We start from the raw sequence: 56,377 nt of genomic DNA, 5'->3' as shown, positions 1-56,377 counted from the left end.
TCGCTGCACACCGACGTGCCGATCCAGCGCATCGAACGCGACATCAAGGCGCTCAACCTGCACGCCATCATGCACCCCGACACCAACTTCGAGCTCTACGGGCGGCTGGCCTGTGGCTTGCCGCCGAACACCCAGTACATCTGACCTCGCCTGGAGAGACCCGTCCACGGTCTTGTCCGGCCCATCGCGGAGGGCACTTCCCCGTGGTGGTCGGCGCGGCGACGGTCGGTGCCCGGGCGGTCGGTCGGCGTAGGTCCGGCAGCCCGGCGCCGGGTGTCTGGGTCGAGCCGCCGATGTGGCCGGGTAGCGGTCGGCGTGCCGCGACGCCCGGCCGCAGGCTGCCCGACCCGGATACGTCCAGCACACTGGCGTCCCGGGCCGGGTGACGTCCCACCGGGTGGCGTCCGGCCGGGTGGCGTCTGCCGCCTGGACCACGGCCGAGACGGCGCCGTCCGAGGTGAACGGCGCCGTCCCGGAACCGGTGACGTGTGGGTCTCGACCTGGCCGCCGTGGCCGTCATCCGCCACGGGGCCGTGCCGGCGGGGCCACGCCGGGTCGGCGCGCCCGGCTGCGTACCGGTGACTGCCCCGGCCCGACGTCGCTACGGGCGACCGCGGGATCAGGGACAGATCTCGCAGCCCAGCCCGAACTGCTTGTCGACCGGGCGCTGGATCTGGTCCTTGCCGTAGAGGGCCTGCCAGTAGTGGCCCCAAGGCCGGGCCCACGCGTTGGCCACGCAGGTCCACCGCGGTCCGGGGCGGTACGCCTCGACGAAGGCCCCGACGTGCGCCTCGACGGCGCGGTTGTCATGGATGTCGATCACGTCGCGTAGCTTGCCGGTGCTCAGTGCCAGCTTGACGACCTCGTACCCGTCAGAATTGCCGTTGAGGCTGCTGTCGAGATACTTTCCGACCGCGTCCCGGATGTAGAAGTAGCGGCTTCGCGCATCGATCATCGCCAGATAGTCGTCGACGGTTTCCACGGTCATCTCGGAGAACGAACTGATGTTGATCGTGAGATCGAAGTCGGTGCCGGTGTACTGCTCGTCCACGTCACCGATCGAGGTGAACCGGACCTTGGCGAACTGCTCGTCGTCGAGCACGGAGCGCAGGTATCGGGTGGACAGGGTCAGGGAGTTCGGCAGGTCGATGATGTGGTACTCGCGTACGTCGTGGTTGGACAGGATGGTGTGGCAGGTGCGCCCGTACCCGGCGCCGATCTCCAGGACCCGAGCGTCTTCGAGCTCGACATTGCCGGCGATGAAGTCCAGTTCGAGCACCGACTGCAGGTAGTCCATGCACACCGGCTCACCGTCGAAGGTGATGGTGATCGGCTCCCCCACGGTGCGGTTGCGGATGCTCCGCAGCCGCTTCCAGTTCTCGTCGCTCAGCCCGTCGGCGAGAATGTACATCAATGATTTCAGATACCGAACTCCGTTCACTCTCGGATCCCAATAGCCGATCTTGAAGTTGATCGGCTTGGATTTGAACGATGAGATTTCCGTCGCCGCCTCCTCGGTGACGTGGAACTTGTCGTGACGAGCCCGCAGCAGGCTTGGACCGTACTTTTCGCGCATCTGCTTTCCTATCGATTCAGGGGGCGAGGACCTCGCCCGGCTGAACACATATTGCGCGCAGTTTGTGGCCGAAATCATCTCTGTGCATGCGCCCGAACGGCGGGCCGCCGCCGAGGCAATCGAGCGGTCGGCCGGCGGGCTGCGGCGGCGTGAACGGGTGCTCCAGCCGGGGTGACCGCGAGCTGCGCCGGCCGGGCGGGTACCCGTCCCGGATACGGCGGGCGCGCCGGCCGGCGGTGTGGGGCGACGTCGGGCCGGGCCGGGAGCTGGGGGCCTGGCCGGGGCGCGGGGCTCGGGTCAGTGCGCCAGGGCCGCCTCGCGGCGGCGGAGCGACTCCTTGCGGCTGTCGAGCAGCGCGAGCAGGACCGGCGGGTCGAGCTTGGACACCGGCAGCAGTTGCGCGTCGAGATGGAAATCGCGGTTGCCGGACACCGTGATCGGGCCGGCGGTGGCCACCGTCACGTCGTCGGGCGTCAGGTCGAGCGGGGAGCCGGACACGGACTGGCACAGGACGTACCAGGTGCCGTCGGGGATGCCGCTGAAGTGGAAGGTGCCGGGCTCGTCGAGGACGGCGCAGTTCATCGGGGCGCCTTCGGGGATCCGGTTCGGGAAGACACCCATGTAGATCAGTCCGCGGTGTACCCCGCTGAGCGTGCCGGTGATGGTGTTGGCCCGCGCCGGGCGGGGGCGGGTGCAGACCGCCGGGGCGAAGCCGCCGAGCCGACGGTAGGTCGTCGGGGAGAGCCCGACACTCTTGGTGAATCGGGTGCTGAAGGTGCCCACGCTGTTGTAGCCGACGCGGATGCTGATGTCGGCGACCGTGAGATCCGTGGTGGTCAGCAGCCGTTTCGCCTCCTGGAGCCGGATGGCCGAGAGGAATCGCCCGGGCGATATTCCGGTGACCCGCTGGAACACCCGGGTGAAGTGAAATTTGCTGAACCGCGCAATACGTGCCATTTCTCCGACGGTCAATTCCTCGGACGGATTCATGAGCATTCGGTCGATGACTCTTTCCACGGCTCTCTGCACGCCCGAGTGCAACGATTCTCCCCCCGGAGTTGGTCGAGCGCCGGGGCGGCCGGCGTCGGCGTTGGGCGGTCCCGGCGCCATAGGCATGATAGAGGGTAACCACGGGGTGGCCGATGGTCAATGCGCCGTGCGTCGGTCGGGGCGCGGCGTGCGGTCAGCCGAAATTGCCTACAGGAAATGTGGGAACAGGCCGCTGCCTGGATGGCCAAGATTAGCCGTCGAGCGACTATCTGACCGCGTAAGCCGGGCCTGGTGGCGCCACCTGGCCGGATCCGTGGCCGGCAGCCGAGGTTCTCCCTGGCGGGCCGGCCCCGACCGCCATGTTTACCAGGGCGTCCAGCGAGGTAAGATATAGACGACCATGATGTCCTGGGGGAGCAATGCGCATATCGGATCTGAGCCGGCGCAGCGGTGCGCCGGTCCCGACCATCAAGTTTTATCTCCGAGAACGGTTGCTCATGCCGGGCACTCCCACCGCACGAAATCAGGCCGTCTACGGTGAAAAGCATCTTCGCCGCGTACGGCTGATTCGCGCGCTTGCCGGGATCGGCGGGCTGGAGCTTGCGTCGGTGCGCGAGCTGCTCGCCGCGGTGGACGACACGCGCGTTCCGCTGACCGAGGTCGTCGGCGCCGTCAACCGGGCGCTCTGCCCGGGGGCGAGCCGGGGGACGCCCCCGCCCCCCGGCGAGCACGCCGACGAGGCAGCGCGCTATGTGGACGGGCTCTCCTGGGACCACCAGCGAGGGCGTTCCGGCTCCCCGGTGCTCGCCGAGGTGATCGTCGCGCTCCGCGAGCTCGGCTGCGACGCCGAGCTGACCGCCTTCGACGGCCTGGCGGCCCTCGCGGAGCAACTGGCCGTCGCCGAGCTGGACCTGCTGGCTCGCAAGGACGCCGTCATCGACCGGGGCGCGGCGGTGGCGCAGACCGTGCTCCTCAATGTCGCGTTCACGGTCCTTCACCGCATGGCCCACCAGCACCACGCTCTGCTGCGGCACGGCGCGGACACCGAACAAGCGGCGGGGCGGGACGACTGAGACACCGGGCCCGTCGCGTGGTCCTCGGGAGACCGGCGACGGGCCCGCGTCGGTGGGCCGGCTGATCAGCCCGGGCGGGTGAGCGCGGGTTGCCGCGCCTGGCTGCCGGTGGAGCGCTTGAGCGCGCCGACGAGCACCCGCAGCAGGGTCGCCGGCCGCATCAGTGCCTGCGGGGGGTCGACCATCCCGGCCGCGCGCATGTACGCGGTGGTCACCTTCGGGTCCCGGGTCGCCGCCGCCTGCACCAGCGAGAGGAAGCGCTGCAGGAAGCGGACCTTCATCGAGCGGTCGCCCGGCACGCCGGGGAAGCCGAGGTCGACGGTGGTCGTCATCTCCCAGGCCGCGTCGATGACGCTGCTGGCGAGGTCCTGGAAGTACGCCGCCGGATCCGGCGCGCTGTCCCGCCGGAGGTGCCTGCGCAACGTCAGGGCCGACAGCGCGGCGACGGTCATGCCCTGGGCGTACACCGGGTTGAAGCTGGTGATCGCGTCGCCGGTGATCACGAGACCCGCCGGGAAGCGGGACATCCGCTCGTACCGGCGGCGCAGGGTGACCGGGTAGTGGAACGGGACGGGCTCGTCGATCGGCCGGGCGCTGCGCAGTGCCTCGTGGATGTCCGGCACGCACAACGACTTGACGAACGCGTAGAAGCCCTCCTGATCGGTCGGCGGGTGGTCGCCGAGCAGCCCGTAGACGGTCAGCTCCACCTTGCCGTGGTCGGTCTGCGTGAAGATCGCGCCGCGCGGGGAATCCGGGTAGGCCACCGGGATGATGGCGAGGTCGCCCGCCCAGGGATCGTCGTCCAGCTCGTAGTGCTGGGTGACGTAGCCGAGGTCGATCTTGATGCGGTCCTCGGGCACCCGGGGATAGCCGAACTTGGTCAGCATCGCGGGGGTCCGGGAACCCCGGCCGGTGGCGTCGACCACCAGGTCGGCCTCGATGACCTCCTCGCCACCGTCGCCTTCCAGGTGGCGTACCCGGGCGCCGGTGATCCGGCTGCGATCGGCGCTCGCCACGAGGTCGACGATGTCGCACCGCTCGACGAACCGGACGGCCGGCAACTGCTCGACCCGCTCCCGGACGTGCCGTTCCATCAGCGGAGCGGTCGCCGGCACCGCGGTGTAGCCGATGTCCTCACGCCGTAGCGGCTTGCCGTTGAAGAACCAGCGGACCGAGCCAGCGTAGTCGCCGGTGGGGCAGCCGTCCGCGACGAGCTCCTGGATGAATCCGGGGAAGAGCTCCTCGGCCACCTGCAACCCGCGTACGTGCATGGCGTTGATGTGCCGGCCCTGGGGCCGGCCGCGCCGCGGTCCGGTCGTGCCCACCAGCCGGTCCCGGTCCACGATCAGGACCTCGTCGTACTGCTCGGACAACACCCGAGCGGCGAACAGTCCGCCGTAGCTGCCGCCGAGGACCAGCGCCCGGCGTGCCTTCTCACCCATCGTAGGTCGACCTTCCTCGCGCGGTGCTGAACTGGGCATGGGGGCGAGCGGGACGGAACCGAGCAGCATGCCGTCCACCACGGGCTCCTGCCCGGCCACGTACGACGACCGGCGGGACAGCAGGAACAGCACCGCCTCGGACACCTCGGCGGGATCGCCGATCCGGCCCAGTGCCACCTGGCTCCGGAACATCGCGGCCACCTGCTCCGAGCCGCCGGTCAGACCGGCGAACACGTCGGTGTCGATGTGCCCCGGGGTGATCGAGTTGGCCCGGATGCCCCCGCGCCGCATCGTGACCCGCGATGACGACGTGGGCACCGGCCTCGGCCAGGCGCTGCGCGGTAGCCAGTCCGATGCCGCCGCCGGTGACAGGTACCTTCCTGCCCTCGAATTCGGTCATGAGGATGAGCGTGGCAGTCACCCGGGTGGGTGGACATCTCCCGGCTTGCCGTTCTGAGGCGGCCGCACGGCACCCGGTCGGGCAGCGACGAAAGTCGATGCCGCCGACCTGTCGCCGCTGTCCACAAGGTGCCGGCGACCGTCCACTGCGAACGGCGAGGCGCGCGGCCCCACCGGGACCGGTGCCGATTCTGCGGCGCAGCGCAATGCGGAAGATGTGGTCGGGCGGCGCCGCCCGGACGATGGTGTCGACCGGTGAGCGTCGTGGGAAGGGACTGTGCCGTGCCGTCATTGTTGCCACCCGTCCGCCGGGCCGCCCGGTGCCCCCGGGCGCGGCCCCCGGGGTCGTGGCCACCGTCTGTCGCCAGCGGCGACTGGCTGGCCCGCCATCTGGGTGAGCACTGACCGGCCGGTCGCCAGGCCGGCGCGGCGGACCGCCGGGGCCGCTCGGGCCGACCCCGTTGAGTTCCGGGCCGCCGGTATCGACGACCGACGTTGACGGACGTCCCTGAGCCGCCCTGGCCGCCACCGGCGGACCGGCGTTCGGCGCTCGGTCGCCTCCGGTCCGCAGGCCCGTGTCCTTCGGGTTGTTTCTTGTTTCCGCTGGTGGAGTGCAGCCGTTTCAATGGAGTGCGGGAAGCTCTCGCCCTGCGCGTGATATCGAATATTGCCGGTATCCATTTTTACTTCGCGATTGCGGTTGGCGGCGCCGATCACAGACGAGGGTTGCCCGGGACGAGGGCGGCCAGTTAGCCTGGCGAAGGAAATCGCGGAATTGATGATGCTGGCCTGTATTGATTCGGTCGAGCCTTTCAATTCATGGGACCGCTCTTCGAATAATTGGTGTCCGCGGTATTCCTTTCGAGAGGTCCTGCTAGGGGGAGACGTGATGGAGCACACTTCCGAAACGGCGGTTCTACGAGCCATCAATGCGATGCAGGAACGCCTGGGTGAGCAACTCACGGTGGATGACATGGCCCGTGCCGCGATGTTCAGCAAATTTCATTTCACCCGCATGTTCCAGCGGGTCACGGGCGTGTCGCCCGGTCGGTTCCTCTCTGCCCTGCGCCTGCAGCGGGCCAAGGAGCTGCTGGTCTCGACGCGGATGAAGGTGGCCGACATCAGCGTCAGCGTCGGATACAACAGCGTCGGCACGTTCAGTTCCCGATTCAGCCGCAGCGTCGGGATGTCGCCCACCATCTACCGGCGCCGCGCCGGATACGCCACGGAGATCCGGGCCGGCGCCGACGGCTCCGGCTTCGGTAACGCGGCCCTCTCCTGCGACGTGCGGTTGGCCTGCCCGGACGAGAACGCGCTGATCTTCGTCGGCCTGTTCGCCGACCGCCTTCCCGAAGGTAGTCCGGTCCGCTGCGGCGTGCTGCGGCACGCCAACCGGATCTTGTTCGACAACCCCCCGCCGGGCAGTTGGTACTTGCTCGCCCAGTCGGTCTCGGTCGATCGAGGTCCGGCCCGCCTGGGCCGCGACCGCGCCGACCGACCGGTGGCCGTCGCGACCGCCGGGCCGATCACCATCCGGCCCGACACGCTCGTCTCCACCGAGCTGGTCCTGCGGCCGGCCCGGGCCCTCGACCCGCCGGTCCTGCTCGCGTTGCTCGACGCCCGCACGCACGCCCTCAGCCGGCTGGTCGATGCGCGGACCATGCCCGAGGCGGAGCTCGCGGACGCCGCCTGAGCGGCCACCCCGCGCGGTCGCCTCGGCGCAATACCCGACTCGCGCGGCGCCCCGGCACCGACAAACAACCTCGCCCAGCTCGCCGTCGAAATCGCGGGCGCAGAATTACCGCTGTTCTGGCAATTCCAGATAAAGAGTGAACGGGAGCGCGGCGTACGCTCCGAATCATCGCATCGGCTCCTCTTCTCGGAGGTTTTCGTGGAGCTTCGCAGCCCGGTCGCCATCGACCTACTCGGCACGGAGGGCCACGCCGCCCACGGTGCTCGGCTGAAGGGACCGGCGTGATGAGGCTTCTGGTGACCGGTGGTGCCGGCTTCATCGGCTCGAATTTCGTGCGCCGGATCCTCGGCGGCGCCTATCCGGCGCTGGACGGCGTCCGCGTCACGGTGCTCGACAAACTCACCTATTCCGGCGTGATGGCCAATCTCGATCCCGTCGGCGACGACCCGCGGCTGCGCTTCATCCTCGGCGACATCTGCGACGAGGATCTGGTCGACGAGTTGATGAGCGGGCACGACGCCGTGGTGCACTTCGCCGCCGAAACGCACGTGGACCGGTCCATCAATCAGGCCGTGGCGTTCGTGCGCACCAACGTGCAGGGCACCCAGGTGCTGCTGGACGCGGCCGTACGGCACCGGCCGCGCCGGTTCGTGCACGTGTCGACCGACGAGGTCTACGGGTCGATAGCCCACGGCTCCTGGGACGAGACCTGCCCGCTGGAGCCCAATTCGCCGTACGCCGCCACCAAGGCCGCGGCGGAGCTCCTGGTCCGCTCCTACCACCGCACGCACAACGTGCCGACGCTGGTCACCCGATGCTCCAACAACTACGGGCCCTACCAGTTCCCCGAGAAGATCATCCCGCTGTTCATCACCCGGCTGATGGAGGGCGGCAGCGTGCCGCTCTACGGCGACGGCCAGCACGTCCGGGACTGGCTGCACGTCGACGACCACTGCCGCGCGGTCGCCGCGGTCCTGAGCGGAGGGCGGCCGGGCGAGGTCTACAACATCGGCGGCGGTATGGAACTGACGAACCGGCAACTGGCCGAACGGCTGCTGACCGCATGTGGCGCCGGCCCGGAACGGATCTGCTACGTCGATGACCGCAAGGGCCATGACCGCAGGTACTCCGTGGACACCAGGAAGATCCGGGCCCAGCTCGGCTTCACCCCCCGCATCCCGTTCGACCAGGGCCTGGCTGCCACCGTGCAGTGGTACCGGTCGCGCCGGGACTGGTGGGAGCCGCTGCGGGACCGTGCCGAGGTGCTGCGTTAGCAGTTGCCATTCGGCACGAGGTTCCGACTCGCCCCACCCGGTACGTCACGTGGGTGGCCCCCGGGGTGTCGACGGTGTCCAGGTGGTCCAGTTCCGGACCGGCGCCGTCGAACAGCGCGGTGCCGGACCCCAGCAGGAGCGGTACGACGTGCAGCCGCAGGTGATCGACGAGTCCGGTCCGCAGCGCCTGCTGGATGACCGACGCGCCGCCCATGATGTGGACCCGTTGGTCGCCGGCGGCGGCCCTGGCCGCTTCGATCGCGGCGGCGACACCGCCGGTCACGAACGTGAACGTGGTGTCGCCCTTGCGTACGACGCCGTGTGGCCGGTGGGTCACCACGAAGACCGGCATGCGGAAGAAGCCGCCTTCGGCCGCCCAGCCATCGGTGTCGTCGTACACCCGCCGGCTCGTCACGACGGCGCCGGACGCGGCGAACGTCGCCCTGCTCAGCCGCCGCCCCTCGTCGTGGTCGAGCCACGCGTGCAAGCGTTCGCCACCCTTGCCGAACCCGGGCCACCGCACCAGATCGGGCCCGGTGACGAACCCGTCCAGCGACATCGAGATGTCCGCTTCAACAACTGCCATGCCCGGGTAGACGTAGTGGGGCCGTGAAGTGTCCGATGAGCCGGCCACCTTTTTCTCGTCGGTACGGGTATGAACGGTGCTGTGGACGCCACGAGTTTCGCGGAGCTGACCCGCCGGTACCACCGCGAACTGCAGGTCCACTGCTACCGGATGCTCGGCTCGTTCGATGCGGCGGAGGACCACGTCCAGGAGGTCTTCCTGCGGGCGTGGCGGTCCAGGGACGCGTTCGAGGAGCGTTCCAGCGTCCGAACCTGGCTGTACCGCATCGCCACCAACGCCTGCCTGGACACGCTACGGCGCACCCGCCCGCCGCTGCAGCCGTACCCGGATCAACTGCTCGACGAGCACCCGGGCCCCGACGCGGTGGCCATCGGCCGCGAGACGTTCGGTCTGGCGTTCCGCGCCGCGATCCAGCTGTTGCCGCCCCGCCAGCGGGCCGTGCTCGTGCTGCGGGACGTGCTGTCCTGGTCGGCGAGTGAGGCAGCCGCGCTGCTCGACACGACCGTGCCGGCGGTCAACAGCGCCCTGCAGCGCGCTCGGGCGACGCTGCGCGACAAGTGGCCGGGCGGTCGACTGGAGTGGTCGCCCACCGGTGCACCGGATCCGGCGCAGCGTGAGCTGCTGCGGCGGTACATCGCCGCGCACGAACGGGGCGACCCCCAGGCCCTGGTGGACCTGCTCTGCGAGGACGTCCGGTTGACCATCGAGCCGGACGTCGGCGAGTGGACCGGCAAGGCCGCCGTCGCCGACGCGCTGCGCCGGGACATGAACACCCCCGGCCAGTGGCGGATGCTGGCCGTGGCCGCCGACCGTCAGCCCGCCGTGGCCGCGTACGTCCGCGGCGCCGGCGACGCCACGTTCCGCCCGTTCGCGCTGATCGTGCTACGCGTGGAGGCGGGCCTCCTCCGCGCGATAGACGTGGTCAAGGCACCCGGCCTGTTCGCCGCGTTCGGCCTCCCGGCGAGCCTGGACCGGTAGTGCCCCGAGGCTGAGTTCGGCGCGCCGTACGCGGCGATGTCGATCTTGGTCCAGCCGTACGGTCGTACCGGGAGATCTTGGCGGCTCCGCCGTCCGGCGCTGGGCTGCCCCGTCCTGACGCTGCGATCATCGCATCTTTTGCCGCATCTGTCCTGAGCTGCCACTTTCGCCGCTTTTGCGGGCGTTCGACGCCCTCTGCTGAGGTTTGCTCAATAAGCTCCGAAGCGAGTTGCGGCACCGGCCCAGGCCCCTCCGGCGCGGGTCGTGCTGCGCCATCCGCGCACCACGCGGACACCCTGCCTGGCGTCCCTCGGGGCGGCCTGGGCCACGACCGCCGGAATCCCACGGAGATGCGTGAGACACGATGAAGGACTCGGACACCATGATCCTGCCCCGGCTCGGGTCGGCCGAGGCCAGCGTCGAGGACCCCTGGGGAGAAGGGCACGGCGTCCCCGCCCCCGGTCGCCCGGCGACCGACGCCCCGCGGTGGCGCACCGCCGCCTGGCTGGTCCCGGCGCTGCTGATGGGCGCGCTGAGCGTCGTCGGGGCCGGCGCACCCGGACTCCGCACGGAGGAACTCGCGACCTGGGCCAGGGCCAACTCGTCCTGGCGGGACAACTGGTCCCTCCTCCACTCGAGCGACGCCACCGAAGCGCCCTACCACCTGCTGATGCGCGCGTGGGCGGAGGTCTTCGGCAGCTCCGACCTCGCCCTGCGCGCGCCCTCCATGCTGGCTATGACCGCGGCGGCAGCGCTGGTCGGCGTACTGGCGGCCCGGATGTTCGCGCCGGCCACCGGGGTCCTGGCCGGGGTGCTCTTCGCGTTGCTGCCGACCTCGACGCGGTACGCGCAGGAGGCCCAGCCGTACGCGTTGACCCTGCTCGCCGCGGTGTTCGCCACGTTGCTCCTGGTGCCGGCGATCGACCGGCCGTGGTTCTGGCGCTTCGCCCGCTACGCCGGTGCTGTGGCGCTGCTGGGCCTGGGCAACGTCGTCGCGCTCCTGCTGCTGGTGGGGCACGGCTGGGCGGTGTTCGCCTTCCGGCGCGACAAGGCGCTCCGGTGGTTGGCCGCCGCGCTGGCGGGCGCGCTGCCCGCGGCCGCGTTGCTCTGGCTCGCCGCGCCGCACGGCGTGTCGCTCGCGCGGAACGCGCACCCGAGCCTGTCGGCGCTGGCCGCGGCCCCCCGGGAGCTGTTCGGCGTCGCCGCACTGGGTGCCGTGCTGCTCGCACTGGCGTTGTTCAGCCTCCCGCTGCGGTATTCCGCGGCCGTCTGCACCGCCTGGGCGGTGGTGCCGCCGCTCGGGCTGTTGCTGGTCGCCCAGGTGACGCCCGTCTGGCTGCCGCAGTACCTGCTCTTCACCCTTCCGGCGTGGGCGATGCTCGGCGCGGCGGCGCTGTCCCGCGCCCGGCTCGGCTGGGCCGCGGGGGTGCTGGCGGCGATCGCGGTGATCGGCGTCCCGGCCCAGGCCGACCTGCGGGAACCGGACGGACACCAGCAGGCCAGCCGCCGGCTCGCGGCGGTCGTCGAACGCCGCCTGCAACCCAACGACGGCGCCGTCTACGGCTCGTCGGACGCGGGCGACGGACGGGTCGGCCGGGATCTGGTGGCGCACTACCTGCCCGCCGACCGCCGGCCGCGAGACGTCCTCGCCACCGGCCCGCAGCGCGCCGACGGCCTGGGGCCGGTCGCCGAGTGCGCCGACGTGGCCGGGTGCCTGCGGGGCACCCGCCGACTGTGGGTGATCCGGCTCGGGGAGCGCGCCGACCCGGTGCAGGGCATCGGCGGGGCGAAGGAGCGGCTGCTCCGCACGAGGTATCAGGTGGCGCAGGTCTGGAGACTCACGGGGCTGACGCTGGCCCTGCTGGTGAACGAGCGGAGCGATCTCTGACCGGTGGCGCCCCGGCGGCGAGCGCCGGGCCCGTCGATCGTCATCGCGCAATCCGCAGTGTCCATCCGTATCAGCCGCTCACGATCGGCCCGCGCCGAGTTCGTGGCGAGCAAGTCGAACCCTTGGGGGAAACGTGGGCGTCGCTGTCGATACGCGCCGGTCTGAATCCGCGGGGGAGGGGACCCCCGGCCGGCGTCAGACGGTCACCTCGGCGCAGCCGCCAGCCGGCCGGCGCCCCGACCGTCGGCAACTGAACATCAAGGCCCGCCTCGCGTACGCGAAGTGCGGTGCGGTCGCCGGACCGCTGGTCGCGCCGCGTGACCCGCAGGCGCCGGTCGAGTTCCGCCGGGTCGCCTCGCCCGCGGCCCGGCTGATGCTGACCCTGCTCGTCCTCGTCAACAGCGCGGCCGGGTTGTTGCTCGTCGGGTGGCTGCTGCTGCCCGCGCACGTACCCGGCTCGGGCGTGCTCGGGCTCGGCGGCTGGCAGACGGCGGCGGCCCGGCTCGGCTTCTGCGTGGTCGTCGGGGTCGAGCTGATCCGCCTCGCGCAGAACGTGGTCGTCTGGGTGTTCGCGTACAACGCCAAAGACCCGGTGCCGGTCGATCCTCCGGTCGGTCTGCGGGTGGCGCTGCTCACCACGATCGTGCCCAGCAAGGAGCCGATCGACGTCGCCGAGCGGACCCTGCGGCGGCTGCGGCAGATCGTCTACTGCGGTCAGGTGGACGTCTGGATCCTCGACGAGGGGGACGATCCGGCGGTGCGGGAGATGGCCGCCCGGATCGGCGTGCACCACTTCAGCCGTAAGGGCCGCCCCGAGTACAACCAGCCGAGCGGTGAGTTCCGCGCCCGGACGAAGTCGGGCAACCACAACGCCTGGCGGGCCGAACACGAGGACCGGTACGACGTGGTCGCCAACGTCGATCCGGACCACGTGCCGCTGCCGAACTTCCTGGAACGGACCCTCGGCTACTTCCGCGACCCGGACGTCGCCTTCGTGGTCACGCCGCAGGTCTACGGGAACATGCACCAGAACTTCGTGGCCCACGGCGCCTCGGTCCAGCAGTACCTCTACAACGGGCTGATCGCCCGCGGCGGGAACGGCCTGGACGCGCCGCTGCTCACCGGCACCGGCCATCTCTACCGGCCGTCGGCGTGGCGGACCATCGGCGGCTACCAGGACTCGATCATCGAGGACCACCTGACCAGCATCCGGATCCACGCCGCCGTCAACCCGGAGACGGGCAACCAGTGGAAGGGCGTCTACACCCCGGACGTGGTCGCCCTCGGGGAGGGCCCGACGTCGTGGGCGGACTACTTCAACCAGCAGAAGCGCTGGGCGGCCGGCATCTGCGAGATCCTGGTACGCCCCGAGCTGCGCGCGCCGCGCGAGCTGCCCGCGCGACGGCGCTGGCAGTACCGCCTGCTCCAGTTCTACTACCCGAGCGTGGCGGTCAGCCTGTTGCTGGGGAACTTCGCCACGGCTCTGTACCTGCTCACCGGGGTGAGTTCGGCGCAGCTCGACCTCACCGTGTGGTCGGTGCTGTGGGGCTCGAGCATGGGCACCTGGTTCCTGCTGTGGCTCTGGCTGCGCCGCTTCAACATCGCGCCGCACGAACGGGAAGAGATCGGGCTGGTCGGCATGGCACTCGCGTTGTTCGCCGGGCCGGTCTACGTGGCCGCCGCGGTCGGTGCGCTGCTGCGGCGGAAGCTCGGGTTCGTGGTGACGGCCAAGGGGAAGTTGCGCACCATCGAGTCGCTCGGCACCTTCCGGCTGCACTTCTGCTGGGCCGCCTTCGCCGCTGGCCTGCTCGGGGCGAGTTTCGTGCTGGACCACGGCTTCACCATGCTGCGGGTGTGGCCGGTCCTGACCCTCCTGACCGGGCTCGTTCCGCCGCTGATCGCGCTCGTCTCGAACATCCGGGCCCGCCGCGAGCAACCCGACGACGCGGCCGAGCCCGCCGCCGGCGCCGACAGCGCGGAACGGCACCCGCCGAAGTCACGGGTGCCGGCTGAAGGGGTCCCGCGATGACGAGGCTCACGGTGCCGCGGGTCGTGATGCTGCTGATCGGCGCGCTGCTGGTGGTCTACGCCTTCGCCCTGCCGGCCGTCACCGCCTCCCGGGGCCCGGGGGATTCCCGGTCCGGCCGGGTGGCGAAGGCCGACGCGGAGGCGCTCGCCCAGCCCGGCGCATCGCTCCGACCGGCTCAGCAACTCTTCCCGCCGGCGGGAAAGACGTTCATCGGGGTGATGACCGAGAAGGGCCCGCACGACTTCACCGCGATGAACATGTTCACCGCGGCGGCGGAACACCAGCCGCAGGTCATGCTCTTCAGCTCCGGGTGGGCGGCCGACGCCTTCGACCGGACGCTGTTCGACCGGATCAAGGACCGGGGCATGCTGCCGATGCTGGGCTGGGAGCCGTGGGACTACCGGTTGGGTGAAACAGCCGTCCGGAAGGGGCTCCCGACCCCGGAGATCGACAGGGCACGGAACGAGCAACCCCAGTACCGGTTGTCCCACATCGCGCGTGGGGACTTCGACAGCTACCTGCGGTCCTGGGCCGACGGCATCAAGTCGCTCGGCTATCCGGTGGCCATCCGGTTCGGGCACGAGATGAACGGCTACTGGTACCCGTGGTGCGAGTCGGTCAACGGCAACCAACCGGGTGACTACGTCAAGGCGTGGCGGCACATCCATGACCTGTTCCGGGCCGCCGGAGCCACCAACGTCACCTGGGTGTGGAGCCCGAACAACAGGTGGGACGACTCGACGCAAGAACTTGCCACGTTCTATCCCGGGGACGACTACGTCGACTGGGTGGGCATCTCGGGCTACTACAGCACGGTGTTCACCTCGGACTACCGGTCCTTCGACACGATCTTCAGCCAATCCGTCCAGGAGATCCGGGCCTTCACCAGCAAACCGCTGGTCATCACCGAGACCGGTGCCTCCGACGCCAACGGGCGCAAGGCCGAGTGGATCACCGAGGCGTTCCAGATGCTGGCGCGCTACCGGGACATCATCGGCGTCATCTGGTTCGAGGTGGACAAGCAGAAGGAACTGGACTGGCGCATCGTCAGCTCACCGGCCGTGGCAAAGGCCTTCGCCAAGGCGGTCGCCGATCCTCGCTACCAGTTCACCTGGTCGCCCGACATGCTCCCGCGCACGAAGCTGGCCGATTAGATGCCCGAGCCCCAGTACCTGCCCGCGGATGACGACACGGCCGAGCTGGTCGCTCGAGCCGACAGCGAGGAACGCCCGCCGAAGTCGCGGGTGGCGGCCGAAGGGATTCTGCAATGTTGAGGTTGAGCGTTCCGCGGGTCCTGGTCGTGCTGATCGGCGCGCTGCTGCTGACCTACGCGTTCGCCATCGCACCGATCACCATGTCCGGGGGCCGGGAGGCCGGCCCGTCCGGCCGGGTTGCGCGGGCCGAGCCGGGCGCGGTGCGGACGGGCGAGGCGCTGGCGACGGTCGCACCGACCGCGCCGCCCCGACCGGCTGCGGAACTCTTCCCGCCGGCCGGTAAGGCGTTCATCGGCCTGATGACCGAGAAGGGCCCGCACGACTTCACCGCGACGAACATGTTCGCGGCGGCCGCCAAGCACGAGCCGCAGGTGATGCTGTTCAGTTCGGGGTGGGCGGCCGACCGGTTCGACCGGACGCTCTTCGACCGGATCAAGGACCGGGGCATGCTGCCGATGCTGGGCTGGGAACCCTGGGACTACCTGGTGGACCAGGCGGCCCGCGAGAAGAATCTGCCCGCCCGCGAGATCGACAAGCTCCGCTCCAACCAGCCCGCCTACCAGTTGTCCCGCATCACGGGTGGGGACTTCGACCCCTACCTGCGCTCCTGGGCCGACGGGATCAGGTCGCTCGGCTACCCGGTGGCCATCCGGTTCGCGCACGAGATGAACGGTGACTGGTATCCGTGGTCCGAGGCGACCAACGGCAACCGGCCGGGCGAGTACGTCAAGGCGTGGCGCTACGTACATGATCTGTTCCGGGCGGCCGGGGCCACGAACGTCATCTGGGTGTGGAGCCCGAATGCCCGCTGGGACAAGTCCACCGGGAACATGTCCGAGTTCTACCCCGGCGACGACTACGTCGACTGGGTGGGCGCCACGGGCTACTACGGCACGGGGGTCTTCACCGACTACCGCTCCTTCGAGGCGATCTTCGGCCCGACCATCACCGAGATCCGCACGTTCAGCAGGAAGCCGATGGTCATCACCGAGACCGGTGCCTCGGACGCCACCGGGCGCAAGGCGGAGTGGATCAAAGACGCGTTCCAGGTGCTGCCCCGATACCAGGACATCATCGGCCTCATCTGGTTCGAGGTGAACAAGGAGCTGGACTGGCGGGTCGCCAGCTCCCCTTCAGTGGCGAAGGCGTTCGCCGAGGGGGTCGCCGACCCCCGCTACCAGTTCACCTGGTCGCCGGGCTCGCTTCCGCGCACCGCGCCCGACAACCAGGCGTCCCGTGGCCCGGCGTGAGCAGCACGAGGAGACGAGCCGGCCGGTCCGGGCCGGCAGGAAGGAACGCCGCCCGCAGCTGTCGCGGGCGGCAGCGAAACGGGGGAGTGTCTTGGTAAGGCTTACTGTTCCACGGGTCGCGATGGTGTCGGTCGGCGTGCTGCTGCTGGCGTACGCCTTCGCTGTCGCGCCGGTCACCACGTCCCGGGACGAACCCGCGTCTCACCGGCCTGCGCCGGCCGAACAACAGGACTCGGTGGTGACGACCGAAGCCAACGGGCTCGCGCCAGCCGACCCGATCCTGTCACCACCACCGGGGCAGCAACTCTTCCCGCCCGCGGGGAAGACGTTCATCGGGGCCTTCACCCAGCAGGGCCCGTACGACTTCACTGCGCTGGACACGTTCACGGCGGCCGCCAAGCACCAGCCGCAGGTGATGCTGTTCAGCGCCGGGTGGGCGGCCGACCAGTTCGACCGGATGCCCTTCGACCGGATCAAGGACCGGGGCATGCTGCCGATGCTGGGCTGGGAACCCTGGGACTACCGGTTGGACGAAGCGGCCCGCAAGAAGCGGTTGCCCGCCCGTGAGATCGACAAGCTCCGCTCCAACCAGCCTGCCTACCGGTTGTCCCGGATCGCGCGGGGGGACTTCGACAGCTACCTGCGGTCCTGGGCCGAAGGGATCAAGTCGCTCGGCTACCCGGTGGCGATCCGGTTCGCACACGAGATGAACGGCTTCTGGTACCCGTGGTGCGAGTCGGTCAACGGTAACCGCAAGGGCGACTACGTCAAGGCGTGGCGCCACGTACATGATCTGTTCCAAACGGTTGGGGCCACCAACGTCAGTTGGGTCTGGAGCCCGAACGCCCGATGGAGCAGGTCGACGCCGAAGCTCTCCGCCCTCTATCCGGGCGACGACTACGTCGACTGGGTGGGCGCCACCGGCTACTACGGCACGGGGGCGTTCTCCAGGTACCGGTCCTTCGACTCGATCTTCAACCCCACCATCAAGGAGATCCGCACGTTCACCAGCAAACCCATGGTCATCACCGAGACCGGTGCCTCCGACGGCCACAAGCGCAAAGCCGAATGGATCAAGGAGGCGTTCCGGGCGCTGCCCGGACACCAGGACATCATCGGCCTCATCTGGTTCGAGGTGAACAAGGAGCTGGACTGGCGCATCGTGAGCTCCTCGGCCGCGGCGAAGGCGTTCGCCCAGTCGGTCGCCGGCCCGCGCTACCAGTTCAGCTGGTCGCCCGACATGGTCACGCGTACCGCACTGGACGACTAGTCCGGGCCCGTCCCCACGGCGTCACCGGTCGCGGACAGCCCGCCGCCCGCCGGTGACGGCGGGTTGACGCGACCTCCGGCAGGGTGCGCAGGACGACGTCGTGGTGGTCCGGGCCCGCCGGCCTCGACAGGTCCACCGTCTGCCCGCGTAGGCCGTCGAAGGAGACCTCATGATCAGGACGATGGTCCGGATGCGCGCGCGTCCGGGGTGCGAGCCCGCCGTGGCGGCGGCGTGGCGGACGGCCGCCGGGCAGATCGCCGGCCTGGCCGGCAACCTCCGGCAGGACCTGCTGCTCGACGCCAGCGACCCGCGCGTGTTCGTCGTCGTCACCGAGTGGGCCGACGAGTCGGCCCTGCGCGACTACGAGAACGGGGCGGTCGCCGGGCGCTTCGCCGGCGCCGTCCGGCCGCTGGTCGAGCCGCCCGGCCCGGGCAGCTACCGGGTGATGCGCGATCCCGGCGGTGCCGGCTCGACGATCTTCGTGGACGTCGAGGTCACCGTGCCGGCCGCCCGGCTCGCCGAGTTCGAGCGCGGCTACGCCGAGGTCCTCACCCGGATGGCCGGGATACCCGGGTACGTGCGCGAGGAGCTGCTGCGCGAGCCCGGTGCGGACATCTTCCACATCTTCGCTGAATGGAACAGCGAAGCCGAGTTCTACCGCTGGATCGGCGACCCGGCGCACGCCGAGCAGGAGGCTGGGCCGATCGCACCGTTCCTTCTCGACTTCCGGCGCCGCCTGTTCCACGTCGCGGCCGATTCCGGAAGCACCTGGGCACTGAGTACCGGCAGGGAGGCCGACGTGGACAGGACAACGGACGTACTGGTCGTCGGGGCGGGGCCCACCGGGCTGACCGCCGCCGTCGAGCTGGCCCGGCGCGGCATCGAGTGCCGGGTGATCGACAAGCTGGCCACGCCGCCCGGGCAGGCGGACAAGGCGATCGGCGTGCACTGCCGCACGATGGAGCTCTGGGAGGACCAGGGCATCGTGCGGGAGGCCATGGACGCCGGGATCTGGCTGACCGGGAACATGGTGTTCGTCAACGGTGTGGAGACCCACCGGATGAGCTGGGAGCTGCCCGAGCTGCCGTACGCCCACCTCGGCCTGCCCCAGTACGAGACCGAGCGGATCCTCACCGAACGGCTGGCCACCCTCGGCGTACGCCCGCAGCGCGGCGCCGAGCTGGTCGAGTTCACCCAGGACGACGACGGCGTGCTGGCCACGGTCGCGACCGCCGACGGTGGCCGGGAGACGATACGGGCGAAGTACCTGGTCGGCTGCGACGGCGCGCACAGCCGGGTCCGCGAGCTGCTCGGCTTGACCTTCACCGGCGGGCTCGGCCGGTTCCCGCAGCTTTTCATGCTCGGCGACGTCGACGTGGACTGGGACATGCCGGACGGCCACCTGCTCCGGTTCCTGCACGAGACCGACGGCCGGATGGACGGGATGCTCGTCTGCGTCCCGCTGCGCGGCGAGGCCCGGTACCGTATCGCGACGTTGGCGCCGCCCCGGTTCTTCGCCCAGACCGGCGGGCAGGACGCACCGCCGGGGTTCAGCGAGGAGCTGGCCGCGCCGACGCTCGCCGACGTACAGGCCGCGCTCGACCAGCTGGCCCCGCCCGGCACCCGGGCGTCGAACCTGCGCTGGTCGTCGGTGTTCCGGATCAGCCACGGCATCGTCGACCGCTACCGGGACGGCCGGGTGTTCGTGGCCGGCGACGCCGCGCACCTGCACCCGCCCGCCGGCGGCCAGGGCATGAACACCGGAATCCAGGACGCCTGGAACCTGGCCTGGAAGCTGGCCCTGGCGGTACGCGGAATCGCGGCGCCCGGGCTGCTCGACAGCTACGAGACCGAGCGGCGCCCGGAGGGCGAGGAGATCGTCGGGCGCGCGGTCCGGATGGCCTTCACCGACGAGCTGGACCGCGAGGACCTGAAGCGCCAGTTCCTGCAGGAGATGTCCATGCTGCTCAGCTACGCCGACAGCCCGCTCGTCGGCGAGTGCCTGACCGACCCGGACGCGCTGCGGCAGGGCCCCCGGCCCGGCGACCGCGCCCCCGACGTCGGCGGCCTGCGCCGGCAGGGCGTCGGACACCCGCTGCGCCTGCGCGACCTCACCCGCGGCACCCGGCACACCCTGCTGGTGTACGCGGACGGCTCCGCCGACGAGGCGGCGCTGGCCGCGGTGGAGAAGCTGTACGCCGAGGTCCGCGGCCAGACGGCCGGGGAGGTCGACGGGTACCTGCTGCTCGGCCCGGACGCCCAGGCGCCGCGGCTGCTCGCGCCGCCGGTGGTACGCGACGACGAGGGCCGGTTCCGCGCCGCGTACGGGGTCGCCGGCGCCGCCCTGTACCTGGTCCGGCCGGACGGGCACGTCGGGTTCCGCAGCCAGCCGATCGACGCCGACGCGCTGCGCAAGCACCTGCACCTGGTGTTCGGCGGTGCGCGATGACCCGGGTGCGCACCGTGCTCGCGATGCGGACCAGGGAAGGCTGCGAGGACCGCTTCGAGGCGGAGTGGCTCTCCGCGGCCGAGGAGATCCGCACCCTGGACGGCTGCCTGCACCAGGACCTGGTCCGCGACGCCGACGACCCGCGCAGCTATCTGATCATCAGCGACTGGGCGGACCGGGAACGGCTGGACGCCTTCGGCCGCAGCGAGCACCGGGACCGGCTCCTGCGCATGATCCGTGAGCTGCGCGAATCCGCGCAGCGGCACACCTACCAGGTGCTGCACAGCGTCGGCAGCGAGCCCGAGGAGGCGAGATGACCGAGCCGGCCCTACCCGCTTCGGAGTTCTACACCGACGAGTTCGCCGCCGACCCGTATCCCAGCTTCGCGCGGCTGCGGGACGACCGACCGGTGTGCCCGGTCAGCTCGCCCCGCTTCGACCAGTACCTGATCACGAGGTACGACGACGCCAAGACGGCGCTGACCGACCCGCGGCTGTCCAAGGACCTCTACGGCCCCGGCCAGCACTACCTGCGGCTCTTCGGGCCGAACTCCGAGGGCCTCAACAAGAACATGCTCAACTCGGACCCGCCGGAGCACACCCGGTTGCGCCGGATCATCTCGCAGGCGTTCGCGCCGCGCCGGATCGAGGCGCTGCGGCCGCGGGTGGCGCAGATCGTGGACGGCCTGCTCGACAGGATCGTCCCGCAGGGCCAGGCCGAGCTGATGCACGAGTTCGCGATCCCGCTGCCGATGATGGTGATCTGCGAGCTGCTCGGCATCCCCGAGGCCGACCACGGGCGGGTGCTCGACTGGACCCAGGTGATCCGGACCTCCGGGTCCTCCCGCCGCCCTCCACAGGAGGAGCGGGCGGCCGTACAGGAGGCCCAGCTGAAGCTGCACGACTACCTCGTCGACCTGATGCAGGCCAAACGCGCGCACCCGGCCGACGACATCATCGGCGCGCTGATCGACTCCTGTGACCGGGATCGGGCATTGTCCGAAGCGGAACTGGTCACCACCACGTTCCTGCTGCTGTTCGCCGGGCACCAGACGACCGCGGACTTCCTCGGCAACGCCACGCTGGCCCTGCTGACCCATCCCGAGCAGCTGGAACTGCTGCGTACCACGCCACAACTGCTGCCGTCGGCGATCGAGGAACTGCTCCGGTTCGACGGCCCGCTGCCGGTGGCCAGCCCGCGGATCGCCACCGAGGACGTCGAGTACGAGGGGGTGTGCATCCCGCGCGGGTCGATCGTCGGAGTGGTGATCAATGCGGCCAACCACGACCCGGCGCACTTCACCGACCCGGACCAGCTGGACCTGCGGCGCGTCCGCGGCCCGCACCTCGGCTTCGGTCACGGCGTCCACTACTGCCTGGGCGTCTCGCTGGCCCGGATGGAGGCGCAGATCGGCCTCAGTGCGCTGCTGCGCCGGCTGCCCGGGCTGCGGCTCGCCGTGCCGGTCGCCGAGGTACGCCGGCTGCCGGCCGCGTCGCCGTTCCGGGGCCTGCTGGAGCTTCCGGTCACCTTCGCCGCCTGAGCACCTCCGGTGCGCCGCGTCCCCGTCCGCCGTACAACCGAAACCCACCCAAGGAGCAGCCATGGTCTTCCGGAACGTGATCGTCTGCCGCATGGTCCCCGGCAGTGAGAACATCGTCGGCGACGTCTTCGGGCACTACGACAAGACCACCCGACCGCAGGACCTCGGAGTCATCGGGCGGATCCTGCTGTCGCACCACGACCTCTACATCCACGTCATCGAGCGCAAGCAGGACCCGAAGGTGTCCGGCCAGACCCGTGGGCTGCCCGCGTTCCAGAAGATCGCCGAGGCCATCGGCCCGTACGTGACGCCGTACCCGAGGTACTGGAAGAACCCGTCCGACTCCGTGGCGAAGGAGTTCTACCAGTGGGTGCCGGACGGGAAGGGGCCGGAGGACACCACGCTGACCATGATCGTGGGCCGGATCAAGCCCGGCGCCGAGCCCGACGTGGCGCGCGTTTTCACCGAGTCCGACGCCGGCCCGCTCCCCGCCGAGCTGGGGGTCACCGGACGCTGGCTGTACGCCATCGACGACGTCTACGTGCACCTGCTCGAGCAGGACGCGTCGCTCGCCGAGGCCATGCGGCACAACCACGACAAGCCGGCCTTCAGCAAGGTGATGGAGGACCTCAGCCCCTACATCAGCCCGTACCGTCCGGACATCTGGCGCGGGCCGCAGGACTCGGTGGCCAAGCCGTTCTACCGCTGGCGAGCCGAGGACTGACCAGTCCGACCGAGGTGGGGGCGTCGGCCGACGCCTCCACCGTCGTCACTCGTCCACGACGGTGTCCGTCTCGCCGTCGTGCTGGAACCGCACCGGCTGGTGCTCGTCGGGCCGTGGGTTCTGGGACGGGGTGTGGTGCGGGTCCCCGTCAGGGGAGAAGAGCACCTCGTCGGTCTTGTGGGTCTTCTCCTCGTCCTCTTCCGGCTCCGTCACGTCCGCTCCTCGCCAACTGCGCCTCGCCTGTGCTCCCACCCTAGGTGGGCGGGATGGGCCGCCGCAGGCTTTCCCGTCGTCGCACTCCGAACTGCCGAAACCGCCCAGACGGCGGCCGGAGATGCGGGATGGTGGGTCCCGCAGCGAGCCGGGTGCCGGGGGTGACGGATGCCGACCAGGGAGATCATCCAGCTGATCGGCGAGTCCCTGGACCTCGCCGGGGTGCTGGTCATCGCCGTGGGCGTCATCATGGCCACGGTCGTCTTCGTGCGCGGCTGGTGGCGGACCCGCCGGCTGGTCGACGTCTACCCGCCCTACCGGCAGGGCGTCGGGCGAGCCATCCTGCTCGGCCTGGAGTTCCTGGTCGGTGGTGACATCATCCGTACCGTGGCGGTCTCGCCCACCTTCGCCAGCGTCGGCGTGCTGGCCCTGATCGTGCTGGTCCGGACCTTCCTCAGCTTCTCGCTGGAGGTGGAGATCGACGGCCGGTGGCCCTGGCAGAGCCGCAATCCGGCGACCGGGCACCGGACCGTGCGGTAATTCCGCGCCGATCAGATGTTGGCCGAGTCCGGCGGCACTTCCCTCGGGAGCGCGGGTGCGCCGGCGGCGGGCTCCTCCTGGCGGCAGTGGAGCCCCAGCGTGTACGCCGTCATCGACAGCGAACCGTACGCGTATCCGTCGACCAGCACGTCCGGCCGGCCGTCGTCAGCGCCGGCCAACCCGGCCAGGTAGAGCAGCGGGATGAAGTGGTCGGGGGTCGGTACGGCCAGGTCGAAGTCGCGGTGCCCATCCAGCCGGGCCGCCTCGGTCGGGCTGCCCCGCATGATGTCCCGGGCCGCGTCGTCGAAGCGCCGCGCCCAGTCGAAGCCCTCGTCGGTCAGCCGGGGGTCCACTCCACCCAGGTTGTGCACCACGTTGCCGCTGGCCACGACGAGGACGCCGCGCTCGCGCAGCGGCGCGAGCCGGGCGCCGAGGTCGAGGTGGTAGTCCAGCGGCTTGAACGCGTTGATGCTGAGCTGCACCACCGGGATGTCCGCGTCGGGAAAGGCGTGCGTCAACACCGACCAGGTGCCGTGGTCGATGCCCCACGAGTCGAGGTCGGCGCCGATCCAGGTGGGATGCACCGCGTCGCTGATCTCCTCGGCCAGTTCGGGCAGCCCGGGCGCCGGGTAGCGCACGTCGAACAGCTCCTGCGGGAAGCCGTAGAAGTCGTGGATGGTGCGCGGCCGGGGCATCGCGGTGACGGCGGTGGCGCCGATGTACCAGTGGGCGGAGACCACCAGGATCGCCCGGGGCCGGGGCACCGCCCGGCCGAACTCCCGCCAGGCGGCCGTGTAGCGGTTGACCTCCAGGGCGTTCATCGGGTTGCCATGCCCGAAGAACGCCGCCGGCATCACCGTCTCGGTCATCTGGCTGCTCATGCCGTCCTCCGGCTCCGTCGTGAGCCGAGCGTAACCCCGGGTGGCCGTCCGCACCGGCCCACCGCAGTACCGGCAACTCGGCAACCACGCCGAGCCGTGCCTGCCGGCCTGCGGCCCGCCACGTCGGGCACTCGTTGGTCTGATCTCCCTGCTTGGCCCGTGCGGCGGGGAGCCGGGAGCCGTAGCCTCCGATGGAACCCGCGGGAGGCGAGAGCGGTGGACCACAGCGCCGGGCGGCCGGGCGGCGCCTGCGGCCGGGCGGCGCACCACCGGCACGACAAGCACGCCGGCCACGACCCGGCGATGTTCCGCCGTCGGTTCTGGCTCTGCCTGGCGCTGACCGTGCCCGTCGTGCTGACCAGTCACCTGGTGATGAGCTGGCTGCACTATTCGCTGCACGTCCCGGGTGTGACGTGGGTGGGTCCGGTGCTCGGCTCGGTGGTGTTCGGCTACGGCGGTTGGCCCTTCCTGGTCGGGGCCGTCCGGGAGGTGCGGGACCGGGCGCCCGGCATGATGCTGCTGATCGGGCTGGCGATCACCGTGGCCTACCTCGCCTCGGTGGCGACCACCATCGGCGTCTTCCACCTGGACTTCTGGTGGGAGCTCGCCGCGCTGGTCACGATCATGCTGTTCGGCCACTGGCAGGAGATGACGGCGATCGGTCAGGCGCGCGGGGCCCTGGCCGCGTTGGCCGCCCTGCTGCCGGACGAGGCCGAACGGGTCGGGCCGGACGGCTCGGTGCAGCGGGTGGCGGTGGCCGGGCTGCGCCCGGATGATCTCGTGCTGGTCCGTCCCGGCGGGCGGGTGCCTGCGGACGGGCACGTCGTCGAGGGCACCGCCGAACTGGACGAGTCGATGATCACCGGGGAGTCGCGACCGGTGCCGCGCGGGACGGGGGACCGGGTGGTGGCGGGCACGGTGGCCACCGACTCGGCCCTGCGGGTACGCGTCGACGCGGTGGGGGAGGACACCGCGCTGGCCGGTATCCAGCGGCTGGTCGCCCAGGCGCAGGAGGCCGGCGGCCGGGCCCAGGCGCTCGCCGACCGGTTCGCCGCGTGGTTGGTCTACGTCGCCACCGCCACCGCCGCGGTCAGCCTGGTCGTCTGGGCCGCGCTGGGCCGGGTGGACGAGGCCGTGGTACGCACCGTCACCGTGCTGGTGATCTCCTGCCCGCACGCGCTCGGCCTGGCGATACCGCTGGTCATCGCCCTGTCGACCAGCGTGGCGGCGCGGGTCGGGATCCTGGTGAAGGACCGCCTGTCGCTGGAGCGGATGCGCAGCGTGGACGCGGTGCTGATCGACAAGACGGGCACGCTCACCAAGGGGCAGCACACCGTGACCGGGGTTGCCGCCGTCGACGGCCTCGGCGAGGACGAGGTGCTGCGGCTGGCCGCCGGGGTCGAGGCCGACAGCGAGCACCCGCTCGCCCGGGCCATCGTCGCGGCGGCCCAGCGGGTCGGCCCGGCCACCGGCACCGACTTCCGCTCTCTGCCGGGACGCGGGGTTCGGGCCACGGTGGCCGGGACGGCGTACGCGGTGGGTGGGCCCGCCCTGCTCCGGGAGTTGCCCGCCGAGGTCCCGGACGGGCTGCGCCGCGCCGACGGGGAGTGGGCGGCGCGGGGCGCCGCCGTGCTGTATCTGGTCCGGCTCGACGACGCTCCGCAGGTCGTCGGCGCGCTCGCGCTTGAGGACGAGGTACGCCCCGAGGCCCGCCAGGCGATCGTCGAACTGCGGCAGCTCGGGGTCCGGAAGATCGCGATGATCACCGGGGACGCCCGCCCGGTGGCGGAGGCGGTCGCGGCCGACCTCGGGTTCCGGCCCGACGTGGACGAGGTGTTCGCCGAGGTGCTGCCCGCCGACAAGGACGAGATCGTGGCGGGCCTGCGGGAGCGCGGCCACCGGGTGGCGATGGTGGGGGACGGCGTCAACGACGCGCCCGCCCTCGCCCGGGCCGACGTCGGGCTGGCCATCGGCGCCGGTACGGACGTGGCCATCGAGTCGGCCGGTGTCGTGCTCGCCTCCTCCGACCCGCGCGGTGTCGCTGCTGCGGTGCGGCTGTCCAAGGCGTCCTACCGCAAGATGGTCCAGAACCTGATCTGGGCGGCCGGCTACAACGTGGTGGCGATCCCGGTGGCCGCCGGTGTCTTCGCCTGGGCCGGTGTCTCGCTCAGCCCGGCCGCCGCCGCCGTGCTGATGTCCGCGTCGACGATCGTCGTGGCCCTGAACGCCCAGACACTTCGGTGGGTGCGGCTGACCTCCGGGGACCCGGGAGCCCGCTGACCGCCGTGGTTGGATGGCGGGGTGCAGTTTACCGTGACAGACGTACCTGAGCGGGAGCGATTCGAGGCGCGGGACGAGGCGGGGACGCTCGCCGGGGTGGTCACCTATCAGCTGACCGGCAGCATCATCGCCTACACCCACACCAAGGTCGACCCGGAGTTCGAGGGTCAGGGGGTCGGATCGACCCTGGCCCGGGCGGTGATGGAGGACGCGCAGACCAGGGGCCGGACAGTGGTGCCGATCTGCCCGTTCCTCAGCGGGTGGCTGGGCAAGCACCCGGAGTTCGAGAAGATCGTGGTCCGGTCGACTCGGAAGATCAAATAGACGGCGCACCCGGCCTGAGAATTCCCTGAGTGACGGACGCCTCATGGACGGTGACCGGTCGCCCGGGGCAGGTTTGACGTCAACCTGCTCCGGTCATCGAACCCAGAGCGAGGACGAGAGGGGAAAGGGGTGCCCGAGACGAACCGCGTCCGGCCCAGTCACGACGCAGTGCTGCCGGACGACGTGATCGACACGCTGCTGTGGCGGGTGGCGTACGACGTGGCCGCCGCTCACCAGCCCGACGCGACGGGCGCCTGTGCCAGTCCCCTCTGCGTCGACCAGGGCGTGCCCTGCGCGCCACTGGTCTACGCCCGCCGGGCGATGCTGGTGGCCCGGGGCGGCGGGCGGCGGTACGCGACCCAGGAGGCGCCCGACCCGATGGCAAGCGACCGGCGGCGCGACGCCGCCTGACGACGGCGCACCCAGCGACCCGCGGGGGTCGCCGACACTCGCCGCGGTCTGAGCCCGGCGCCGGCTGCGCACCTCCTCCCGAGCGTCGCGGAGGCGCGACCACGCCACCGCCCCCGCGCCGAAGCTGCCGCCGGCCGTGGCGGAGCTGCTCCTCGCCCCGGAGCTGCCGCGGGGCATCCTGGCGAAAGTTCTCCTCGCCCACTACAGACCTGATGGCGTAAACGATTCAGGCCCGGTCGTCGTGGGCTGAGTCGGGCACGCAGTCAGCTCGAAAGGGCTCGACGCGGACAGTCTCCCGGGCCGATCCAGCTACGTCATCAAGTTCGTAGCGCCGGGCAGGAGCCCGCCGTGCGACGCCCACCGCACCCGCCAGAATGTCCGGCTCGTCCGCCACAGCCCTCAGGCCTGTCGACAGGGGCATGGCGCGGCCGGCTCAGTGGGTCGGGCCGAAGGCGGCGAGGAACCGGTCCCGGAAGGCGTCCATCGGCCACACCGGCGCCTGCGGCCCGGGGCGTAGGCCGTCCTGCCAGCCCCACCCGGCGATCCGGTCCAGCACCCTCGAGTCCTTCGCCACGAAGGTGATCGGCACGTCCCGGCTGGCGTGCTCGCTGGTCACCGGCGCCGCCGGCTGGTGGTCGCCCAGGAACACCAGCACCAGGTCATCCCCGCCGTACGTCAGCACGTACGAAACCAGAGTGCGCAACGTGTACTCGATCGACTGCCGGTAGCCGGCGCGGATCGCGGCGCTGTCCCGCCGCACCGGGCCCTCGATCCTGGCCTGGTGGAAGATCGTGCCGTCGCCGACCGCCGCCCACGGCACCGGCTGGGGGATCGCCGACCACGGCGAGTGGCTGGAGATCAGCGGGATCTCCGCCATCAGCGGGGCGTGCGGTTCCGCCCGCTCCAGCCGCTGAAAGGTGGCCAGGGCGTACTGGTCGGGCATCGGCGCGTAGCTGAACTTCGGGCCGCGGTAGGCGAGCTTCTCGGCGTCGTAGTAGCGGTCGAACCCGAAGAACCTCCCCTCCGGCCACGGCTGGGTGGTGGCCGGCATCACCCCGACGGTCTGCCAGCCGGCCCGGTGGAACGCACCGTTCAGGGTCAGCCGGTCGCCGGCCAGCAGGTCCCGGTGGCGCTGGTCGTTGTCGATCCACAGCCCTGAGAGCAGGGTGTCGTGCGCCAGCCAACTGCCGCCGCCGAAGGTGGGCGAGCGGAGGAAGCCGCTGCGCGCGTCGTACCCGGCCGCCCGCAGCCGCCGGTAGCCGTCGTCGAGCACCGCGGCCACGCCCGGCGCGAGCCCGGGGGCCTCGACGGCGTCCCGGCCGTAGCTCTCCACGAACGCGACCAGCACGTCCTTGCCCCGCAACGCGGTCAGCAGCCGGTCACCGGGGACGTCCCGGTACGCGTCGACGGACACCTCCCGGGCGAACGCGACGCGGTCCCGCAGCCCGGCGCGGATCTGCCCGGCGTGTGCCGCGACCAGGGCGGTCGCGTCCCGGTCGGCGACCGGCACGCCGTCGGCGAGCCGGACCCCGAACAGGGCGCAGCCCAGCCAGAGCACCGACAGCGCCGCGACCACCCGCACCGACGTGGCCCGGTGCCGGACGGCGACCCGGGCCAGCCGCAGCACACCCCAGGCCACCAGGACCGGCAGGCCGACGGCGAGCAGCAGCGCCCCGGCCGCCGCGGCGACCGCGCCGGTCCGGCCGACCGAGTCGGCGAGGAAGCCGAAACCGTCGTCGAACAGCCTCCAGTCGAGCAGCACGTCGAACGGGCGGCCCCGGGCCGCGAAGAAGCCCATGTCCAGCAGCTTGAGCAGGCCGAGCAGCCCCAGCACCAGGCCGAGCAGCACCGCGACCGGCCGGCGCGCCCGGGCCGGGAGGACGACCAGCAGCCCCGCCGCGACCAGCCCCTCCAGCGGGATCCGCAGGAACGCGCCCGGCCCGAGCCGGTGCAGCTCGTCCGGTACGACCAGCGCCGCCACCACCAGCACCCCGGCCAGCCCGGTGCCGACCCCGGCCAGGATCCGGCGTCCCCGCGGCGCCGCCACCTCGCGTGGCACGGTCGGCTCCTCCGGCGCGATCGCCCCGCCCGGCAGCGCAGGCTCCTTCGGCGGCCCGGCCTCGCCCGGTAGCGTCGGCTCCTTCGGCGGCCCGGCCTCGCCCGGTGAGGTCGCCGAGCCCGGGGTGCGGGGCGGCGGAACGGGCGGGCCCACGGCCGGCCGCCGCCGGGAGATGAGGGGTGACACGGCGACGTCCTTCCCTGCGGGGTGAACTCAGACCGGCTGGTGAGCGGTGATCCGGGCGGGCGGCGCTGCCGCACCGCCCGGGCGGTGCCGCCAGAGCCAGGCCACATCGTGGCCGAACGACTCGACCAGCAGGGCCAGCGCGCCGGCCACCAGCGCGGCGGACGCCACCGGCGGCAGCAGGTGACTCGCCGCGACCGCCAGCACCACGCCCTGCGCCGCCGCGACGACCTTGCGCCAGTACCGGGGCGGCAGCGTGCCGCGCATCCAGGGCAGCAGCCAGCTCGCCGCGACGAAGGCGTACCGCATGCCGCCGATGGCGAGCACCCAGCCGCCGACGGACGGCGCCAGGTGGGCGCTGAGCACGAGGATCAGGAACGCGTCGACCTCCATGTCGAACCGCGCGCCCAGCGCGTTGGCCGTGCCGGTGCGCCGGGCCACCGCGCCGTCGACCGCGTCCAGCGCCAGCGCCACGGCGGTGAGCGGGACCAGCACCGCCGCCGGCGCCGGCCCGGCCCCGCCCGGCACCACCAGGGCCAGCACCCCGCCGACCAGCAGCGCCCGGGTCAGGGTCACCCGGTCGGCCGGGCCGAGCCGCTCCGCGCCGCTCGCGCGCAGGCCGCGCCACAGCAGGCCGCAGAGCACCCCGCCGTACGCCAGACCGGCGAGCCAGCCCGGCACGCCGATCCCCACCGTGCCGGCGAGCCCGGTCAGCAGAACGAACTGGACGATCAGCCCGACCAGTGGGCCGTTTCGAACCGTGGACACCCTGCCTCCGTGTCTATGATCGACAACCCCTGTCCATCAACACGGGAAATCCGGCCGACCGGTTCGGTCCGGAGGCGGAGCAGAGGAGAATCGGTGAACCGGCAACCCCGCGCCTTCTGGCTCCGCGCCCCAGGCGAGGGTGAACTGCGCCCGGTCGAACTCCCCCCGCCCGGCCCCGACGAGGTGCTGGTCCGCACCCTCTTCTCCGGTGTCAGCCGGGGCACCGAGACCCTGGTCTTCACCGGCCGGGTCCCCGCCGACCAGTACGCCAGCATGCGCGCACCGTTCCAGGAGGGCGACTTCCCGGCCCCGGTGAAGTACGGCTACCTGAGCGTCGGCACGGTCGAGGAGGGCCCGGACACGCTGCGCGGGCGGACCGTCTTCTGCCTGCACCCCCACCAGACCGGGTACGTGGTGCCGGCCGACGCGGTGGTGGTCGTACCCGAGAACGTGCCGGCGGCCCGGGCGGTGCTGGCCGGCACGGTGGAGACCGCGGTGAACGCGCTCTGGGACGCCGCGCCGCTGGTCGGCGACCGGGTGACCGTGATCGGCGCGGGCATGGTCGGCTGCTGTGTGGCCGCCCTGCTGGCCCGCTTCCCCGGCGTACGCACCGAGCTGGTCGACGCGGACCCGGCGCGGGCCGGGGTGGCCGCCGCGCTCGGGGTCGACTTCGCCCTCCCTGCCGACGCGGCCGGCGACCGGGACCTGGTGGTGCACGCCAGCGCCACCGCCGCCGGGCTGCAACGCGCGCTCGACCTGCTCCGCCCGGAGCGCAGCGTGCTCGAACTGAGCTGGTACGGCGACCGCCCGGTCACCCTGGCCCTGGGCGGCGCGTTCCACTCGAAGCGGCTGGGCGTGCGGAGCAGCCAGGTCGGCACGGTGTCGCCCCGGCGGGCCGACCGTAGCTACGCCGACCGGCTGGCGCTGGCCCTGGAACTGCTCGCCGACCCGGTGTTCGACGCGCTGCTCACCGGCCGGTCCCGCTTCGCCGAGCTGCCCGACGTGCTCGACCGGCTCGCCTCGGGCCGGCTGCCCGCGCTCTGCCACCTCATCACCTACGACGAGGAGTGATCAGTGTTCAGCGTGACCGTCCGGGACCACATGATGGTCGCCCACAGCTTCCGGGGTGAGGTGTTCGGCCCGGCCCAGCGGCTGCACGGCGCCACCTTCGTCGTCGACGCCACCTTCCGCCGGGCGGAGCTCGACGCCGACGGGATCGTGGTCGACATCGGCCTGGCCACCGAGCAGCTCAAGGCCGTGCTCGGCGAGCTGACCTACCGCAACCTGGACGACGAGCCGGCCTTCGCGGGGGTGAACACCACCACCGAGGTGCTGGCCCGCACGGTCGCCGACCGGCTCGCCGAGGCCGTGCACGCCGGCCGCCTCGGCGAGGACGCCCGCGGCCTCGCCGGGATCACCGTCACCCTGCACGAGTCGCACGTCGCCTGGGCCAGCTACGAGCGGTCCCTTTGACATCCTCTCCCGCCGAAGGGCTAAGGGCGGGAGGTTCCCGCTTCCATCGTCGTACGTCGTCGACGCTGGGTGGGTGGTCGACAGGGCACCTTTCGATCCCTGTCCCGGACTGCCCGCCCGGTGAGTGGGGGTGCCGCCTCGGCGGTGTCCCTGATGTTGATCGCGGCGTTCACGTCAGCGTTGGCCTGGTGTCCGCAGGACCCGCACCGGAACATCGCTTGGCTTTCGCGGTTGTTCGGGTCGGTGTTCCCGCAGCGGCTGCACCGCTGGGAGGTGAATGCGGCTGGCACCCTCACGATTCGGGTGCCGGTGATGCGTGCCTGGTTGGCCAGGGCTGTCTCGAACATGCCCCAGCCCTTGTCGAGAATCGCCCGGTTCAGTCCGGCCTTCTGGCGGACGTTCGTGCCGGGTTCCTCGATGGTGCCCTTCGCGGTGGCGGTCATCGCCTTGGTGTTGAGGTTTTCGAGCTTGACGGTCGCGGACTGGCGGCAGAGCCGGTTTGCGGCCCACATCAGGAAGTCGCGGCGCCGGTTACGGATCTTCGCCTCAGTCCGGGCGATCTCCACACGGACCTTACGGGCCCGGTTCGAGGTCTTCGCGCCGCGCTTGCGGCGGGCGGTCTCCTGCCGACCGGCTTTCGACTTGAGCCGGGCCAGGCCGCGTTCCTGGCCAGAGGTCGTGAAGGCTCGGTTCCACATGCGGCCGTCGGACATCGCCAGGGCAACCTTCACTCCGCGGTCGACGCCCACAACCGTGACGGGCCGGGCGTGCGCCTCGGGCGGCGTGACGCCGGTGTGGATGCCGAAACCGATGTGCCAGGCGACGCCGTCGAAGGACACGACCGCGTTGCGGACCGCGCCGCCCAAGGGGCGGGACCAGCGGAACCGGACCTCGCCGATCTTCGGGAGGGTGACGGCGCCCCAGCGGCGGTTGAGGCGGCGGACGTGGACCGCCTGACCGGGGAACGGAATCGACAGCCGGGCAGACCGACGTTTACGGGTCGGCGCCCCGGCCGGGTGCTGCGGGTTCCACCAGTTGCGGTACGCCTGATCCAGTTGCCGCAGCACCTGCTGACCGGACTGCGCCGGCAGGTCCGCCACCCAGTCGAAGTCCTTACGCGCCTCTGTCAAGAAGGCGCATTGCGCGGTGACCCCGAGTGTCGTCTTGCGCTGCTGCCAGGCAAACTGGCGCTGCCCCAACGCAGTGTTGTACAGCCAGCGGCACGTGTGCCCCCACGAGGCCAGACGCCCGGCCTGCTCGTCGCTGGGGTACAGCCGGTATCGCCGGCCGGTGTCCCCTTTCACACCCCGCATCCTACCCTTGGGCTCATGACCGTCGATGACCCGGTTCGTGCCTGGAGGCACTGCGCTTTTGTGCTTCATGCCCATTTGGTTTTCGTCACGGAGTACCGGGCGCGCGTCTTCACCGACGAACACCTGCGCTACCTCGAACAGGTGCTGCGGGACGTGTGCGAACAGTTCGAGTGCGAACTGGTCGAGTTCGACGGCGGAGACAACCACGTCCACCTGTTGGTCAACTTCCCACCCAAGGTGGCACTGTCCAAGCTAGTCAACTCCCTCAAGGGCGTGTCCTCGCGCTACCTACGCCGCGACCTCCCCGAAATCCGCCGGCGGGCTACTGTCGGTACTGCGCCTGTATATCGAACAGCAGAACCACCCCGACTAACCAGGATGACTCCAGGAACCCTCGCGGCCTTCGGTCGCTCGGAATCGGAAAGCCGCTTCACCCCTGCAATAAAGGGCGGCGAACTGCGGCGTGTCTCGGTAGCCGGATGAGGGTCGTCCACGTGGTGCTGCCGGGCGACATCGACGACCCGGCCACCCCCAGCGGCGGCAACGCGTACGACCGGCGAGCCTGCCACGGCCTGACCGCCCTCGGCTGGGCGGTGCGGGAGCACCCGGTGCCCGGCGGCTGGCCGCGTCCCGGGCCGGGGGAGCGGGCCGCCCTCGCCGGGGTGCTCGCCGGATTGCCCGACGGCGCGCTCGTGCTGCTCGACGGGCTGGTCGCGTCCGTGGCGCCCGAGGTGCTGGCGCCGCACGCCATGCGGCTACGCCTGGTGGTGCTGGTGCACCTGCCGCTGGAGGACGAGGCCGAGGCGTGGACCCTGGCGCTGGCCGCCGGCGTGGTCACCACCAGCGAATGGACCCGCCGCCGGCTGCTCGACCGGTACGCGCTGCCCGCCGGCCGGGTGTGGTCCGCCCCGCCCGGCGTGGACCCGGCGCCGGTCGCCCCCGGCTCACCGGCCGGCGGCCGGCTGCTCTGCGTCGCGGCGGTCACCCCGGTCAAGGGGCACGACGTGCTCGCCGCCGCCCTGGCCACGCTCACCGACCTGCCCTGGACCTGCGACTGCGTCGGCGCGCTCACCCGGGATCCCGGCTTCGTCGACCGGCTCCGGCGGCAGCTCACCGACACCGGGCTGGCCGACCGGGTCCGGCTGCCGGGCCCGTGCACCGGCGCCGCGCTGGACGCCGCGTACGCCGCCGCCGACCTGCTGGTCCTGCCGTCCCGGCAGGAGACGTACGGGATGGCGGTCACCGAGGCGCTCGCGCGGGGCGTACCGGTGCTGGGCAGCGCGACCGGCGGGCTGCCGGAGGCGCTCGGGCACGCCCCGGACGGCGCCCGGCCCGGCCTGCTCGTACCTCCAGACGACCCCGCGGCGCTGGCCGCGGCGCTGCGCGGCTGGCTCACCGGGCCGGACCTGCGGACCCGGCTGCGCGGCGCGGCCCGGCGCCGGCGGGACACCCTCACCGGCTGGACGGTCACCGCGGACCGGCTGGCGACGGCCCTGACGGAGGCGACGGCATGACCACCCTGCTCCCACCCGACTTCGCCGACTGGCTGCGGCTGCGCGAGCCCGCCGACGCGGCGGCCCGCTCGGCCGAGCTGGTCGACGTGGTCCGCCACCGGCTGCCGGCCCACCGCCCGGTGGTCGTGCACGACCTGGGCAGCGGCACCGGCTCGATGGCCCGCTGGCTCGCGCCCCGGCTGCCCGGACCGCAGCACTGGGTGCTGCACGAGCGGGACGCCGACCTGCGGGCGCTCGCCGCCGCCGAGCTGGTGCACGTGGCCGCCGACGGCAGCCCGGTCACCGTGGAGACCTGCGGCTCCGACATCACCCGGTTGCGGGCCGCCGACCTCGCCGACGCCCACCTGGTCACCGCGTCGGCGCTGCTGGACATGCTCACCGCCGAGGAGATCGAGCAGATCGTGACCGCCTGCGCCGGCCACCCCACCCTCTTCGCGATCTCCGTGCTCGGCCGGGTCGAGTTCAGCCCGGCCGACCCGCTCGACGCCGAGTTCGCCGCCGCGTTCAACGCCCACCAGCGCCGCACCGCCAGCGGGCGGGCCCTGCTCGGGCCGCACGCGGTGGACGCCACCGTGGCGGCCTTCCGCCGCCGGGGGGTCGGCGTGCAGGTCCGCGCCAGCCCGTGGCGGCTCGGCCCGGACCAGGCGGCGCTGACCGCCGAGTGGCTGGTCGGCTGGCTCGACGCGGCCGTGGCGGAGCGGCCGGAGCTGGTCGGCGCGGTCGGGGCGTACGGGGACCGGCGGCTGGCCGAGGCGGCGGCCGGCCGGCTGCGGGTGGTGCTGCACCACGCCGACCTGCTGGCGGGGTGAACCGTGGCGCCCCACGGCACGTGACAACAGGTGGACGCAGGGAGGACCGGTTGTCACATGCCAGCATCGTCACGACCACCAAGGCGCTCCCGGACCCTCCCGCGGTCACCAACTCCGGCCCGGCCGCCGTCGAGGCCGGCCCGCCCCCGGCGACCCGGTCGCCCTGGCCGTGGGTCCGGGCGCTCGGCGGGCTCGGGGTGCTCGCCGTCCTGGTCTGGTCGGTGGGTACCGGCCCGTTCCTGGCCGGGCTGCGGCTGATCGACGCGCCGGCCCTCGCCGCCGCGCTCGCTGTCGGGGCGGTCACCACGGTCTGCTGCGCCTGGCGCTGGTCACTGGTCGCCGGCGGGTTGGGCATCCGGCTGCCGCTGCCCGCCGCCGTGGCTCACTGCTACCGGGCGGTCTTCCTCAACTCCACCCTCCCCGGCGGGGTGCTCGGCGACGTGCACCGGGCGACCCGGCACGGCCGCGACGCTGGGGACGTGCTCCGGGGCGTCCGGGCGGTGGTCTGGGAGCGTACCGCCGGGCAGGTGGTGCAGCTGGTCATCGCGGTGGCCGTGCTGGCCGTGCTGCCCTCCCCGGTCCGGCCGTACCTGCCGGCGGTGGTGGCCGGCCTGGTCGCCGCCGGGCTGGGACTGGTGCTGTTGGCCCGGGCGGTGCCCCGCTCCGGCGCGTCCCGGTGGGCCCGGGCGGCGCGTACCGCGGTGGCGGACGTCCGGGCCGGGCTGCTCGCCCGGCGGACCTGGCTCGGCGTGGTGCTGGCCTCCGCTGTGGCGGTCGCCGGCCACCTGGCCACCTTCCTGATCGCGGCGCGCACCGCCGGCGCCGACGCGCCGCTGTCCCGGCTGCTGCCGCTGACCCTGCTGGCCCTGCTCGCCATGGGGGTGCCGGCGAACGTGGCCGGTTTCGGGCCGCGCGAGGGGGTGGCCGCCTGGGCGTTCGCCGCCGCCGGGCTCAGCGCCGCCCAGGGCGTCGCCACCGCCACGGTGTACGGGGCGCTGGTCCTGGTCGCCAGCCTGCCCGGCGCGGCGGTGCTGCTGGTGCGCAGGTTCCCTTCGCGGGTGTCCGGCGACTGTCGGTGATCCCACCTACGGTGAGGGTGCGAGGTGTGCGGTGCCGGCGCGTCCGGCAGCCCCGGACGAAGGAGAACGGATGGACGAAGCGCTGCCCACGGCGACGGTCCGGACCCAGGTCACGGTCCCGCTGCGGTTCCCCGACGGGTACGTGACGGCCGCCCGGGTCTACTCCTTTCACGGCCTGGTGGACGGCCGCGAGCACCTCGCCTTCGGGCTCGGCGACCGGGCGGGAGACTCGGCCGCCCCGGACGCGTCCCCGCCGCTGGTGCGCCCGCACAGCGAGTGCCTCACCGGAGACGTGTTCGGCAGCCAACGCTGCGACTGCGGTCCCCAGCTGCGGGAGGCGGTCGAGCGGATCGCCGAGGCCGGCGGCTACCTGCTCTACCTGCGCCAGGAGGGCCGGGGCATCGGCCTGTACGCCAAGCTCGACGCGTACGCCCTCCAGGACGGGGGCCTCGACACGTACGAGGCGAACGTGGCGCTGGGCCGGGGCGCCGACGAGCGCGACTACACCGTGGCCGCGCAGATGCTCGCCGCGCTGGGCGTGACCCGGGTGGACCTGCTCAGCAACAACCCGGACAAGGCGGTCCAGCTCGACCGGCTGGGCGTGACGGTGGTCGACCGGGTGCCGACCGGGGTGCACCTGTCCCCGGCGAACGCCAGCTACCTGGCGGCGAAGGCGACCCGTGCCGACCATGCCCTCGACCTGCCGTTCGTGCCGTGACCGCCCGGCCGTACGTGCTGCTCAGCTGCGCGATGTCGATCGACGGCTACATCGACGACGCCTCCACCGGGCGGCTGCTGCTCTCCAACGACTCCGACTTCGACCGGATCGACGAGGTCCGGGCCGGGTGCGACGCGATCCTGGTCGGTGCCGCTACCGTCCGCCGGGACGATCCGAGGCTGCTGGTGCGCTCCGCGCGGCGGCGCGCCGACCGGGTGGCGCGCGGCCTGCCCCCGTCGCCGGTCAAGGTCACCGTCACCGGCAGCGGCGACCTCGACCCGGCCGCCCGCTTCTTCGCCCACGGCGACGGGGTGAAGCTGGTCTACTGCCCGGGTGGCGCGGTCGAGAAGACCCGGGAGCAGGTGGGCGAGGTGGCCACCGTTGTCGACGCGGGCGAGCCGGTCACCCCGGCGGCGGTGCTCGCCGACCTCGCCGCGCGGGGCGTACGCCGGCTGATGGTGGAGGGCGGCGGCAGCGTGCACGCCCAGTTCCTCGCCGCCGGCCTCGCCGACGAGTTGCACCTGGTGGTGGCGCCGTTCTTCGTGGGCGACGGCCGGGCGCCCCGCTTCGTGGCGGACGGCTGCTACCCCTGGCACCCGGGCCGCCGTGCCCGGGTCGTCGAGGTACGCCAGATCGGCGACGTGGTGCTTACCCGGTACGCCCTCTCCGACCGCTGCGACGGACGCGGCGGCGGGCTCGGCGGCGGGTAGCGGCGCGAGATCGGCGAGGTGGCGGTGTCCCGACGCGCCGGACACCGCCGCCTCGCCGATCTCGCGCAACCGGTCGGACGGTCAGAGCACCTGGGACAGGAACCGGCGCAGCCGCGGGTGCTCCGGCGCCTCGAAGACGGCGGCCGGCTCGCCGGCCTCCAGCACGACGCCCCGGTCGATGAACGCCACCGTGTCGGCCACCTCGCGGGCGAACCCCATCTCGTGGGTGACCACCACCATGGTCATGCCGGCGGCGGAGAGGTCGGCCATCACCCCGAGCACGCCCTTGACCAGCTCCGGGTCGAGCGCCGAGGTGGCCTCGTCGAAGAGCATCACCTGCGGCCGCAGGGCCAGCGCCCGGGCGATCGCCACCCGCTGCTGCTGCCCGCCGGAGAGGTGCGCCGGCCGGGCGTCGGCCTTGGCGGCCAGCCCGACGAGATCCAACTGGGCCCGGGCCACCTGCACCGCCTCGTCCTCGGAGAGCTTCTTCAGCTTCCGCAGGGCGAGGGTGATGTTGCGCAGCACGGTCATGTGCGGGAAGAGGTTGAACTGCTGGAAAACCATGCCGATCCGCTGGCGCAGCGCGTCCGGGTCGTCGCGCAGCACGCTGCGGCCGTCCAGCAGCACGTCGCCGCGGTCCGGCTCGATGAGCCGGTTGATGGTGCGCAGCAGGGTCGACTTGCCGGATCCGGACGGGCCGATCACGCAGGTGGTGCCGCCCCGGGCCACGTCCAGGTCAGCGCCCCGCAGCACCTGATGCGCGCCGAAGGCCAGGTGCACGTCCCGGACGGCCAGGCTGACCGAGGTGTCGGTGGTGGCGGTGGCGGTCGTGCTCATCGCGGGTCCCTCCGTCCGGTGGTGGGCAGACCGGTCTCCCCGGCCAGGGCCAGGCCGGCGTCGTCGGCGTCGTCCGGGGCGACGGCGACGCTGCGGCCCTGCCGCAGCCGGCGGTCGATCCAGTTGACCGCGTGGGTCAGCGGCACGGTCAGCGCCAGGTAGCACAGGCCGGCCAGCAGCAGCGCCGACTCGTTGCCGGTCGTGGCCGCGTAGTCCTGGCCGATCCGGAACAGCTCGCGCTGGCTGGCCACCAGGCCGAGGAAGTAGACCAGGCTGGAGTCCTTGATCAGGGCGATCAGCTGGTTGACCCACGCCGGCAGCACCCGGCGTACCCCCTGCGGGACGATGACCAGCCGCATCGCCTCGCCCCAGGAGAAGCCGAGGGCCCGGGCCCCCTCCAACTGGGCGGCCTCCACGCTCTGGATGCCGGAGCGGAAGATCTCCCCGATGTAGGCGGCGGCGATCAGCGACAGCGCCAGCACCCCGAGCGGGTAGGGGTTCGGCCCCCACACCTGCATGCCGAGCGGCGCCAGGCCGACGCCGATGAGCAGGATGGTCGCCGCCGCCGGCAGGCCGCGGAACACGTCGGTGTAGACCCGGGCCGGCCACCGCAACCATCGGGTACGCGAGATGCCCGCGATCGCCAGCAGCATGCCCAGCACCGAGCCGAGCAGGGCGGCGGAGACCGCCAGGATCAGCGTGTTCGGCAGCCCGACCGTCAGCATCTCGGGCAGCGCCTCGCGCATGGAGTCCCAGTCGAAGAAGGTCTCCCACAGGGTGCTCAACGGATCCATCAGACGTCTCTCCTACCGCCCCGCTCGTTCGTCGTCGTACGTCAGGAAGCCGCCGACGGCGACGGCACCGCGACCGCGCCGCTGCCGGGCTTGAAGTCGGCCGGGATCGGCCGGCCCGGGTAGTACTGCGCCTGCAGCTTGCTCCAGGTGCCGTCGGCGATCACCTCGTCGAGGCCCTTGTTCAGCGCCTGGCGCAGCTTGTCGTTGCCCTTGGCGACCGCGTACGCGGTCGGGGCCGGGCTGAGCTGCTTGGCGGCCACCTTGATCTTGCCGTTGCTGTCGGCGGCGGACTTGTCGCCGATCTCGGCCGGGGCGATCCAGGCGTCGGCGGTGCCGGCCTTGAGCTGGTTGATCGCGCCGTTGTAGTCGGGCACCCGCACCGGGTTGAGGTTCTCCCGGGTGGCGTAGTCGTCCTGCACCGTGCCCTGCACGACCACCACCCGCTTGCCGGCGAGCTGGTCGAAGCTGGTGATCGACGAGCCGGCCGGCACGTCCAGCCCGAAGTAGCCGAAGTCGTAGCCGTTGCCGAAGTCGACGGTCTTCTTGCGGGCCTCGGTGATGGTGATGGACGAGCTGCCCACATCGAACTTGTGGTTGTTGACCTGCGAGAGCAGGGCCGAGAAGTCGGTGCCGACGAACTCGACCTTCAGGCCCACCTTGGCGGCGACCGCGCTGAGCAGGTCGTTGTCGAAGCCGGTGAACTTGCCGTCCTTCAGGTAGACGTTCGGCGGGGCGTCGGTGAGCGTGCCGGCCCGCAGCACGCCGGCCTGGAGCAGGCCGTACGGGTTGGCGGCCTCGCTGGTGGCGCCGCCGTTGTCGCCGCAGGCGGTCAGCGCGGTGGCGGCGAGCACGGCGGCGGCGCCGAGCGCGGCGACGCGGGTCAGGGCAGGAAGGAATCGCACAGGTGTCTCCAGGGTCGAATGGCGACGGGGGCGTACGCCGCCGACGGCGCGCCCGGGACGGACGAGCCGGAAGGGATGGTGCGGAAGGAAGGGAGGGAGGTGGGCGCTCAGCGCATTCGGCGACAGGCGTCGCTGCACACCCGCATCAGGTCGACGTGCCGGCGCTTGACCAGCGCGAAACCGGCCGGGTAGGCGACGCCGTCGGCGGGCAGGGTACGGAGGTGAGCAGACACGGTTCTCCCTGGTCGGTGATGACCTGGGTACCAGGCCACGCTTGCACCGACGTGCTGCCGGTGCCTGGTCCTCACCCGGGGCACCCCACCGCGGAGGAGGGTTGCCGGCCAGCGAGCCGGGGCTTGGCGCTGGCGCTCATGACCTGGCGAGAAGGCTAGCAGCAGCCCCGCCCGGGACGTCCAGTCGTTATGACCACCCTCACGTCACAGCCCTTACCCAGCCGGCTCAGGGGCGCCGTACCGGAGCGGGCCGGGCGGCCCGGACCGACCCGATCCGGCGGTACCCGACGCGGCCGCTCGGGCGGGCGGGCACGATCGGGGCGTCCCGGCCGGTGCCGTGCCGGCCGTCGCCGGACGACCGCTGCTCGTGGTACTCCTGCTCGACGTTGACGGTCCAGACGTCGTGCCGGCTGCCGTGGGCGATGTTCTCGGCGGTCAGCATCGCCGTCAGCATCGAGTGGTCCTGGTTGTTGTAACGGTGCATCCCGTTGCGCCCCACCGGGTGCACGTTCGGCACCTCGCGGGCCAGCCAGTCCCGGATCACGTCCAGGTTCCGCTGGTACCGCTCGTCGTAGACCGGGTACGCCTTCGGCATCCGCACCACGTGGCCGGCCTTTACGCAGCCGGGACGGACCAGGCCGAGCCGCTCCAGTTCCGCGGTGGCGAGCGCGACCAGTTCCTCGTCCGGGGTACGCCACATCTCGTCGTCCTCGAAGACGAAGTACTCCAGCCCGAGACAGGTACGCCCGTCCTTGACCAGGTACGGCGACCAGGAGCCGAAGTTCTGGATGCGGCCCACCCGCACGGCCGGATCGTGTACGTAGATCCAGTTGTCGGGGAAGGAGAACTCGGCGGGCACCACCAGGGCGACGGTCAGAAAGTCCCGGTAGCGCAGGTCGTCGGCGGCGGCGCGGACCCCGGGCGGGGCCGCCGGGCGCATGGCGTGGACCAGCGCGGAGATCGGCATCGAGCAGACGACGTGGTCGGCCCGCTCGGTGCGTTCCCCGTCCGCGTCGGCCACGGTCACGCCGGTCGCCCGCCGGGTCGCTGGATCCCGGTGCACGGCGGTCACGCGGATGCGGGTAGCCACCGATCCGCCCCGCTTCTGCACCTCCTCGGCGCAGCGCTCCCACATCATTCCGGGCCCGAACTTCGGATACTGGAACTCGTCGATCAGGCTCGTCACGTCCGTGCGGTTGCGCCCAGGCAGCAGGGCGTTGCGTAGCGCCTTGGCGAGCGAGAGGTTCTTGATCCGCTGCGCCGCCCAGTCGGCCTGCAACTGGTCAGCCGGCATCCCCCAGACCTTCTCGGTGTAGGTCTTGAAGAAGATCGAGTAGAGCCGCCACCCGAACCGGGCCGACACCCAGCCCTCGAAGTGCGACTGGTCCTTCGGCGGCCGCAGCCGCGTCCACGCGTACGAGCCGAGACAGCGAACCGCCTCGGCGATGCCCAGGTTGCGCAGCGCGTTGCCGGCGTTCAGGGGGTAGTCGAAGAGCGCGCCGCGGTAGTAGATCCGGCTCATCCGGGGTCGGAGCAGGAAGTCCTCATCCGGCAGGAGCTCGTGCCAGAGGGCCTCGACCCGGGCGACCTTGGTGAAGAACCGGTGCCCCCCGATGTCGAAGCGCCAGCCGTCCCGTTCGACCGTGCGGCTGATGCCGCCCACGACGTCGTCGGCTTCGAAGACACGGACCGGCTCGCCGTGGCGCAGCAGTTCGTACGCGGCGGTCAGACCCGCCGGTCCCGCGCCGATGATCACGGTGCCGTTGTCGTCGCCCATGCTGCCCGGAGCCCCCCCGCTGCCGTGTCGGATGCGGCAGCGCGCATACCCGTCCGGCGCCCCGTCTCACCTGTGCCGGCCGGGCGAATCTCACCCGCATCCGGTCCGCCGCGGCTCCGTCCGTGGACACAATCCACTCGGTTCGGCGACGACCACGGGTGGGCGAGGCCAACGGGATGTCGGGGACCTCCGCGGTCCGGCGGTCGGTCGCGGTCGCGACGACCCGGTGGGGGACGGATGGGTGGCGGGCTGCGGGTGGGCCGTGCGACCCCGGTTGCCCGCCGCTCCCGCCTCCGCGATCGGCTGCGGCCGCTGGCCCGTGCGACGTCCGGGCTCGCCGCCCGGGTGCCCGCCCCCTGGGGCTTCGTGCTCGCCGTCTTCGTCGGGTCGAAGGTCGTGCTCAGCCTGATCGGCGTGGCCGTGCTGGCCGCCTGGGACGGGGTGCCCGGCGCGCCACCCGCAGACGAGACGCTGATGCGCGCCCAGCAGCACGATGTCTCGCCGCACCGCTGGATCTCCCTCTGGTTCGCCTGGGACTCCTTCCTCTACGACTATCTCGCCCAGGTGCCGCTCGACCGGCCCTGGCGCGACTTCGGCTTCCCACTGCTCTACCCGTTCCTCGCCCGGCCGTTCGCCGTGCTGCTCGGCGGGCACACCGCGTGGGCACTGCTGCTGGTCAGCAACGCCGCCCTCGTGTTCCAGCTCTACTACGCCCATCAGCTCGGCGGTCGCCTGCTCGGCGACAACGACGCGGACGCCGCCGCCTCGGGGCGCCGGTTCACCCGCTACCTGCTGCTCCTGCCGGCCGCCTTCCTGTTTCAGGCGGCGCTGACCGAGTCGCTCTTCCTCTGCCTCGCCCTGGCCGCCTTCTGGTACGCCGAGCAGGGCCGCTGGCCGCTGGTCGGGATCGTCGGCTACTTCCTCGCGCTGAGTCGCTCGATCGGCTTCCTGGTGGTCGTCCCGCTCGCCCTGGTGCTGCTGCGCCAGCACGGCTACCGCCTCGGGCTCCGGTCGCTCGGTCGATACCTGAGGATCGGCTGGCCGCTGCTGCTCGTGCCGGCCGGGTGGCTGACCTTCATGGCGTTCGGCAAGTGGCAGAGCGGCGACTGGTACGCGTACAAGCACGCCCAGGAAGAGGGCTGGGGCATCAGCGTGCAGAATCCGCTGGGGGTGATCAGCCACGGGCTGACCGGCTCGTCGGGCGACGCCCTACGGGCCTGGGTCGCCGTGGCCGTGTTGGTGGTGGCGCTCGTCGGCCTGCGTCGGGCCGAGCTGCCTTACCTGGTCTACACGGTGATCGTGGTGCTGGTGCCGCTGTCGATGGGACCGCCGGTGTACCGGAGCCTGCTCCGCTACCTGCTCGCCGCCTTCCCGGTCGCCCTGGTGCTGGCCCGCTGGGCCCACCGGGCCACCCTCGACAGCTGGCTGACCGCCGCTCTGGCGCTAATCCAGGGCGCGCTGTTCGCGGTGTGGCTGACCTACTGGACCCACTTCATCATTTGACGTGCGTGACCGCCGCGGACCCGTCGAGCATGCCGGGCGTGATCAGGGTAGCCCCGGTCCAGGGACGCGTTGACCGGCGAGGGCGTCGACCACCTGTGCGCCGAGCTGGCCGCCCGGCTCCGTCGGCGCTGACGCCCCTGCCCCGCCACCCGCTCAGACGTCCAGCTCGGCGGCGAGCCGCCGGGCTTCGGTCACCAGCCGGCTCCCGCCGCCCCGGGCCACCACGTCGGCCAGGCCCGGCACCTCGATCCGTACCCCGGTCGCGGTGGCCGTCTCGGCGGCCAGGGTGAGCAGGTCCGGGGTGCCCCGGGGTGGGGTGGGCGCGGCCAGCAGCGGCGGCAGCGCCGCGGCGAGCAGCCGCCAGGTGCTCAGCCGGGCGCCGGCCGACACCGCGTCGCGCAGCGGCGTCGCCGCCCTGGTCAGCGTCACCTGGCCGTCCGCCGCCAGCGCCCCCAGGTGCCCACCCACTGCCGGCGCGTCCAGATCCCCGGCCGCGGCCAGCATGAGCAGGGCGTCGAGCGTGGCGACCCGGTCCACCTCGTGGCGGGCGCACAGCCCGTACGCCAGGGCCAGGTCGAGCGCCGGACCGCCCGCGCCGGTGCACTCGGCCAGCGCCGGCAGGATCGTGGCGCCCTCGCGGACGTCCTCCTGCGCCGTCTCGGCGATCTGCCGGAGCAGGCGGGCGGCCACCAGGCCCCGGTGCCCGGGCAGTACGGCCGGCCAGAGGTCGTCCCAGCCGCTGTGGTGCTGCCCCACCGGCCGGGGCGTGACGGTGAGCAGGCCGAGCTGGTCCGCCACGCCCTCCGGTGGCGTCGTGGCGACCAGCGTCCGCCGTACCGGCAACCGGTCGTAGCCCCAGTCGTAGGAGCCCGACCGGTCCCGCCGGCCGACGGTCACCACCTGCTGGGCGGGTGCCGGGAGGGCGTCGCCACGCAGCCAGCTGGCCAGGTCGTCGCCGGCCGGCGTGCCGAGTGCCGCCGCGCGGGCCGCCAGCGGCTCGTCCACCACGGCCGGCAGCCGCAGCAGGGCCTGGGTGAGATCCCACCGCCAGACCGGGCGGTCGCCCAGGGCGGCCAACCGCTCGTACAGGGCGGCCGGGTCGAGGGCGCCGGTGGCTGAGGTCGGCGCGGCGAGCAGGCCGGGATCGTCCCGCCCGTCCAGCCGCTGCCCGATCTCGGCGAGCCGGGCGCAGTACAGCTGCGTCAGTGCGGGCCGGCGGGCCCGGTCGACGGCCGGGCCACGGCGGAACAGGCGCCACGTCCGGGGGCGGGACTCGGTGAGCATGCTGGCCCAGTGGCCGCGGCGGGCGGCCGCATCGGCCGGATCGGCGGCGGCCCGCAGGACCCAGTGCAGCTGGACCGAGAGGTTGAAGACCGCCCACATGTGGTCGTACGCGCCCACCCGCTGGCGTTGCAGCACCGGCAGCAGGGCCGCCCGCAGCCGGTCCCCGTCGGTGGTCGCCAGCCGGACCAGCCCGTCGAGGATCCGCTCCACCGCCAGCGCCGGCCAGCGCCCGCCGAGCAGGGCCGACACCTCCTCGACCAGCTCGTCCACCTCGGCGATCGGCGGCGGGGCGGCGGCCGGCGGCGCGGGGGGCGGCAGTTCGTCGCCGGCCACCGGCACGGCGACGGCGGCGGCCGGCCGGTGACCGTGCCGCGTGGCGATCGCGGCCGCCCGGTCCCGCAGGTCCGCCCCCGGGTGCTCGGCGGCGACCGCCACTACGGCCGCGATCTCCGCCGCCCGATCGGGGCGCTGCCGGGCGAGCCGGTCCAGCCAGGACAGCTGTCCCCGGACCAGCGCCTTCTCCGGGCGGGTGAGCACCGCGCGGGACACGTCCAGCAGCGACTCCAGCTCCACATCGACGTCCAGGCTCCGCAGCGTCCGCTGCGCTGTCGTGGCGACCGGCCCGGGCGCGTCCGCGAGCAGCCGCAGATACGCGGCCGACCGCGCCGCCACCTCCGCCGGGGCCGGCGCCAGCAGGTCGTGCAGCGCCAGGAACGGTTGCAGCGCGGTCGGCCGGTCCCCGCGCAGCAGCCGCCCGAGGACGCCGTCCAGCAGGGTCGACCGGTCCAACCGCCCCTCCGCCGCCAACGCGGCCAGCGCCTGCGGCACCGCCTGCCGGTCGCCGCCGGCCCCGCCGGCCGTCAGCTCGAGGCCGACCCCGTCCACCTCGAACAGCCGCGGCAGCAGCACGTCCAGGAACGGGTCGGCGCGCAGCCGGTCGAGCAGGGGAGGGCGCTGTCGGTTGCCGGGGCGCCACCACATCGCCCGCGCCCAGCCTGCGACGAACGCGTCCCCGGTGGGCGGCGCCGCCTTCTCCGCCACCAGCAGGCCCGCGACGAAGTGCCAGCCCTCCCCGGGCTCGTTCCGCCGCAGCCGCTCGGCCAGCCGGTAGGCCAGGTCGGCCAGCCAGGTCACCCCCCGCTGCCGGGCCGTCTCGACCACCGGCTCCGGATCCGCGTCCCCCAGCCACACCGACCGTCGGCCCAGCAGCGCCGCCGCCTTCGTCGCGGTGCTCAGCGTGCCCACGGCGGCCACCGCCAGCGCGGTCGACTCCCTGCCTGACCACCAGTGGTCCCGCCGCCGCCGGACGTGCGCGACCAGCTCGTCGCCGAGCGCCCGGCGGGCCGCCTCGTCCAACTCGACCAGCGCTGCCTGGACAGCCGGAACCTTGCCGCGGACCAGCGGCTCCCAAAAGCCCCTCATGCCTTCACCTCCGCCGGCGCCGTCGCCATCGACACGGCCAGCGCGTGCTTGCAGGGCCCGCGCTGCCCCTGATGCCGCCCCCACCAGCGGCAGGAGCAGGTGTACGCCCCGTCCGGCAGCCGCCGCACCCGGTAGACCTCCGCGCCGCTGCGTACCGTGGCGTGCCCGTCGGTCCACTCGACCGCGCCGCGCTCGACCAGCGCCCGCGCCCCGACCAGGCGCGGATTGTCCCGCTCGGCCCGGCCCGCGTCGTACGGCATGACCCGGTGGAAGTACCCGCCGTCGGCCACGTCGTAGCCGACCCGCCCGGCGGTGCCGAGCTGGGCCAGGGCGGCGCGTACCCGGTCGTCGGACAGGCCGGCCGCGTCGGCGAGCGCGGCGACGTCGATCGTCGGGTCCCAGGAGAGCAGGGCGCCGACCAGTTCGGCGTCGTCGATCACGTCGTCCCCGGCCAGGGCGAGCAGGGCGGCGCCCTCGCCGGAGAACCCGCGGTAGGGCTCGGGGGAGAGGGTCAGCGACAGCCGCAGCGTACCGGTGTCGAGTTCCCAGGTGCTCGCCACCGCGGCCGAACCGGCCCGCACCGGTGGCCCGTACACCCGCAGGGTGCGCGCGTGCCGGAGCAGGCCCCGCAGGGCCGCGAGTCGGCCCGCGCCGGCCAGGCAGACGGCGCCCGGCGTCGGTCGCGAGGTCAGCCGGAGGGTACGCCCGGCGGGCACCGCCCAGAGCACGGAACGGTCGTTGGCGCCGGGGAGTCGACGCAGGAACGCGGCGGCCTCCGCAGCGGGGATCTCGGCGCGCGGCTCGAACGCGGCGGTGAGCACGTGCACCTCGGCGAAGCCGCGCAACCAACGCCCCGGCAGCGGAACCTTCTTCTCCACCACGGCACCGTCCATGGTGGAGACCGTCAGGTCGTCAGGGCCGACAGCCAGGTGCAGCGGCTCGATCCCGCCGACCCGGGCCAGCGCCTCCCGCAGCGGCGGGTTCACGTCGACGTTGGTCGTGCCGTGTCCGACGATGTCGCCGTCGAATCCGGCCGGGACGACGTCCAACCGCGCGTACACCCCGCAACAGCCGGAGAAGGACTCGAAGCGCAACCGGTCCCGGCTGCCCGTCACCACCGGGTCCAGGCTCGCCGGGTTGACCGGCTGGTGGTAGCGGGTGCGAGCCACCTCGGCGACGGCGAGCAGCCCGGCGGCCGCCGCCGCGGGCGTGGTGAGGAAACCGCTGAAGAAGCGCGGGTTGGCGGCCGGTCCGCCGCAGGTCTGAAGGTCGAGACCGGCGGGGCGCAGCGCGGACGGCTGGAGGTATCGGTACGTCTGGACGGCGTTCACGGCGCACACCGTAGGGCGACCGACCGACAACCTCCGGCGGCCCGGCTCCGGCCTGCTAATGGTCACCCGCGCCGCCCGCGTGATCAGGGCGGTCCGGGAACGTGGCATCCACCGGGTGGAGTGGGTGACGAAGTCCGGCAACAAGCGCAGCATCGCCGTCGCCCGATGGTTGGGCATGCGCCGCGACGGCCTCCTCCGCGCGGCCGCCCCGGGCCCGACCGGCCGGGTCGACATGGAGGTCTGGTCGGTGCTGGCACCGGAGTGGACGGCAGGGCCGACGGCCGCCCGCTGACCCGCGTCACCGCCACGCGGCGCAGTTTTGTCGTACCCGGACGTGAACATCTGTCCATGGCTGCCCCCGCCCTGGCCGACCGGTCCCCCCAGCCGCGCGCCCTGCCGCTGCGCGAGGTCCGCACCCGGCTCACCCAGCTCGTCGCCCTCGCCGAGCTGACCGACACCGTCACCGTCATCACCCGCGACGGCGACGCCCGCCCGGTCGCCGCGATCGTGCCCGCCGCGGCGGCGCGCACGGCGGCCCAGGCCCGGGCCGACGCCGAGCGGATCGCCGCGATCAGCGCCGGCTGGTCCCGCCGCCTCGAGGAGCTGCACCGGCAGAGCAGCCGGCGGCACGCGGCCGAGCGGCGCGCGCTCACCGACGCCCTCGCCGAGGTCTGGGCCGAGCTGGAGCGCCGCGTCCCGGCCGGCGACCCGGCGCTGGCCCGGCTCCGGGCCGCCCACGCCGAGTTCCTCCGCGACTGACCCGCGCGACCGGCCCGGCGCCGGCCGGACCGCCACACCTCGGAGCCCTTAGCGGTCGCTCCTCGGCATGGCGGTCACCGCGCCGGAAGGCGGTCAGTCCCGGCCGCGCTGGGCTCGGTAGCGACGGATCAACGCCGCAGTCGACGAGTCCACGTCGCCGAGCTCGGGGTGGGAACCGGTGAGCTTGGGCGCGAGCTGGTTGGCCATCACCTTGCCCAGCTCCACGCCCCACTGGTCGAACGAGTTGATGTCCCAGACCGTGCCCTCGGTGAAGACGATGTGCTCGTACAGGGCGATCAGCTGGCCCAGCGTCGACGGGGTCAGCTTCGGCGCGATGATCGACGTGGTCGGGTGGTTGCCGGCCATCACGCGGTGCGGCACCACGTCGGCCGGGGTGCCCTCCGCCTCGACCTGCTCGCGGGTGCGGCCGAAGGCCAGCGCGGCGGTCTGCGCGAAGAAGTTCGACATGAACAGGTCGTGCATGTCGCCCAGGTCGTGGTTGGGCTGGCTGAACGCGATGAAGTCAGCCGGGATCAGCCGCGTCCCCTGATGAATGAGTTGGTAGAAGGCGTGCTGGCCGTTGGTGGCCGGCTCGCCCCAGAAGATCTCCCCGGTCGGGTACGTCACGGGCCGACCGTCGACGGTCACCGACTTGCCGTTGCTCTCCATGGTGAGCTGCTGCAGGTATGCCGGGAACCGGTGCAGGTACTGCGCGTACGGCAGCACCGCGTGCGTCTCCGCGTCGCAGAAGTCGGTGTACCAGACGTTCAGCAGGCCCAGCAGCGCTGGCACGTTCCGCTCCACCGGCGTGGTCCGGAAGTGTTCGTCCACGGAGTGGTAGCCGGCCAGCATCTCGCGGAACCGGGTCGGCCCGATCGCCAGCATCACCGACAGGCCGACCGCCGACGGCAGCGAGTATCGGCCGCCGACCCAGTCCCAGAAGCCGAACATGTTCTCCGGGTCGATGCCGAAGTCACGAACCCGTTGTTCGTTGGTGCTGACCGCGACGAAGTGCCGGGCGATCGCCGAGTCGTCGGCGTCCAGCCCGGCGAGCAGCCAGCGCCGCGCCTGGTCGGCGTTGGCGAGGGTCTCCTGGGTGGAGAAACTCTTGGAGACCACGACGAACAACGTGCTGGCCGGGTCCAGGTCGACGGTCTTGTCGTGGATGTCGGTCGGATCGATGTTGGACACGAACCGGCAGCTGATGCCCGCGTCCCGGTACGCCTTCAACGCCTCGTAAGCCATCACCGGCCCGAGGTCCGATCCGCCGATGCCGATGTTGACCACGGTGGTGATCCGCTCGCCGGTGTATCCGCGCCAGGCACCCGAGCGGACCCGCTCGGCGAAGGCCGACATCCGATCCAGCACCCGGTGCACGTCGGCGACCACGTCCTGCCCGTCCACCACCAGCGACGCGTCGCGGGGCAGGCGCAGCGCGGTGTGCAGGACGGCCCGGTCCTCGGTGGAGTTGATGTGTTCCCCGGCGAACATGGCGGCGATCCGGTCGGCCAGCCGGACCCGCTCGGCGAGCGCGGTGAGCAGGCGCAGCGTCTCGTCGGTGACCAGGTTTTTGCTGTAGTCCACGTGCAGGTCGGCGACGTCGCCGGTGAGCCGCTCACCCCGCTGCTCGTCGGCGGCGAACAGGTCCCGCAGGTGGGTGCCGCGCAGTTCCTCGGCGTGCTTGCGCAGGGCCTGCCATTCGTCCGTGGTGGTCACGTCCACAGCCATCAGGTCGATCTTCTCCTTCACGACATGGTCTGCCAGCGGGCCGTCGTCGTCCCGCTGCCGGCGACCCCACCAGCCTGCCACCCACCGCAGGTGCGCGCGACGGGACCGGGCATCACCCATTCCTTGGAACGGGCGCCCCGCGCCACGCCGGTTGCGACACCTGTTCGACACGCCGACTACGGGGAGACAGCGTGAGGTAGCGGATCGTACGCTCCGGTCACTGACCGTACCGGTGAGGAGGGCCCATGACGACGGTGATCGGGCCCCGGCCTCCGTCCGACGAGGACGAGCCGGCCGACGGCGCGGCGGAGCCGCTGCCGGAACTGGAGGACGGCCACTGGATGCACCGGGCCACCGAGTTCGCCCACACCAGCTTCGGCTCGGTGGCCCGCCGGCTCCCCGCCCTGGTCCGCGAGGCGGTCGCGCTGGCCTGGGCGACCAGCCGCCGGGACACCCTCGCCTCGATCGGGCTGAACGTCGCCGCCGGCGTGCTCACCACCCTGGGGCTGCTCGCCACCACCGGGGTGCTGCGGCAGCTCTTCGCCGCCGGTCCGACCCCCGACCGGATCCGCGCCGCCCTGCCGGCCCTGCTTCTCGCCGCGCTGGCGGTCACCGCACGCGGCGCGCTGACCGTCGCCGCCGGCTGGGCGCAGGCCCGGCTCATCCCGCAGATCAACTACCAGGTGGAGCTGCGACTGTTCGAGACCACCACGGCGGTCGAGCTGGCCGCCTTTGACGACGCCGGCTTCGCCGAGGAGATGGACCGCGCCCGGGACAAGGGCATGGCCGAGGCCGCGTCGATCGTCGACGACACCGTCAACCTGGTCACCGGGCTGGTGGGGGTGCTGGCCACCGCCGCCGCGGTCACCGTGATCCAGCCGGTGCTGCTGCCCTGCCTGCTGCTCGCCGCCGCGCCGGAGGCGGTGACCGCGGTGAAGATGGCCCGCCGCCGGCACCTCGACTGGCTGGGCCGGGTCACCCGGCGCCGTCGGATGTGGATGCTCGCCCAGCTGATGGCCGACCGGCACACCGCCGCGGAGATCCGGGCCTACCAGATGCGGGGCTTCCTGCTCGCCGAGTATCGCCGGGTCATCGGTCTGGAGACCCGCGCCGAGCTGCGGCTGGCCCGCGCGCTGACCGCCACCCGTGCGGTCGGCCTGTCGATCACCGGGGTCGCCGCGTTCGCTCTCTACGCGGTCCTCGGCGGCTTGCTGCTGACCGGCGTGGTGGCCCTCGCGGCTGCCGCGACCGCCCTGCTGGCGGTGCAGTCCGCCCGGGCCGGGCTGCGGACCGCCGTGTTCGCCACCAACTCGCTCTACGAGGACGCGCTCTACTACCAGGACTATCGAAACTTCGTCGACCGCGCCGGGCAGCGGGTGCCGGCCGGCGGCGACCGGGGCGTCGACGCTGTCGAACACATCGAGCTCGACCAGGTAACCATGCGCTACCCGGACACCAATGTCCCGGCCGTGGACGGCGTCAGCCTCACCATCCGGCGGGGGGAGGTGGTCGCCCTGGTGGGCGAGAACGGGTCCGGCAAGACCACCCTCGCCAAGCTCATCGCCGGCCTCTACCGGCCCACCGAGGGGATGATCCGCTGGAACGGGGCGGACCTCGCCGAGCTGGATCCCCGGCAGACCGCCGGCCAGGTGGCGGTGATGAGCCAGGACTGGCGGAAGTTCCCGTTCACCGCCCGGCAGAACATCCGGATCGGCCGGCACGACCGGGCCGCCGGGCCCGCCGGCCCGACCGTCGAGGACGCCGCCCGCGGCGCCGCCGCCCACGACATGATCACCGGGCTGCCGTTCGGGTACGACACGCTGCTCGACCGGCAGTTCAAGAACGGACAGGACCTCTCCGGCGGCCAGTGGCAGCGGCTGGTGGCCGCCCGCGGCCTCTACCGGGACGCCCGGCTGCTGATCTGCGACGAACCCTCGGCGGCCCTGGACGCCCGGGCCGAACACGCCCTCTTCCAGCACCTGCGGCGGCACCCCGACCGCGCCGTCGTCCTGATCACCCACCGGCTGGCCAACGTCCGGCACGCCGACCGGATCTTCGTGCTGGACCACGGCCGCCTCATCCAGCAGGGCAACCACGACGAGCTGATGGCGCAGGACGGGCCCTACCGGGAGCTGTTCGAACTCCAGGCCGCCGGCTACCTGGCCGAGGCGGGGGAGGGACCGGGCTGACCGGTTGACCTCGAGTGCACTCGAACTCCTAGGGTTGCCGGACCGGCCGCCGCCCGGTCAACGCGGCGTACCCCTCAGAAAGGAACAACCCTGTGCGCTACCGCGTTCTCGGCGGCACCGGCATCCAGGTCAGCACCCACTGTCTCGGCACCATGATGTTCGGCGCGGTCGGCAACCCCGACCACGACGACTGCGTACGCATCGTCCACGCCGCCCTCGACCAGGGCGTGAACTTCGTGGACACCGCCGACATGTACTCCGCCGGCGAGTCGGAGGTCATCGTCGGCAAGGCGCTGCGCGGCCGGCGCGACGACGTGGTCCTGGCGACCAAGGTGCACTTCCCGATGGGGGAGGGACCCAACCGGGGCGGCAACTCCCGGCGCTGGATCGTCCGGGAGGTGGAGGAAAGCCTGCGCCGGCTCGGCACCGAGTGGATCGACCTCTACCAGGTGCACCGGCCCGACCACACCACCGACGTGGAGGAGACCCTCGGGGTGCTCACCGACCTGGTCCGGGCCGGCAAGATCCGTGCCTTCGGCTGCTCGACCTTCCCGGCCGAGGAGATCGTGGAGGCACACCACGTCGCCGAGCGGCGGGCGCTCGGCCGGTTCCGCACCGAGCAGCCGCCGTACTCGATCCTGGCCCGGGGGATCGAGACTGCGGTGCTCCCGGTCTGCCAGCGGTACGGCATGGGCGTGCTGGTCTGGAGCCCGCTGGCCTCCGGGTTCCTGTCCGGCCGCTACCGGCAGGGCCGCACGGTGGACCTCACCGCCGGTCGGCCGGCGCTCACCCCGGTCCGCTTCGATCCGGCGCTGCCCGGTAACGCGGCGAAGTACGCCGCCGTCGAGCAACTCGTCGCGCTCGCCGACGAGGTCGGCTGCACCCTGCCCGAGCTGGCCGTCGCGTTCACCGTCGCGCACCCCGGGGTCACCTCGGCGATCATCGGGCCGCGCACCATGGAGCAGCTCGACGGGCTGCTCAAGGGCGCGTCGCTCACCCTCGACGACGCGGTGCTCGACCGGATCGACGAGATCGTCGCTCCCGGCACCAACCTCTACCAGCCGGATGGCGCCTGGTCGCCGCCCGTCCTCACCGACCCGGCCCGCCGACGCCGCCCCCTGGCGGATCGCGCCGCCGCCTGACCGCCGCCCGCTGATATCCGTCGACCGGTGCGTCGGCGTGCGCCACACTGACGGTGTGGATCATCGTGATCTGGTCCGGGTGAGCAAGCGGATGTCGCTGGCGCTGCGGCACCGCCCGGACCGGTTCGGCCTGACGCTCGACCGGGCCGGCTGGGTGCCCGTCGCCGACCTGCTCGCCGCGCTGCGGATCAGCCGCGTCGACCTCGACGCCGTGGTCGCCGGCAACGACAAGCAGCGCTTCGCCGTCGAGCGCGGACCCGACGGCGTCGACCGGATCCGGGCCAGCCAGGGCCATTCCGTCCCGGTGGACCTCGGCCTGACACCGACCCCGCCGCCGGACCGGCTCTACCACGGCACGAGCGAGAGCGTCCTGCCGGCGATCCGGGTCGAGGGGCTGCGCCGGGGCCGCCGGCACCACGTACACCTGTCGCCGGACGTGGCGACCGCCCGCCGGGTCGGGGCGCGCCGGGGCTGCGCGGTGGTGGTGCTGACCGTGGACGCCGCCGCCATGGCCGACAACGGCTACCTCTTCTACCGCAGCGCCAACGGCGTCTGGCTGACCGACCTCGTCCCCGCCACCTACCTGACCACCTGACCCGCCGCCGCCTCGCCCGTTCCCGCGCGTTGACCATGAAGTTGTTGCCGTGACACGCCGGTGTCAGCGTCGACAAAGATCAACCCGCCGGCTCCGGGTGACTGTGGCGGTCAGGTGGCGGTGACGGGGTGGTGGACGACGCCGCCGAAGAGGCAGAGGTCGGCGGCGCCGACGAGGGTCAGGCCGCCCACCGTTCGGCGAGGAAGTCGGCCAGCACCCGGGTGTGCGTGGAGAAGGCCAGCTCGACGGGCTCGGTGAGGACGACCCACTCGGTGGCCTCCTCGGTCGGTGCCGACGGCGGCAGGTCGCCGACCGCCCGCTCGGGCAGTACGCCGAAGACCATCATGGTGCCGCCCGCCGGCGCCCCGTGCACCGCGAACAGCCGCGCCTGCTCGGCGTCGGCCAGCAGGCCGGTCTCCTCACGCAGCTCCCGGACCAGCGCCTCCGACCACTCCTCGCCGTACTCGATGAAGCCGCCGGGGAGCGCGAGCTGCCCGCGGGCCGGCTCGATGTCCCGGCGGACCGCCACCACGCCCAGGCCGGTCGGCGTCCGGACCGGCAGCACCGCCACCGCGACCGGCAGCGGGTTGCGCCACACCGTCCCGCCGCAGGCCGCGCAGACCCGCGGCCAGCCGGCCTCCGCCGAATAGGCGGCGCCGCAGTACGAGCAGTGCGAGTACGGTGTGACGGTCACGCCGCAGCACGTTACCCGCCTGGCTCGCCGGCCGTCAGGCTGACCGATTTGATTATCTATGATCAGTGATCATAGATTGGTCTGTGTGGAACGTTTTCGGCTTTCCAAGGCCGGGAAGCGTGTCGGTGTTCACCCCGTGGCACATCACGTTTGGGCTGGCTCGGGAGGGTTCCGGTGGTGTGGGTCGGTCGTGAGGGCCGGTTTTTCTGGGTCGGTGTTGAGGCGTTGAGTCGGTGAGCGGGAAGCTGCGGCTGGCCGAGGGTGAGGCGGCCCGGACCGCGTGTGCCCGCGCTGCGCTGCGCGTGGGGGTGGATGAGGCAACCGGCGAGGTGCTGTCCCGGACGGTGCTGGCGCAACGGGTCGGTTGGTGTGCTGACCTGGTGGCGGGCATGGTGGCCGCGCTGGTCGGTGAGCATTGGAACCGCGTGGATGTGGAGGTGTTGGCGGCCGGGGTGGATGCGGGTGGCCGGCGGTTGCCGTCGCACGCGTGGATGGCCGTGCGACGCCTCGGGTGGACGGTCGCCCCGCCTCGGGGTGTGAGGGTCAATGACCGGGTCGTGCGGATGGCGCAGGAGCAGGCGGGGCGTGCTCTTCGTTCGGCGGCTTGGCGTGCTGATGTGACCGCCGGGGTCTTGGCGGTCTGGCCGGCCGATCCGCGTAAGCGCACCCCCGCGGAGTGGGATCAGGTTCGGGCCTCGATCCCCGGCGGCGAGTATTTGCCGTCGAATGTCATCAAGGGCCGGAGCCGGCAGGCCGCCGCGTTTGCGAAAGTTAACGGCCGCCTGCCGGTGGACGTGTTCGAGTTGGAAGGCGTCCCGCGGATTCCGCGGATGTTGCTGTTGGCCGCGTGTGATCGGCAGCAGGCCACGATCGAGCGCTGCGACACTGATCCGGGCAGGGCGCTGCTGCGGCTGCAACTGCCCACCCGTCCGGATCCGCGAGGGTATCGGGACTGGACGTGGGTCGAGTGCCGGATCGCGTTGCCGTCCACGGTTCCCGCCGCGGCGGTGCTGCACCTGCCCACCCTCCGCGTCACCGACGGGACGGTGCGTGCCGACATGGCATACACGCACGCCGTGCCGAAAGCCCGGGCCACCGGTCACTCGGTGGCGCTTGGCGTGGACTGGGGCCTCAACACCCTCCTCAGCGCCGGTGCCCTACGACTGGGTAAGGACGGGCGGATCACGGCGTTGGGGGCTGGTGGACAGTTCCGCGCCGCCGGCGTCCTGGCCAAGCAGCACCGCCTCCGGCGCCTGTCAGAACAGCTGCACGCGAAGGCCGACCAGTACGCGCGGCTCATCGGCGGCCGCCCCGACCAGCTGAGCGCGAAACATGAGGTGCTGGCCGGCGAGATCCGCCACGTGTCCGCCCGTCGCCAAAACTTGAACGATGCGCTCGCGTGGGCTGCCGCCCGCTGGACGGTCGACCAGGCGATCGCCGCCCGGGCGTCCGTCATCTACCTGGAAGACCTGCGGTCGATGGAAGCCAAGGGCATGGGGCACAGCCTGAACACGCGCCTGTCCCAGCAGGTCCGCGG

48 protein-coding genes, 3 pseudogenes and 1 riboswitch are annotated in these 56,377 nt (G+C 72.4%); of the genes and pseudogenes, 33 read left to right on the top strand and 18 right to left on the bottom strand.

Features of this window, described 5'->3' with window-relative positions:
- Positions 1–144 (top strand): annotated as a pseudogene (locus tag ABZ783_RS32495) (acyl-CoA dehydrogenase); the annotation flags it as partial.
- Positions 145–619: 475 nt separating this feature from the next.
- Here ABZ783_RS32495 and ABZ783_RS32490 read toward each other — a convergent pair.
- Together ABZ783_RS32490 and ABZ783_RS32485 are read right to left on the bottom strand one after the other, a co-directional pair.
- Positions 620–1,576 (bottom strand): putative sugar O-methyltransferase, encoded by a 957-nt coding sequence (locus ABZ783_RS32490; RefSeq protein WP_357445244.1) that lies wholly within the window; start codon positions 1,574–1,576, stop codon positions 620–622.
- A gap of 297 nt (positions 1,577–1,873) precedes the next feature.
- The gene (locus ABZ783_RS32485) at positions 1,874–2,566 is read right to left on the bottom strand and encodes a helix-turn-helix transcriptional regulator (RefSeq protein WP_357445265.1); all 693 of its coding nucleotides are present in this window, start codon (positions 2,564–2,566) and stop codon (positions 1,874–1,876) included.
- A gap of 419 nt (positions 2,567–2,985) precedes the next feature.
- On the opposite strand from ABZ783_RS32485, the gene ABZ783_RS32480 reads away from it, so the two are divergent.
- Positions 2,986–3,639, top strand: a complete 654-nt coding sequence (locus tag ABZ783_RS32480; RefSeq protein WP_357445241.1) for a MerR family transcriptional regulator — start codon at positions 2,986–2,988, stop codon at positions 3,637–3,639.
- Positions 3,640–3,704: 65 nt separating this feature from the next.
- On the opposite strand, the gene ABZ783_RS32475 is transcribed toward ABZ783_RS32480, so the two are convergent.
- Positions 3,705–5,372 carry an SDR family oxidoreductase gene (locus tag ABZ783_RS32475; RefSeq protein ID WP_357445238.1) on the bottom strand — a complete coding sequence of 556 codons (1,668 nt, stop codon included), beginning with the start codon at positions 5,370–5,372 and terminating at the stop codon, positions 3,705–3,707.
- 997 nt (positions 5,373–6,369) lie between these two features.
- Between ABZ783_RS32475 and ABZ783_RS32470 the strand changes: the two genes are divergently transcribed.
- Together ABZ783_RS32470 and rfbB are read left to right on the top strand one after the other, a co-directional pair.
- Positions 6,370–7,173 (top strand): AraC family transcriptional regulator, encoded by an 804-nt coding sequence (locus ABZ783_RS32470; RefSeq protein ID WP_357445262.1) that lies wholly within the window; start codon positions 6,370–6,372, stop codon positions 7,171–7,173.
- Positions 7,174–7,457: 284 nt separating this feature from the next.
- Complete coding sequence (gene rfbB, locus ABZ783_RS32465) at positions 7,458–8,447, top strand: dTDP-glucose 4,6-dehydratase (protein WP_357445235.1); 990 nt, start codon at positions 7,458–7,460, stop codon at positions 8,445–8,447.
- Here rfbB and ABZ783_RS32460 read toward each other — a convergent pair.
- Positions 8,338–9,006, bottom strand: a complete 669-nt coding sequence (locus tag ABZ783_RS32460; protein WP_357445259.1) for a dihydrofolate reductase family protein — start codon at positions 9,004–9,006, stop codon at positions 8,338–8,340. The genes rfbB and ABZ783_RS32460 overlap by 110 nt on opposite strands.
- A gap of 108 nt (positions 9,007–9,114) precedes the next feature.
- On the opposite strand from ABZ783_RS32460, the gene ABZ783_RS32455 reads away from it, so the two are divergent.
- The 10 genes from ABZ783_RS32455 to ABZ783_RS32410 all read left to right on the top strand — a co-directional run bounded on the left by ABZ783_RS32455 (position 9,115) and on the right by ABZ783_RS32410 (position 22,375).
- Positions 9,115–10,011 carry a sigma-70 family RNA polymerase sigma factor gene (locus tag ABZ783_RS32455; RefSeq protein WP_357445232.1) on the top strand — a complete coding sequence of 299 codons (897 nt, stop codon included), beginning with the start codon at positions 9,115–9,117 and terminating at the stop codon, positions 10,009–10,011.
- Between the two features lie 364 nt (positions 10,012–10,375).
- Complete coding sequence (locus ABZ783_RS32450; RefSeq protein WP_357445229.1) at positions 10,376–11,899, top strand: glycosyltransferase family 39 protein; 1,524 nt, start codon at positions 10,376–10,378, stop codon at positions 11,897–11,899.
- Positions 11,900–12,032: 133 nt separating this feature from the next.
- Positions 12,033–13,928: a glycosyltransferase family 2 protein gene (locus ABZ783_RS32445; protein WP_357445226.1), complete on the top strand. Its 1,896-nt coding sequence runs from the start codon at positions 12,033–12,035 to the stop codon at positions 13,926–13,928.
- Positions 13,925–15,082, top strand: coding sequence for a glycosyl hydrolase (locus ABZ783_RS32440; RefSeq protein WP_357445223.1), 1,158 nt, complete (start codon positions 13,925–13,927; stop codon positions 15,080–15,082). The genes ABZ783_RS32445 and ABZ783_RS32440 overlap by 4 nt, the downstream gene beginning before the upstream one ends.
- A 113-nt stretch (positions 15,083–15,195) precedes the next feature.
- The gene (locus tag ABZ783_RS32435) at positions 15,196–16,392 is read left to right on the top strand and encodes a glycosyl hydrolase (RefSeq protein WP_357445220.1); all 1,197 of its coding nucleotides are present in this window, start codon (positions 15,196–15,198) and stop codon (positions 16,390–16,392) included.
- A gap of 121 nt (positions 16,393–16,513) precedes the next feature.
- On the top strand, positions 16,514–17,662 hold the full coding sequence (locus ABZ783_RS32430) for a glycosyl hydrolase (RefSeq protein WP_357445217.1): 1,149 nt from the start codon (positions 16,514–16,516) through the stop codon (positions 17,660–17,662).
- A 169-nt stretch (positions 17,663–17,831) separates the two neighbouring features.
- Positions 17,832–20,111: an FAD-dependent monooxygenase gene (locus ABZ783_RS32425; RefSeq protein WP_357445214.1), complete on the top strand. Its 2,280-nt coding sequence runs from the start codon at positions 17,832–17,834 to the stop codon at positions 20,109–20,111.
- Between the two features lie 23 nt (positions 20,112–20,134).
- On the top strand, positions 20,135–20,428 hold the full coding sequence (locus ABZ783_RS32420) for an antibiotic biosynthesis monooxygenase family protein (protein ID WP_357445211.1): 294 nt from the start codon (positions 20,135–20,137) through the stop codon (positions 20,426–20,428).
- Entirely contained in the window at positions 20,425–21,651 is a 1,227-nt protein-coding gene (locus tag ABZ783_RS32415; RefSeq protein WP_357445208.1) for a cytochrome P450, read from the top strand. The genes ABZ783_RS32420 and ABZ783_RS32415 overlap by 4 nt, the downstream gene beginning before the upstream one ends.
- A gap of 61 nt (positions 21,652–21,712) precedes the next feature.
- A complete protein-coding gene (locus ABZ783_RS32410; protein WP_357445205.1) occupies positions 21,713–22,375 on the top strand; it encodes a TcmI family type II polyketide cyclase in 663 nt (220 codons plus the stop codon).
- A gap of 45 nt (positions 22,376–22,420) precedes the next feature.
- Here ABZ783_RS32410 and ABZ783_RS32405 read toward each other — a convergent pair whose 3' ends face one another.
- Positions 22,421–22,588, bottom strand: a complete 168-nt coding sequence (locus ABZ783_RS32405; RefSeq protein ID WP_198940372.1) for a hypothetical protein — start codon at positions 22,586–22,588, stop codon at positions 22,421–22,423.
- A gap of 168 nt (positions 22,589–22,756) precedes the next feature.
- Between ABZ783_RS32405 and ABZ783_RS32400 the strand changes: the two genes are divergently transcribed.
- Entirely contained in the window at positions 22,757–23,128 is a 372-nt protein-coding gene (locus ABZ783_RS32400; protein WP_357445201.1) for a DUF1622 domain-containing protein, read from the top strand.
- A gap of 11 nt (positions 23,129–23,139) precedes the next feature.
- On the opposite strand, the gene ygiD is transcribed toward ABZ783_RS32400, so the two are convergent.
- Entirely contained in the window at positions 23,140–24,009 is an 870-nt protein-coding gene (gene ygiD / locus ABZ783_RS32395; RefSeq protein WP_357445198.1) for a 4,5-DOPA dioxygenase extradiol, read from the bottom strand.
- Positions 24,010–24,312: 303 nt separating this feature from the next.
- On the opposite strand from ygiD, the gene ABZ783_RS32390 reads away from it, so the two are divergent.
- The 3 genes from ABZ783_RS32390 (at position 24,313) to ABZ783_RS32380 (ending at position 27,024) form a co-directional block, all read left to right on the top strand.
- On the top strand, positions 24,313–26,289 hold the full coding sequence (locus ABZ783_RS32390) for a heavy metal translocating P-type ATPase (RefSeq protein WP_357445256.1): 1,977 nt from the start codon (positions 24,313–24,315) through the stop codon (positions 26,287–26,289).
- A 33-nt stretch (positions 26,290–26,322) separates the two neighbouring features.
- Complete coding sequence (locus ABZ783_RS32385) at positions 26,323–26,613, top strand: GNAT family N-acetyltransferase (RefSeq protein ID WP_357445195.1); 291 nt, start codon at positions 26,323–26,325, stop codon at positions 26,611–26,613.
- Positions 26,614–26,742: 129 nt separating this feature from the next.
- Positions 26,743–27,024 carry a hypothetical protein gene (locus tag ABZ783_RS32380; RefSeq protein WP_357445192.1) on the top strand — a complete coding sequence of 94 codons (282 nt, stop codon included), beginning with the start codon at positions 26,743–26,745 and terminating at the stop codon, positions 27,022–27,024.
- Positions 27,025–27,457: 433 nt separating this feature from the next.
- Here ABZ783_RS32380 and ABZ783_RS32375 read toward each other — a convergent pair whose 3' ends face one another.
- Both ABZ783_RS32375 and ABZ783_RS32370 read right to left on the bottom strand, forming a co-directional pair.
- The gene (locus ABZ783_RS32375; RefSeq protein WP_357445189.1) at positions 27,458–29,269 is read right to left on the bottom strand and encodes a sulfatase; all 1,812 of its coding nucleotides are present in this window, start codon (positions 29,267–29,269) and stop codon (positions 27,458–27,460) included.
- Between the two features lie 81 nt (positions 29,270–29,350).
- Positions 29,351–30,034 (bottom strand): annotated as a pseudogene (locus ABZ783_RS32370) (CDP-alcohol phosphatidyltransferase family protein); the annotation flags it as partial.
- Positions 30,035–30,127: 93 nt separating this feature from the next.
- Between ABZ783_RS32370 and ABZ783_RS32365 the strand changes: the two are divergent.
- Together ABZ783_RS32365 and ABZ783_RS32360 are read left to right on the top strand one after the other, a co-directional pair.
- A complete protein-coding gene (locus ABZ783_RS32365; protein ID WP_357445186.1) occupies positions 30,128–31,105 on the top strand; it encodes a dehydrogenase in 978 nt (325 codons plus the stop codon).
- 3 nt (positions 31,106–31,108) lie between these two features.
- Positions 31,109–31,507 carry a 6-carboxytetrahydropterin synthase gene (locus tag ABZ783_RS32360; RefSeq protein ID WP_357445184.1) on the top strand — a complete coding sequence of 133 codons (399 nt, stop codon included), beginning with the start codon at positions 31,109–31,111 and terminating at the stop codon, positions 31,505–31,507.
- 20 nt (positions 31,508–31,527) lie between these two features.
- Here the strand turns inward: ABZ783_RS32360 and ABZ783_RS32355 are convergent, their stop codons facing one another.
- Entirely contained in the window at positions 31,528–32,820 is a 1,293-nt protein-coding gene (locus tag ABZ783_RS32355) for a transposase (protein WP_357445253.1), read from the bottom strand.
- Between the two features lie 15 nt (positions 32,821–32,835).
- Between ABZ783_RS32355 and tnpA the strand changes: the two are divergent.
- The 6 genes and pseudogenes from tnpA (at position 32,836) to ABZ783_RS32325 (ending at position 37,650) form a co-directional block, all read left to right on the top strand.
- Positions 32,836–33,193 (top strand): annotated as a pseudogene (gene tnpA, locus ABZ783_RS32350) (IS200/IS605 family transposase).
- A gap of 106 nt (positions 33,194–33,299) precedes the next feature.
- On the top strand, positions 33,300–34,334 hold the full coding sequence (locus ABZ783_RS32345; protein ID WP_357445181.1) for a glycosyltransferase family 4 protein: 1,035 nt from the start codon (positions 33,300–33,302) through the stop codon (positions 34,332–34,334).
- Positions 34,331–35,143 (top strand): SAM-dependent methyltransferase, encoded by an 813-nt coding sequence (locus ABZ783_RS32340; RefSeq protein WP_357445178.1) that lies wholly within the window; start codon positions 34,331–34,333, stop codon positions 35,141–35,143. The genes ABZ783_RS32345 and ABZ783_RS32340 overlap by 4 nt, the downstream gene beginning before the upstream one ends.
- A gap of 197 nt (positions 35,144–35,340) precedes the next feature.
- The gene (locus ABZ783_RS32335) at positions 35,341–36,222 is read left to right on the top strand and encodes a lysylphosphatidylglycerol synthase domain-containing protein (RefSeq protein WP_357445250.1); all 882 of its coding nucleotides are present in this window, start codon (positions 35,341–35,343) and stop codon (positions 36,220–36,222) included.
- 70 nt (positions 36,223–36,292) lie between these two features.
- Positions 36,293–36,940 carry a GTP cyclohydrolase II gene (gene ribA / locus ABZ783_RS32330; RefSeq protein WP_357445175.1) on the top strand — a complete coding sequence of 216 codons (648 nt, stop codon included), beginning with the start codon at positions 36,293–36,295 and terminating at the stop codon, positions 36,938–36,940.
- Positions 36,937–37,650: a dihydrofolate reductase family protein gene (locus ABZ783_RS32325; protein ID WP_357445172.1), complete on the top strand. Its 714-nt coding sequence runs from the start codon at positions 36,937–36,939 to the stop codon at positions 37,648–37,650. Before ribA ends, ABZ783_RS32325 begins: the two co-directional genes overlap by 4 nt.
- A gap of 81 nt (positions 37,651–37,731) precedes the next feature.
- Here the strand turns inward: ABZ783_RS32325 and ABZ783_RS32320 are convergent, their stop codons facing one another.
- From ABZ783_RS32320 to ABZ783_RS32300, 5 genes are all read right to left on the bottom strand, one after another.
- Complete coding sequence (locus ABZ783_RS32320) at positions 37,732–38,487, bottom strand: amino acid ABC transporter ATP-binding protein (RefSeq protein WP_357445169.1); 756 nt, start codon at positions 38,485–38,487, stop codon at positions 37,732–37,734.
- The gene (locus ABZ783_RS32315; protein ID WP_357445166.1) at positions 38,484–39,281 is read right to left on the bottom strand and encodes an amino acid ABC transporter permease; all 798 of its coding nucleotides are present in this window, start codon (positions 39,279–39,281) and stop codon (positions 38,484–38,486) included. Before ABZ783_RS32315 ends, ABZ783_RS32320 begins: the two co-directional genes overlap by 4 nt.
- A gap of 41 nt (positions 39,282–39,322) precedes the next feature.
- Complete coding sequence (locus tag ABZ783_RS32310) at positions 39,323–40,183, bottom strand: ABC transporter substrate-binding protein (protein WP_357445163.1); 861 nt, start codon at positions 40,181–40,183, stop codon at positions 39,323–39,325.
- A 107-nt stretch (positions 40,184–40,290) separates the two neighbouring features.
- Positions 40,291–40,416, bottom strand: a complete 126-nt coding sequence (locus tag ABZ783_RS32305) for a hypothetical protein (protein ID WP_357445160.1) — start codon at positions 40,414–40,416, stop codon at positions 40,291–40,293.
- Positions 40,417–40,448: 32 nt separating this feature from the next.
- Positions 40,449–40,560, bottom strand: a riboswitch (SAM riboswitch).
- Between the two features lie 82 nt (positions 40,561–40,642).
- On the bottom strand, positions 40,643–42,193 hold the full coding sequence (locus ABZ783_RS32300; protein WP_357445157.1) for an NAD(P)/FAD-dependent oxidoreductase: 1,551 nt from the start codon (positions 42,191–42,193) through the stop codon (positions 40,643–40,645).
- A gap of 255 nt (positions 42,194–42,448) precedes the next feature.
- Between ABZ783_RS32300 and ABZ783_RS32295 the strand changes: the two genes are divergently transcribed.
- The gene (locus ABZ783_RS32295) at positions 42,449–43,696 is read left to right on the top strand and encodes a hypothetical protein (RefSeq protein ID WP_357445154.1); all 1,248 of its coding nucleotides are present in this window, start codon (positions 42,449–42,451) and stop codon (positions 43,694–43,696) included.
- Positions 43,697–43,849: 153 nt separating this feature from the next.
- On the opposite strand, the gene ABZ783_RS32290 is transcribed toward ABZ783_RS32295, so the two are convergent.
- On the bottom strand, positions 43,850–46,402 hold the full coding sequence (locus ABZ783_RS32290) for a DUF6493 family protein (protein WP_357445152.1): 2,553 nt from the start codon (positions 46,400–46,402) through the stop codon (positions 43,850–43,852).
- Positions 46,399–47,733, bottom strand: a complete 1,335-nt coding sequence (locus ABZ783_RS32285) for an SWIM zinc finger family protein (protein ID WP_357445149.1) — start codon at positions 47,731–47,733, stop codon at positions 46,399–46,401. Before ABZ783_RS32285 ends, ABZ783_RS32290 begins: the two co-directional genes overlap by 4 nt.
- 115 nt (positions 47,734–47,848) lie before the next feature.
- On the opposite strand from ABZ783_RS32285, the gene ABZ783_RS32280 reads away from it, so the two are divergent.
- Positions 47,849–48,025 (top strand): GNAT family protein, encoded by a 177-nt coding sequence (locus ABZ783_RS32280; RefSeq protein WP_357445146.1) that lies wholly within the window; start codon positions 47,849–47,851, stop codon positions 48,023–48,025.
- Between the two features lie 56 nt (positions 48,026–48,081).
- Entirely contained in the window at positions 48,082–48,492 is a 411-nt protein-coding gene (locus ABZ783_RS32275; protein ID WP_357445143.1) for a type II toxin-antitoxin system Phd/YefM family antitoxin, read from the top strand.
- Between the two features lie 93 nt (positions 48,493–48,585).
- Here the strand turns inward: ABZ783_RS32275 and pgi are convergent, their stop codons facing one another.
- Positions 48,586–50,220: a glucose-6-phosphate isomerase gene (gene pgi, locus ABZ783_RS32270; RefSeq protein WP_357445247.1), complete on the bottom strand. Its 1,635-nt coding sequence runs from the start codon at positions 50,218–50,220 to the stop codon at positions 48,586–48,588.
- A gap of 245 nt (positions 50,221–50,465) precedes the next feature.
- On the opposite strand from pgi, the gene ABZ783_RS32265 reads away from it, so the two are divergent.
- The 3 genes from ABZ783_RS32265 (at position 50,466) to ABZ783_RS32255 (ending at position 54,146) form a co-directional block, all read left to right on the top strand.
- On the top strand, positions 50,466–52,409 hold the full coding sequence (locus ABZ783_RS32265) for an ATP-binding cassette domain-containing protein (RefSeq protein WP_357445140.1): 1,944 nt from the start codon (positions 50,466–50,468) through the stop codon (positions 52,407–52,409).
- A gap of 92 nt (positions 52,410–52,501) precedes the next feature.
- On the top strand, positions 52,502–53,551 hold the full coding sequence (locus tag ABZ783_RS32260) for an aldo/keto reductase (protein ID WP_357445137.1): 1,050 nt from the start codon (positions 52,502–52,504) through the stop codon (positions 53,549–53,551).
- A gap of 55 nt (positions 53,552–53,606) precedes the next feature.
- Positions 53,607–54,146, top strand: a complete 540-nt coding sequence (locus ABZ783_RS32255; RefSeq protein WP_357445134.1) for an RNA 2'-phosphotransferase — start codon at positions 53,607–53,609, stop codon at positions 54,144–54,146.
- Between the two features lie 178 nt (positions 54,147–54,324).
- Here the strand turns inward: ABZ783_RS32255 and ABZ783_RS32250 are convergent, their stop codons facing one another.
- Entirely contained in the window at positions 54,325–54,840 is a 516-nt protein-coding gene (locus ABZ783_RS32250; protein WP_357445131.1) for an NUDIX domain-containing protein, read from the bottom strand.
- 389 nt (positions 54,841–55,229) lie between these two features.
- On the opposite strand from ABZ783_RS32250, the gene ABZ783_RS32245 reads away from it, so the two are divergent.
- A partial coding sequence (locus ABZ783_RS32245; protein WP_357445128.1) for a hypothetical protein occupies positions 55,230–56,377 on the top strand: 1,148 nt, incomplete at its 3' end.

The sequence above is a fragment of the Micromonospora sp. NPDC047738 genome, assembly GCF_040642675.1.
Taxonomy (GTDB): Bacteria; Actinomycetota; Actinomycetes; order Mycobacteriales; family Micromonosporaceae; genus Micromonospora.
The sequence above is the reverse complement of the archived record's forward strand: the minus strand, read 5'-3'. Positions and strand labels throughout refer to the sequence as shown.

Coding starts and splice junctions, on each gene's coding strand:
- ABZ783_RS32490 (WP_357445244.1), bottom strand. CDS start 1,576: ATGCGCGAAAAGTACGGTCCAAGCCTGCTGCGGGCTCGTCACGACAAG.
- ABZ783_RS32485 (WP_357445265.1), bottom strand. CDS start 2,566: ATGAATCCGTCCGAGGAATTGACCGTCGGAGAAATGGCACGTATTGCG.
- ABZ783_RS32480 (WP_357445241.1), top strand. CDS start 2,986: ATGCGCATATCGGATCTGAGCCGGCGCAGCGGTGCGCCGGTCCCGACC.
- ABZ783_RS32475 (WP_357445238.1), bottom strand. CDS start 5,372: ATGCGGCGCGGGGGCATCCGGGCCAACTCGATCACCCCGGGGCACATC.
- ABZ783_RS32470 (WP_357445262.1), top strand. CDS start 6,370: ATGGAGCACACTTCCGAAACGGCGGTTCTACGAGCCATCAATGCGATG.
- rfbB (WP_357445235.1), top strand. CDS start 7,458: ATGAGGCTTCTGGTGACCGGTGGTGCCGGCTTCATCGGCTCGAATTTC.
- ABZ783_RS32460 (WP_357445259.1), bottom strand. CDS start 9,006: ATGTCGCTGGACGGGTTCGTCACCGGGCCCGATCTGGTGCGGTGGCCC.
- ABZ783_RS32450 (WP_357445229.1), top strand. CDS start 10,376: ATGAAGGACTCGGACACCATGATCCTGCCCCGGCTCGGGTCGGCCGAG.
- ABZ783_RS32440 (WP_357445223.1), top strand. CDS start 13,925: ATGACGAGGCTCACGGTGCCGCGGGTCGTGATGCTGCTGATCGGCGCG.
- ABZ783_RS32435 (WP_357445220.1), top strand. CDS start 15,196: ATGTTGAGGTTGAGCGTTCCGCGGGTCCTGGTCGTGCTGATCGGCGCG.
- ABZ783_RS32430 (WP_357445217.1), top strand. CDS start 16,514: ATGGTGTCGGTCGGCGTGCTGCTGCTGGCGTACGCCTTCGCTGTCGCG.
- ABZ783_RS32425 (WP_357445214.1), top strand. CDS start 17,832: ATGATCAGGACGATGGTCCGGATGCGCGCGCGTCCGGGGTGCGAGCCC.
- ABZ783_RS32420 (WP_357445211.1), top strand. CDS start 20,135: ATGCGGACCAGGGAAGGCTGCGAGGACCGCTTCGAGGCGGAGTGGCTC.
- ABZ783_RS32415 (WP_357445208.1), top strand. CDS start 20,425: ATGACCGAGCCGGCCCTACCCGCTTCGGAGTTCTACACCGACGAGTTC.
- ABZ783_RS32410 (WP_357445205.1), top strand. CDS start 21,713: ATGGTCTTCCGGAACGTGATCGTCTGCCGCATGGTCCCCGGCAGTGAG.
- ABZ783_RS32400 (WP_357445201.1), top strand. CDS start 22,757: ATGCCGACCAGGGAGATCATCCAGCTGATCGGCGAGTCCCTGGACCTC.
- ygiD (WP_357445198.1), bottom strand. CDS start 24,009: ATGAGCAGCCAGATGACCGAGACGGTGATGCCGGCGGCGTTCTTCGGG.
- ABZ783_RS32390 (WP_357445256.1), top strand. CDS start 24,313: ATGTTCCGCCGTCGGTTCTGGCTCTGCCTGGCGCTGACCGTGCCCGTC.
- ABZ783_RS32355 (WP_357445253.1), bottom strand. CDS start 32,820: ATGCGGGGTGTGAAAGGGGACACCGGCCGGCGATACCGGCTGTACCCC.
- ABZ783_RS32345 (WP_357445181.1), top strand. CDS start 33,300: ATGAGGGTCGTCCACGTGGTGCTGCCGGGCGACATCGACGACCCGGCC.
- ABZ783_RS32340 (WP_357445178.1), top strand. CDS start 34,331: ATGACCACCCTGCTCCCACCCGACTTCGCCGACTGGCTGCGGCTGCGC.
- ribA (WP_357445175.1), top strand. CDS start 36,293: ATGGACGAAGCGCTGCCCACGGCGACGGTCCGGACCCAGGTCACGGTC.
- ABZ783_RS32320 (WP_357445169.1), bottom strand. CDS start 38,487: ATGAGCACGACCGCCACCGCCACCACCGACACCTCGGTCAGCCTGGCC.
- ABZ783_RS32315 (WP_357445166.1), bottom strand. CDS start 39,281: ATGGATCCGTTGAGCACCCTGTGGGAGACCTTCTTCGACTGGGACTCC.
- ABZ783_RS32300 (WP_357445157.1), bottom strand. CDS start 42,193: ATGGGCGACGACAACGGCACCGTGATCATCGGCGCGGGACCGGCGGGT.
- ABZ783_RS32290 (WP_357445152.1), bottom strand. CDS start 46,402: ATGAGGGGCTTTTGGGAGCCGCTGGTCCGCGGCAAGGTTCCGGCTGTC.
- ABZ783_RS32275 (WP_357445143.1), top strand. CDS start 48,082: ATGGCTGCCCCCGCCCTGGCCGACCGGTCCCCCCAGCCGCGCGCCCTG.
- pgi (WP_357445247.1), bottom strand. CDS start 50,220: ATGGCTGTGGACGTGACCACCACGGACGAATGGCAGGCCCTGCGCAAG.
- ABZ783_RS32265 (WP_357445140.1), top strand. CDS start 50,466: ATGACGACGGTGATCGGGCCCCGGCCTCCGTCCGACGAGGACGAGCCG.